Below are 57,671 nucleotides of genomic sequence, written 5' to 3'. Positions count from 1 at the left end.
AACATAAAGGGAAAACAATTAATGAGCTAATACAAGAATTTGGTGCAGATTTGGTTGGAGTAGATTGTTATTACCGATTTAGAAATAAATTCCCTTTATTGATTAAGTTCATAGATACAGCTGCTCCTCTGTCAATACAAGTACACCCGGATGATGTCTTGGCAAAAGAACGACATGGAAGTTTTGGGAAAAATGAGATGTGGTATATTTTAGATGCTGATAAAGATTCAGAATTAGTACTGGGTTTTAAAAGTGAATTAAATAAAAAAACTTTTTTGAAAAGCATTATTGCTTCGGAAATCCTATCTCAAATGAATTTCGAAAAAGTAACTACAGGAGATGTTTTTAATATTCCTGCAGGAAGAATACATGCGATCGGAAAAGGAATTCTATTAGTAGAAATTCAGCAAACTTCAGATATAACTTACAGGGTGTATGATTATGATCGGATTGATCAAAAAACAAATAAAAAAAGAGAATTGCATATTGACCAATCAATAGATGCTATAGACTTTAAACCGATAGATACATATAAAACTGAATATGATAAAAATGAGAATAAAATTAATTCATTAGTATCAACTCCTTTTTTTGTTACAAGATATATAGAACTCACAAAAACAATGAAGTTGAAGCAGGAGAAAAATATTTTTAGAATTTTTATTTGTCTAGAAGGTAAAGGAACAATATCCTCTATTGATGAACAAATGACTATCAAAAGAGGACAAACTATTTTTGTTCCAGCGAACCTTATAGATATTACGATTGATCCTTTAGAGAAAGCTAAATTTCTAGAAGTATCCGTGTAACTAAAAAAAAGCTCAAATTGCTATTGCGATTTGGGCTTTTAAATAGAGAATATTTAACTAATTAATCTCTAAGAATACTTCTGGAAATTACAATTTTCTGTATTTCACTAGTACCTTCATATATTTGAGTAATTTTTGCATCTCTCATTAATCGTTCTACATGGTATTCTTTTACAAATCCATTACCCCCGTGAACCTGAACTGCTTCAATAGTTACATCCATTGCTGCTTGAGATGCAGCTAATTTAGCCATAGCTCCTGATAGGTCATAATTCTCGTGGTTATCTTTGTCCATTGCAGCTTTATATACTAACATTCTTGCAGCTTCAATTTGTACGTGCATATCCGCAAGCTTAAATGCAATAGCCTGGTGATTCATGATTTCTGTACCAAATGCTTTACGAACTTTAGAATACTCCTTCGCTAGTTCGTAGGCTCCTTCAGCAATACCTAATGCTTGTGCAGCAATACCGATACGACCACCAGCTAATGTTTTCATAGCAAATTTGAATCCGAATCCATCGTCTCCAATTCGATTTTCTTTAGGAACTTTTACGTCATTAAAAATAAGAGAGTGTGTGTCACTACCTCTAATTCCTAATTTATCTTCTTTTGGGCCAATCTCGAAACCTTCCCATCCTTTTTCTACTATAAAAGCATTGATTCCCTTATGTTTCTTTTCTCTATCCGTTTGCGCAATAACTAAATGATAGTCAGCAGTCCCTCCATTAGTTATCCAATTTTTAGTTCCATTAAGGATATAATGATCACCTTTGTCAATTGCAGTAGTTCTTTGTGAAGTAGCATCGCTACCAGCTTCAGGTTCAGATAGGCAAAATGCTCCAATAGATTCTCCTGTAGTCAGTTTGTTTAGGTATTTTTCTTTTTGTTCTGGAGTTCCATAGGTGTCAAGGCCCCAACATACCAAAGAATTATTTACAGATACAATTACTGAACAAGAGGCATCTATTTTAGATAATTCTTCCATTACTAGGACGTATGATAAAGTGTCCATGCCGCCACCTCCGTACTCAGGAGAAGCCATCATTCCTAAAAATCCAAGTTCTCCCATTTTTTTCACCTGTTCAGTAGGGAATTCTTGTTTATTATCTCGTTCGATTACTCCTGGTAATAATTCAGCTTTTGCAAAATCACGAGCAGCATCGCGTATCATTAATTGTTCTTCGGATAGTTTAAAGTCCATATTTGATCCTAATTTACTGTGCGTGCATAACACGCGAATTCAACTTTTTTATGAAAATAAGTCGAGATAAACTCGATATTTTTATTAATCCTACAAATATAAGTTATAATAAGATAGTTTTGATGTTTTTTTCGTTTTTTGATATATTCTTTTGTCAGACTAATTTTCTTAGATTTTGAAATTTTGGATGAACTAATTTTTGATATATTTTCTTTGGTTAAGAAAGAAAATATTTTTTGAATTATTATTATTTTAATTTGAGCTTTGCCCTATTTAGTTTTTTATATTTGTGAAGTTTCTTATTGGAGATTATTTTCAATTTATTAAAGAACATTTTTTATGAGACAACACTAACTCCGTAATGGAGGAATATTTAATTAGAAATTTAGATAAGGCAGTGTCTTGAGACAAAAATGTATATAAATTGAAGTTTTATAAAATGAAAGAATTATTAAAAAAATACGAAAATAAAGCCCCAGAAATAGTTTTTAACTGGAAAGATTCTGAAACTGAAGCAGAAGGTTGGACAGTTATTAATTCATTAAGAGGAGGAGCTGCAGGTGGTGGTACGCGAATGCGTTTAGGTTTGGATATGAATGAAGTCCTCTCTTTAGCAAAAACAATGGAAGTGAAGTTCACGGTTTCCGGGCCAAATATTGGTGGGGCGAAATCAGGAATTAATTTCGATCCTAACGACCCAAGAAAAAAAGGGGTGTTAGAAAGATGGTATAAAGCAGTTTCGCCATTACTAAAAAGCTATTACGGAACAGGTGGAGATTTAAATGTTGATGAAATTCATGAAGTAATTCCGATAACAGAGAACTGTGGAGTTTGGCATCCTCAAGAAGGTGTTTTTAATGGTCATTTTCAACCTACAGAAGCAGATAAAATTAATAGAATAGGACAGTTGCGTCAGGGAGTGATAAAAGTTCTAGAAAACACTACGTTTTCGCCAGACGCATCAAGAAAATATACCGTAGCCGATATGATTACTGGGTATGGGGTTGCTGAGGCGGTGAGACACTATTATGACATCTATGGTGGAACTGTCAAGGATAAAAAAGCTATAGTTCAAGGGTTTGGTAATGTAGGATCTGCTGCTGCTTATTATCTCTCTGAAATGGGAGCAAAAGTTGTAGGAATTATTGATCACGCCGGTGGATTGATAAATGAAGAGGGTTTTTCCTTTGAAGAAATTAAAGAACTATATCTGAACAAAAAAGGGAACAAGTTATATAGTGAAATGCTGATTCCTTTTGAGGAACTAAATGATAAGATTTGGTCACTTCAGACAGAGATATTTGCGCCTTGTGCAGCGTCTAGATTAATAACTAAAAATCAGATTACCCAGATGATAAACTCAGGATTAGAAGTTATTTCTTGCGGGGCTAATGTTCCTTTTGCAGATAAAGAAATATTTTTCGGTTCTATTATGGAGTATACAGACGAGCAAGTAAGTTTAATTCCTGATTTTATTTCTAACTGCGGAATGGCCAGAGTATTTGCATATTTTATGGAGAGGAGAGTATTAATGACTGATGAAGCAATTTTTAATGACACTTCTCAAACTATTAAGAGTGCAATACAAAAGATTTTTGATAAGGATAATTCTAAAACAAATATAAGCAGAACAGCGTTTGAAATAGCATTCAAGCAATTGATTTAATTATAACACAAATAATAATATATACTATGTTGAAATATTTTTTAGGCAATAGCCCAAAATGGTTTAAAATGACAATGATTGTATTTCTCATTTTTAATGTATTTTCAGTTTATGCATTAGGGCCAATGATAACCGCTTGGTTATTTATTGCAGAGTTTATTTTTACATTAGCAATGGCGCTAAAATGTTATCCATTACAGTCTGGTGGATTGTTAGCGATTGAGGCTTTGGCACTAGGGTTAACACATCCAATGTATAAAACAGATCATGGGAAAGTACTGTATGATGAGTTTGGGAAAGGTATTCCTGGAGGAGTATTTCATGAAATAGATCAGAATTTAGAAGTAGTATTGCTTTTAGTGTTTATGGTAGCCGGGATTTATTTTATGAAACCTCTACTAATGTATATTTTTAGTAAGGCATTTACCAAAATAAAATCCAAATTAGTACTTTCTTTATTATTTACTTTCTTGGCTGCAGTGTTATCTGCATTTTTAGATGCGTTAACAGTTACTGCTGTATTAATTAGTGTTACCGTTGGTTTTTATGGAGTATATCACAAGATCCATTCAATGCCTGCCTCTGATTTTGATCAGGATGGGACATTAGATAGAAAAGAGTTGAGTGGAGATACACTGGAGCAGTTTAGAAGTTTTTTAAGAAGTCTAGTAATGCACGGTGTAGTAGGTACTGCTCTTGGTGGAGTATGTACCCTAGTAGGAGAGCCACAAAATTTGCTTATCGGAGAAAGAATGGGATGGGATTTTATAGAATTCTTTTTACAAATGGCACCTATTTCTATACCAGTTTTAATAGCAGGATTGATAACCACGGCAGTTTTAGAAATGACCGGAACGTTTGGTTTTGGGGCAAAACTACCAGAAGTAGCAAGAAGAATTATAGAGAATTATACGGATGAGGAAGATGCTAATCGATCTGATAAATCTAAGTATGGACTTATAGTTCAAGCAGTAGCAGCATTACTTTTAATAACAGGTTTGGCATTACATATTGCTCCAGTAGGAATAATAGGGTTGGGAATTATTATTTTTCAAACTGCTTTTATGGGAATTACAGAGGAGCATCAATTAGGAAAGTCTTTTGAAGAAGCATTACCTTTTACTGGTTTGTTGGTGGTTTTCTTTGTTATAGTAGCGATGATTCATGATCAGCACCTATTTACACCGATAATTAATTGGGCTTTAGAATTTGATCCAGCACAGCAACCTTCTATATTTTATGTTGCTAATGGAGTGCTATCTATGATAAGTGATAATGTATTTGTGGCTACAGTGTATATTGGAGAAGTAAAACAAGCATTTGATAATGGAGCAATAACTAGGGAGCAGTTTGAGAAACTAGCGATAGCTATAAATACGGGTACAAATTTGCCTAGTGTTGCAACACCTAATGGTCAAGCAGCGTTCTTATTCTTACTAACTTCTTCTTTAGCACCGTTAATTGGATTGTCTTATGGAAGAATGGTAAAAATGGCATTGCCTTATACTATTGTGCTTGGTGGAGTAGGTTTGTTAGGAATAATTTATATATTATAAGCACAATTAAGAATATACTTAACCTATAGAATTAACGTTACTATACTAACACTAAATTAACAAGAAGACATATGACCCATTTATTAATGCTTGGTATGTTAGCCCAAAATACCAAAGAAATTGATCCAGAAGCAGAAGAGAAAACATTATCAATTATTGATTTATTGCTTAGCGGAGGAGCCGCTGGGGTAACTATTATTGCAATCCTTTTTGTATTGTTGTTTGTTGCAGTCTATATTTATTTTGAAAGAGTTTTTGCTATAAAGGCAGCATCTAAATATGATGAAAGTTTTATGCATCAGATCAAAGATAATGTGGCTAGTGGTAAAATTGAGGCGGCTAAAATCTTATGTGCACAAACTAATAATCCTGTTTCTAGGTTAACAGAAAAAGGAATTTCTAGAATTGGCAATCCTTTGGAAGATATAAATACAGCTATACAAAATGCAGGTCGATTAGAAGTTTATAAATTAGAAAAGAATGTGAGTATTCTTGCTACTGTTGCTGGTGCAGCCCCTATGATTGGTTTTCTAGGAACAGTAATAGGTATGATTTTAGCATTCCATAATTTAGCATCCAGTTCAGGAAGTGCTGATATGGGTTCGCTTGCTGAAGGTATTTATACAGCGATGACAACCACAGTTGCAGGACTTGTCGTAGGTATTATAGCATATATTGGATATAATCATCTAGTAGTTAGAACTGATAAAGTAGTGCACCAGATGGAAGCTACAGCTGTAGATTTTCTAGACCTGTTAAACGAACCTGCTTAATATGAATTTAAGAGGAAGAAATAAAGTAAGTCCAGAATTTAGTATGTCTTCTATGACAGACATTGTGTTTTTGTTGCTGGTGTTTTTTTTATTAACATCGCCAACAATAACTCCGGAAGCATTAGATTTGATATTGCCTAAAGCAAAGGGAAAAAGCTCTAACGTGCAGAATATCTCTGTAAGTATTACGAACAAATTGCAGTATTATGTAGATAATGAGCGAATAAGTCAAAGTAAATTAGAGTCTACGCTACTGTCTAAATTATCAGGTCAAAATGAACCTACGATTATTCTTAGAGCAGAAGAGGGAGTTCCAATAGAGAAAGCCGTAGGTGTAATGGATATAGCTAATAGAAATAGGTTTAAAGTAATCCTGGCAGTAAAACCAGAATAATTAATGTTGAAGTTAGATACAAAACATAAAAAGAAATCTTTTATAATCACGACAATATTACACGTGGCTATTATTTTTCTATTATTTTATTTGGGATTGAGTGCTTTGGATCCTACTCCAGAAGGTGGGATTGCGGTTAATTTTGGAACCACACTTACAGGATCAGGCGATGTGCAGCCTAAAGAAGCTATTCAATCATCACCTAAACAAACTACTCCAGAACCAACTCCGGTTACACCGGAACCAGAGCCAGAAACTCCTGAAATTACAGAAGAAGTAGTTACGCAAGATACAGAGGATGCTCCAGTAGTAGAGGAGAAGCCAAAAAAGGAACCTAAAAAGAAGGTTGAGAAACCAAAAGAAAAACCAAAAGATCAGCCGGTAGAGCAAAAACCAGTAGAGAAGCCTAAAGAAAAACCAGTTGAGAAAGTTGAAGAAAAGAAACCAGACCCCAAACCTGATAAGTCAACACTAGATATACTAGATAGTTTCTCTAATGGTCCTAAAAGTGATGGAAAAGCAAAAGGCGGAGAAGGAGATGACGGTAAACCTGGGGATAAAGGAAATCCAAACGGAGACCCTTATGCGACTAGTTATTATGGACAACCAGGTCCTGGAGGGACTGGTGGAGTTGGTTATGGACTTAATGGACGAGGTCGCCCTACCAATTCTGCAGTTGAGCAAGAATGTAATGAAGCAGGTCGAGTAGTAGTTAAAATTGTGGTAAACAGGGGAGGTAGAGTTATTCAGGCGACTCCGGGTGTTAAAGGAACGACTAATAGTGCGAGATGTCTTTTAGACCCCGCTAAAAAAACGGCGCTTACATTTAGGTGGAAAGCAGATCAGAAAGCTCCCGCAAAACAAATCGGCTTTGTGGAAGTAACTTTTGGGTTAGGAGAATAGTCACAAATATTCAATACTATAATTACACTTCTAAGGATTTTTCCTAAGTAAGATTTAGTACCTTTAATTGATTTTAAACAATAGAAAAAGTAACTTCATGTATTTTTAAGATTCAGTTGCGTTTTTTTAAGTTAAATAAATAGACAATTATCGACTATCAAGAAACTTTAGATTGGATGTTTGCACAGTTACCAATGTATCAGCGTCAAGGTGCAAGCGCTTATAAAATTGATTTAACAAACACGCTTAAGCTCGCCTCGTATCTTGATAATCCTCAGTCTAGGTTTAAAAGTATTCATGTTGCAGGAACTAATGGTAAAGGATCTACTAGTCATATGCTTGCGTCAATTCTACAAGAATCAGGATATAAAGTAGGTTTATATACTTCTCCTCATCTTAAAGATTTTAGAGAACGAATCCGTATTAATGGAGAGGTCATTAGTGAAGAGTATATTGTGAATTTCATTACTTCTCACAAACAATATTTTGAAGTGAATCAACTTTCTTTTTTTGAGATGACTGTAGGATTAGCATTTCAATATTTCGCGGACTCAGAAGTGGATATAGTATTAGTCGAAGTAGGCTTGGGAGGAAGATTAGATTCTACCAACATTATAATACCCGAAATATCTATTATCACCAATATTGGATTGGATCATACTCAGTTTTTAGGAAATACCTTATCAAAAATAGCATCAGAAAAAGCTGGAATTATCAAAAAGAATGTTCCAGTTGTGATTGGTCGAACTACAGCTGAAACAAAGAAAGTTTTTATTAATAAAGCGTTATCGCTTCAAAGCAATATTTTTTTTGCATCTGATTATCTGGGAGATCTTTTTGAAACCGATCTAATGGGGGATTACCAAAAGGAGAATGTGAAAACGGTATTACAGACCGTCTCTATTTTACAAGAAAATGGTTGGGGTATTAGCAAACAAGACGTTCATATGGGGCTTAGTAACGTAATGAGTAATACAGGTTTGCTCGGTAGATGGCAAATTTTACAAGAAAACCCTAAGGTAATATGCGATACAGCACATAACGAAGATGGTTTACAATACGTTATGGAGCAATTGTCAAATGAAAAATATGATAAGCTCCATATTGTTATAGGTGTTGTGAATGATAAAGATTTACAAAACATATTGCCTTTATTTCCAGCTAATGCAGTATACTACTTTGTAAAACCCGAAATAGCAAGAGGATTAAACGAGGAAATATTAAAAAAAGAAGCGTTAAAATTTAATTTAATAGGAGAGAGTTATCCTTCAGTGAAATCAGCTTACGAGGCTGCTTTACAGATGGCTAGCAAAGATAGTTTAGTGTATGTAGGTGGTAGTACATTTGTAGTGGCAGAAATAATTTAATTTTTCTTTAAAAATCTTTTGGTAGACTGCAAAACTGTCTTATATTTGCATCCGCAATCAGGAATAATGATTGCGAAAACATAAAGGGCAATTAGCTCAGTTGGTTCAGAGCACCTCGTTTACACCGAGGGGGTCGGGGGTTCGAATCCCTCATTGCCCACTTAGATTAAAAAACCATTCATTTATTTGAATGGTTTTTTTTTGTTAAGTATATTTCTTGTTTAATTGTTGTTTCTGTTGTGTTTGAGATCAAGACCAATTGTGGATCAAGGATTAAGGGATCAAGACCAATTGTTGTGTTTATGCAAATATTCTGGTTAATCTAAAAAGGAAAAATTCTATATTTTTGACACCTCTGAACTGAGCTCTAAAAGCTTTTATCTTTGCATTAAAAGATTCATTATTCTGGTTGATAATCAGGGTGGCCAGTCTGCCATAAAGCAAAAGAAAGAATATTAGCAAATCTATTGAATTGTTTTAGTTTAGTATCATCAATTCCATGCCCTGTTTCTTTATCAATTAGTAATAAATTCGGGTTAGAAGATATATTTGCTTTTTGCATCCTTGCAGCAAATTTTACAGAGAACCATGCGGGTACTCTAGCATCATTTAGACCAGCAGTTAAAAGAGTAGAAGGATACTTAGTACCATCTTTTATGTGATGATACGCGTCTATTTCTAATAGGTCTTTAAACTCTTTGGGGTCACTTATTGTACCGAATTCTTTTATATTTAATGCTCCGTTTGCTCTCATTTCAGATCTTAACATATTTAAAGAACCAAATTCTACTATTGCCGCAGAAAATAAATCAGGTCTATCTGTAATTGCTCGTCCTATTAGTATTCCACCAGCACTTCCGCTCCATATGGCTAATTTATTTTTTGTAGTATAGTTTTTGTCTATAAGATACTCAGCACAGGCTATAAAGTCTTTCCATGTATTTGGTTTTTTTGATTTGTATCCTCCTTTATGCCATGAATCCCCTTTTTCTCCTCCTCCTCGAACATGGGCGATCGCATAAATACCACCTTCTAAGATCCATAATAATCTTCGCAGAGAAAATGCAGGTTTCATAGAAATTCCATATGCACCATACCCATCCATTAGCGTTGGCCTCGGCTTGATGTTTCCTTTTTTGATACCTTTTTTGTATAAAATAGAAAGAGGGATCATTTCGCCATCAGGAGCTTCTACTTCTATTTCTTCGATGATAATATTCTCCAATATTTTATCATTAATAGTGTTATTGAGGTTCTTATTCGAAAGCTTTTTGTTGTTGTACTCGTATCTTATGTTTTTAGCAGTCCAACCACTTGCATTGATCCATAATTCAGAATAATTTGGGCCTTTTGAGCTAATACTTATATTACCATAAGTTTGGGGAAGTTTTATTTCTTTTTGAGTTTTTCCATCAAGTTTATATAAGCTAGATTTCACACCATTCTTACTTGTAACAAAATATAGCCCATCTTTGGTGATATCAAAGTCGGTTATGATTGTTTCTGGATTTTCTTTTACTAGAACCTTAGGAGTGTCAAAGTTTGGTTCAAGGACTGAAGTTATACATATCTTATAATTGGGCGCATTTTTTGATGTCCTATATATAATAGAATCACCTTGTATACTAAAGCTTTTTATTTCATTTACTTTTTTGAAAAGTGGTTTCCAATCGTTGGTTTTTATTTCATTAATAGGAAGATAATAGGAATTGTAATAATTACCAGCCCCTGGGGTTTTTCCGATTAGATATTTACTATCTTGTCTTTCAATCACTGTGATTGGAATATCATCTTCATTTAAATTTGGATCGCTGTTTTTTGAAAATATTTCTTTTGCATCATTAGGATTGTCATTAACGATATGTAGAACAGATTTTGTGTTTTTTTGAAAATCTTTTGATTTTGTATCTGTTTTTCGATATTGAAGATAAATAAATCCTGTATTATCAGGTAACCATTCTACACCTCCTTTATTTGACGGCCAAACATTCTTGATAATTTCTGAATGTAATTTTTTTGAATTTACATCCAAAACTACCATCTCTGATACTTCCTGTCCGTTTTTTGTAATGCTGATTACAATTTTAGAACCGTCCCAGTTAGGTTGAATATAATTAATAACATGATCAATATGTGATTTTGATTTAAAGCTTTTAGGGTCATATAAAAGTTCTTCTGGGCTTGAAAACGTTTTTCTATAGTATAGTTTTGGAACATTTTCATTTGATTCTCTTTTTAGATAAAAATGGTTGTCATTTTCGATTATTTTAAGTTTTGATATAGAGAACTCATTTTTCTGGTCAAATTCTATTTGTTTGTCAATTAAATATTGTTTTTTTTGAATTTTATTTAGTAAACTAATAGAAATCTTATTTTGCTCTCCAATCCAGCTTTTAACTACGTCTGTATTGAGATCTTCAGCATATCTATATGGATCTTTAATTTTTTGATTGTGATATTCATCAATAACAATTTTTTCTGGTAGTAGTTTCATTTGATCTTGCGCTATAGTACATAGACATTGTATGGATAATATGCTTAGGAAAACAAATTTCATAGTCTTTGAATTTAGAGTTGTTTTTGACAATTGTAGATTAGACTTATTCTAAAAGGCTAATTACCGTTGTGTATAAAAACGACAAGGTAATTAGCTTAATTTTAGTTTCAGAGAAGTTTATATTTATCTCCCTTATAAAAATATTATTAACACACCATTGCATTTTCAGAAGGCCAACCATCTGTAGGGGAGTCGTCGTCGTCGTCTAGTTGCATACGTCCTCCTTTTATAGAACTATAGTTATTTAATTTAGCGATTTGTATTTTGTCTAATGATAATGTGATCTTTTTTTTGTTTAATTTTTTCATCGTTTTATATTTTATGATTTAATGATATTGCTAAAGTATAGGATAATCAAAAAAAAAAATGGTTTCGATGAGGTGGTTTTTGCTGTTTTCCTGAATGAGGATGTCTGTATTCAGGAAAACAGACTGTTATGTGTTTGAAAATCAATTTATTGAAGTTGTTGTTCTAATTTTTGATGTTTTACTTGTTTGTCAAGTTGTTTTAAGAAAAATGATGGGTAGATGCCTGTAATTTTGTAAAAAGATTTAGAAAAAGCTTCTGTAGTGTTAAATCCAATTTCGTTTGCAATGGCTTTAATGGTATATTTTCTGAATTTAGTATTTGTTTTTAATTCTTTTACCACATAATTTATTCTCAATTCATTTATGTAATTGCTAAAACTTTTATTTTTATAAAAATTGATTACCTTGGAAAGGTATTTTGAATTGGTTTTAAACTTTTTGGATACGATACTTACCGTAAGATCGTGGGTTAGGAAGTCTTTGTTTTTTTCAAATAGATCGAGATTCTTAAGTATATCGTTTACAATGATATCCGAAATTCCAATAGTATCTAATGATTCGGCAGGAGTATTATTAATGTTTTTTTGATTTTCTACAGGTGTTTTTTTGGTGTCCTTAGTACTGACATTGAGTAATTCTTGAAATCTTTTTTCGTAGATTTTTTTCTTTTTGATATTTCGTATCAAAACCAAAAATAATATCAATAAAAATAAGGAGAGAATAATTACCACAATAATTTTAAAAGTGTTTCTTTTTTGTAACGAATTAATGATAGTTTGTTTTTCTAATATTAAATTAGGTGTTGAATACTGACGGTTTATTTGTTTGGATATATATTTATAATTATTATCCATAATACTATCCACAGTGAGTAGGCGATCAATATAATATATTTGTTCCTTAGTGTTTTTTTGTTCTTTAAAATATCTAATAAGCAATTCATAAGTATCAGTCACAGATGGAAAAAAATATTTTTTAGAAAAAGCTATAGAATCAACACTTTTGAGATATGGAATCGCTTTGCTAAATTTGTTTTGAGCAAAGTATATTTTTCCTAAATAGAGATCGGATCTAATTAAGGTACCTTTTGATTGTGAGTGATTCTTACTTATTTTTTTAAGTTTGTATAGGCTATCTAAACTTGATTGATATTCTTTTTTTTGATAATGGATAACAGCAGAGCTTAGAAGAAGTGAGCCATATTGAATGCTATCTTTAGATTGTAAGCTTAGTTGTATTCCTTTTTTTGTATAATAGTAAGCGGAATCATATTTTTTATTTAAATTAAAGGTGTTACCATATGAAAATAGTGAGCGTATATATCGATTTTGAAAAGAAGGGTATTCTTTAGATTTTCCCTTGTAATATTTTGTGGTTGCTTTTAAAAGTTTTAGACTTTCCTCATATTCTCCCATTTCATTTTTGAGAATTGCAATGTAATATTTAGTCGAAAACTTCTGATCAATATTTTTATTTTCATTAGCATATTCATTTGCTTTAGTAAGTTGATCAATTGCTTTTTTATACTCACTTTTTATTCCAAATTTTTGTGCTTTTAATAAATGTGCTTTTGCAGGATATACAAAGTCATTTATATTTTTATTTATTTCAATAATAGTATCTAAGTACAATAGAGCTTTATCATGATGAGATGTTTTTGCAAGCATATAGTAGCCTTCTGATATATCACTAGTTTTTTTCTCTTTTTTTGCTTTTAGCAGAAAAGCCTTTGCATAAAAATGTGATATTACAGTATCCTTAATATTGTCTTGGTACATTTGAGAGAGTTCATCATACTCTTTTTTGATCATTGTATTTATGTCTACTAGGATACTCTCATTTTGAGAATACATATTATGAAGACCAAAAAGAGAAAGAATTATGACAAATATGATTTTGATTTTTTTCATCTTACGTGATACTAGTTTTTCATTATGTGTGAGTCGTGTTTTTTGTAAAGAAAATAAAAAACAATTGATTAATAAAAATATTGTTTAGCCCTAAATGGTTGGATTTTATAATGTTTCCTGTTGTTTTGTAGTTTTTTATCAAAATTTCATACACTTCATTAAAATATGAATAGTTGAAAAATAGGACTGTTTTTTTTGTTTACTTCCATATTTTTTAATTGATTAGCATTATTGTGATTGTTTTTTACAATACTCTCATTAGTAAAAAGAAACTCTTCTAATATAAATTTGGTGCTATTTTTTACAATTTTCAGCCATATCATAATAGATTCTTTATTCTCGAGATGTGTTACAAGAATTTTATCTTCATCTTTTAATGAAACGCATTTACATATTAGTAGATGTTCTCTACATTTTGTTACCTTTAAAAGGTGATTTTTTAAAAAAAAATCACGCCAATGTAATACAATTCTTCCCATTAAGTTTAGTCCTTGTATATCGAATAATAATTTATAGATAAGTAAAGATTTTAATCTATCATAATTATGCACATTTTTTAATTTAAGAGGTATAGTTTTATTAGATTTTAATGCGAAAAAGTTCATGTTAAACCAGTTTTGTCTACTAAGAACTTTTAATTTAAAGGCAGAAGGTTTTTCGAATTTTAGAATCTGATACTCAACAAAAACACCAAATCTGCTGGGGCTGGTAGATATTTTATAAAAGTATTTAAGGAATAAACATCGTATTAGATCTATTTTTTTTGAATTAGTTATTTCTTCTAAAAACCATTCGCCAATTGTTAGGGAAAGCTTTGGGGAGTGAATAAATATGGTTTTGTGTATACTAGTATTTGTCAAAATACCTTTTAAGTAATCATTAGATGTTTTTGCGTGATCAAAGTAAAAATATATAGGTAAAATAGGAGTCTTTGTACAAAACTTATTGAAAAAGGTATTTGTTTTTTTAGGTTTCAAGATAAGTATTGTTAAAAAAGTTATGTGCAATGATTGCAAATATACTTATTTATTACAATCGCCTTTATAGTTTATGGTTTTTCAGTAGCATAAAGAAATGAATTTAACATGATATTAGGAATGATGGAATAATATGATTATCGAAGACCATTTTAGTTTGTTGGAATGTGTACTATTCTTTATTTGGAAAGGATGTTTTTTTAAAAAATGACATAGATTAATAATGATTATCAGGAATCTGTTATGCTTTTCGATATAACGGAGGATTAAGTAGTTTACTTTTTTTGTTTTGACTTTATAATAATGATAATCAGTCTTTTAAAATTATTTTTGGTGTCCTTAATTCGCGGAATTGACAGCCTTAATTCCTGAAAACGGACTCTAATAGCTTGTTTTGAGGTTCTGTTTTGTTTTATGTTTGTATCAAATACTAGTGATAGCTTTTTGTGATATTCTTAAAGATATTTAGAAAAGTAGAAACTAGACCTTCAATACATAAATTTTACAGAATATACTGGATGTGAGTCAAGGAAGCGAAGCTATGGGCTTTTTTTAAACCTTCTCTTTTATTCTTTTAATATAGATAACACACAAAAATTTTTCATCCTCATTAAAACATTAATCATGGGTAAGCTTCTTAAAACAGGTTGGTATGTACTTTATGTAAGATCACGTTACGAAAGAAAAGTTGATGAATTACTAAAGGAAAATGGAGTAGAGTCCTTTCTCCCAATAGTAACAACTATACGAAAATGGAGTGATCGCCAAAAGAAATTGGAAATCCCTTTATTTTCTTCATATGTCTTTGTTAACATAAAAACTTCTATGGATTTTCATAAAACATTATCTGTTGAAGGTGCTTGTTCTTTTATTCGTTTCGGATCTGAGTATGGAATAGTAAAAGACGAGGAAATAAACAAAATAAAGTTTTTAGTAAGTTCTGAGGGTATCCAAGATGTAAAGGTTGATAATCAAGCATATGATGTTGGTGAAGTTATGATGATCCAATATGGCTCACTGACAGGTTTAGAATGTGAAGTGATTAACGTTAATAACGAAAATAAGATTATAGTCCGATTGGACTCTATAGGTCAGGGAATTACGGCTACAGTGCCTTCAAGTTACTTATCAAAAATATCAAAAGCAGTCTAATGAAAAATACAATTTCTAACATACAAAAGTACGTTTGGTTAGACCAAATAATGACTCCGGAATCTCCAAAATATAATATTGGAGGATATGTTATCATGAATGGAGATATTAATTTCGACTTATTCAATAAAGCCTTTAAAATATTAGTTAAAGAGAATGATATATTTTCTTTTGTTTTTAAGGAAAATAAAGGAGTTCCTATTTATGATGTGCCATTACATGATCATTCAGAGTATTTGGAATGTTTTGAGGAATCAAATAAGGAGAATGCAATAAAGAAGATAGAAGAGGATTTTTCTGAAGCATTTCGATTTGAAGAAGAAAAACCACTATATAAAATGTGGTTGATTAATGTGTCACCGGACTGTAGTATTTGGTACTCAAAATTACATCATATCATTGCAGACGGATTTTCTTTTCAATTATTATTTAATGAGGTTAATAGAATTTATGAAAAACTATTAATAGAAGATGGATATACATATGCCGATATAGAAAACAATACAACGCTTTATGAAAACTTTATTCTATCTGAAAAAGCATATAGAGCCTCGGATAGCTTTATAGAAGATAAGAAGTTTTGGATGAATAAGTATCAAGAGCTCCCTTCTTTAATTTATAAAGAAAGTAATAGAGTAGAGGACCATTATCATCTAGAAACTGAATTATCGGATATTGAAAATCAAAAACTTTGGGAATTAACCAGGAAAGAAAGATTGAGTATTTTTCATGTGCTTTTAGGAGTTTGTTCTCTAGTACTAGCAAAGTATTATCGAAAGAGTGAGATCAGCTTAGGAATGCCTATTTTAAATAGAAAGAATGCCGTACAAAAGAAAACTTTTGGCCCTTTTATAAGTGTTTTACCATTACAGTTATCCTTAAATAAGGAAGATAATTTTTTAAGTTTTATCAAGGGTATCAAAAAGGAATTATTCTCTTGTTATAGACACCAAGGGTTTCAACAGGCAGACATTATCAAAGAATCACCTAATGAAATTAATCATTTGTATGATGTAAGATTGTCATATGAAAGGCTTCAATATAATAGCGATTTTGCAGGAAATACATCCACGATTCATCCTATATCTAATGATAGTGAAGATGATCCAATTTCGATACATATTTTTGAACATGAAGGAGGTATTCTAAAATTTAGATTCGATATTAACGAAAAATATGTTCCTAGATTAGAAGCAAATGAATTGATACGATCATTTAAGAATGTATTGGTGAATTTAGGACAGCATATAAATGAACACATTTCTGAAATTCAAATAGCCGATCAGAAACAAATTTCTGAGGTTAAGGAGATTTCTAGAGGAACCATTGTTGAGCGTATTGATGAGACATTTTTAGATCTTTGGGACAATAGTTTTAAGCAAAAAGGAGAAGAAATTGCAGTGACTTATGGAACAAAAAACATAAGTTATGAGAGCTTAAACACACAAACGAATATAATTGCAGGATATCTCCAAAATAAAGATTTGAAGAAAGGAGATAGAATAGGAGTTATGCTATCTCGATCAGAGAAAAGTATTGCTTGTATTATAGCGATACTAAAAATAGGAGCTGTATATGTTCCGATAGATAATAATTATCCAGATGAAAGGAAGCAATATATTATTGATGATAGTGAATTAACATTAATTTTGGTTGATTCATTCTCTAATGGAACTTTTGATAAAAAAGAATGTAATGTAGATGAAGTTTTAGAGGTAGAAAAATATCTAGAACATGATACTGAAACTATAGAAGTATTAAAAGAAGATCTTGCTTATATTATATATACTTCAGGATCAACTGGTACTCCAAAAGGAGTAATGATAAGCCATGGATCTTTATACGATTATATAGTAACATTTGTAAAATATTTTGAGCTTGGTAGCGAAGATAAGGTATTGCAGCAAGCTTCACTTTCTTTTGACACTTCTATAGAGGAAATATTTCCTATACTCTCGGTCGGAGGTAATTTAATAATTGCAAATGACACAAAGGATTTTAATAAACTGATTAAAGAATGTGAGGAATTCAACATAACCTTATTAAGTACGAATCCTTTTGTATTACAGTTTTTAAATGAAAATCATGAGGATTATGCACTAAGTATAAAAACATTGATAAGCGGAGGAGATGTTCTAAAACAACATCATGTTCACAATTTGATAAAAAAATATAATGTATATAATACGTATGGCCCTACAGAAAGTACCGTTTGTGCTACGTATCATAAAATTGAGAATAGTAATTCTTTAATGTCTATTGGAAAACCAATTACCAATCGCAATGTGTACATTTTAGATAATAAAAACCTATTACCTAAAGGAGCTGTGGGCGAAATAGGACTTTCAGGCCTTGGGTTAGCAATAGCCTATCTAAATCAAGAAGATTTAACTAAAAAAGCTTTTGTTAACATTCAGGGAGAACGAGTTTATAAAACGGGGGATCTAGGAAAATGGGATGATAATGATAACTTAATTTTTTATGGAAGAAAAGATAATCAATTAAGTTATAGAGGATATCGCATAGAAACTGAAGAAATCGAACATGCTATTCAGCAGGTTAATGTTTACGTCTTGGATAGTTATGTTTGTATAAATGAGATAAAAGGAATGCCAATTATGATAGCATACCTTGTAGCAAACGAATCTTTTGTGAACATTTCATCACTAGCAATTGGGTTAAAAGAATTTTTGCCGGAATATATGATTCCAACCCACTTTGTGGTTATTGATGCTATTCCGTTATTAACTAATGGTAAAATAGATGTCAAGAAATTGCCTAGCCCTAAGATCTCTGATATTACAGAAACAGTTCAGTTACCTACTACAGATGAAGAGAAGGAAATTGCTGCGATCTGGAAAGAATTATTGAAGCTGGATGAGGTAGATGTGAATGTTAGCTTTTTTGAGCTAGGAGGTCATTCGTTATTAGCCAATCAATTTATTAGTAACTTAAGAGATAAAAAGGGTATTGAATTATCATTAAAGGACTTTTATAAATCTCCTACTATTAAGGAAATAGGAAATCTAGTACCTTCTTTAGACAAAAAAGAAATCGAAAAAATAATAACTCCGTATCAAGAGCTATACCCTTTGTCATATGCTCAAGATAGACTATGGTTTCTAAATCAATTAGATAACGAAGATAATTCATATCACGTATCCCGAGCAATAAAGCTAAATGGAGTAATAGATATTCCGATATTGGAAAAAACATTCACGAAGCTTATTGAAAAACATGAAATACTAAGAACAGTTTTTATTGATGTAGACGGAGAACCATATCAGAAAATTTTATCTCCTTATATATATAGTATTCCAGTAAAGAATTTTAGTAAAGTTGGAGAAAAAAGAAAAGAAGAAACAATTAACGATAGTCTAAAAAGAATTGAGAGTACCTCTTTTGAAATAGAAAGAGGACCACTTTTTAGGGTAGAATTATTAAAGTTTTCAGAAGAAGAAAGTGTTCTTATATTTTGTGAACATCATTTGATACTAGATGGATGGACTCAAGGAATTTTATTTAGAGATTTTGTGGATATCTACAATGAATTAAAAAAGAACCCTGATTTTGATGTTAAGCAACCTGATATTACTTTTAAAGATTACGCATATTGGGAAAAAGAAAACCTTAATGAGCAGGTTATCAATGAGCAACTAGGTTTTTGGGAAAATAAATTTAAAGACTTTTCTAATGATCTATCTCTTCCACTAGATTATGATAGACCATTGACTGCAACAACTAAAGGAGGTACTATCGAGCATATGTTTTCATTAGAGTTTTCTGAAAAGTTGAGACAATTTTCTGAGGAACAAAAGGTGTCTTTATTTATAACCATGATTACTGCTTTTAAAATAGTATTGAGTAAGTTTAGTAATCATAAAGATGTTTGTGTTGGAACAGCAGTAGCTAATAGACATCATAAAGAGTTTGAGGAAGTTTTAGGTATGATCGTTAATACGATTCCTTTAAGAACTGTTTTGGATGCTAATCAATCTTTAGTAGCGGTACTTAATGAAGTAAAGAAAACTTGCCTAGATTCATATGCTTACGAGAGTACTCCTTTTTCGAAAATAGTAGAAAGGTTAAACCCAAAAAGGAATTTGAACCATCATCCTTTATTTCAGCACATGTTTAGTTTTGTTAATGTTCCTATTAAAAACATGTCGTTATTAGATGCTGAAATCGAAGTAGTAAGAGGACATAATGAGTTTTCTAAATTTGATATTAGTGTTGTTGTAAATACAGTCTTTGAACAAGCAGGCTTTTTTACGAGTAATTTAGATAGAAGAATTTCTATAGAATGGGAATATAATTCTGATATTTTTGACACTGCTACTATGGAAAGGATGTTGTCCATGTATCTGAATGTTCTTGAGAAACTGGTGACAAGCCCTAATAAGTCATTAGGTTCCTTAGATTACATTCCTATCCCAGAAAAAGAGCTACTTATAAATAGTTTTAATCAAACAAAAACTGAAGTTGAAGAGGAGGGAAATATAGTAAGTTTATTTATAGCCCAGGTAGAGAAAACACCAGATGCAGTAGCAGTTGTTTTTAATGATAATAAGCTTACGTATGAAGAATTAGATAAGAAGTCTAACCAGCTCGCTCATTATTTGTTAAGCCATTATGATTTGGAGGTGGAAGATTTGGTAGCAATAAAACTAAAAAGAAGCGAATTGCTAGTAATATCTATATTAGCAGTTCTTAAAGCTGGAGCGGCTTATGTGCCTATTGATCCTGAATATCCGCAACAACGAATAACATATATAGAACAAGATTCTAATTGTAAAATAACAATAGATGAACAGTTAATGCAGACTTTTGAAGAAAAAGTATCGTTTTCTAAATTGTTACCGAAAGTAGTTATTAAACCAAATAATCTAGCATATGTAATTTATACATCTGGCTCTACGGGTAAACCAAAAGGAGTGATGGTAGAACATGGTAGTTTGGGGAACTATATTCTTAATCAAACAAAGAAGTTTGATTTTGATAGTACAGAACGTGTTCTTCAGTTTTCTAATCCATCTTTTGATGCTTCAGTAGAGCAGTTATTTTTAACACTATTAAATGGAGCAGCACTAGTAATCGTTTCTAAAGATGATATCAGAGATCCTTTTTTATTAACTAAAGTATTGAAAAAGCAGGCAATCACGCATTTACATGCTACACCAAGTTATTTGTATCAAATGCAAGATCTTAATTCCTGTACAGAATTAAGAAGAATTGTTTCAGGAGGAGAATTTTGTTCTAAAGATTTAGCAGAAAAGATGAGCAACATCTCAGATTTTTACAATAAATATGGGCCTACAGAAGCAACAATTAGCACTACACTATGTAAAGTCAACCAAAAGCATCTTGAGAATGGAGTTATACCAATTGGTTCTCCTATAGATAATGCACAAGTATATATTTTATCGGATAGTCTGGAGTTGCAACCAATAGGAGTTATAGGAGAGATATGTATTTCTGGAAAAGGATTATCCAGAGGATATTTAAATCGTGCAGAATTGACCGCGGAGAAGTTTGTAAATCATCCTTTTATATCCAAAACGAAGTTATATAAAACAGGAGATTTAGGACGATGGTTAAAGGATGGAACCCTAGAATTTATAGGCAGAAAAGATAACCAAGTTAAAATAAGAGGGTATCGAATAGAGCTAGGTGAGATAGAAAATACCATTTTATCACGATTAGATGCAGAGCATGTAGTTGTTTTAGCAAAAGAGGTAGCAGAGAGCATTGTTTTAGTGGCCTATATAGTGGCAGATGAGGATAAAATAGATAGAAAATGGTTAAGGACAAGCCTTCATCAAGTGCTTCCTGATTATATGATTCCTAGCTATTATGTTGTATTAGACGAATTTCCATTGACTTCTAATGGAAAGATCAATACAAAAGCGTTACCTGAGGTAGCGGGCGAAGACATCATTAAAAATGAATACAAAGCACCTAGTAATGAGCTAGAGAGACAATTAGTTTCGATCTGGCAAAAAATATTAGATGTTAAAGAAGTAGGCGTAACCGATAATTTCTTTGAGCTAGGGGGGCATAGTCTAAAAGCCACTATTCTTATAAACAAGATTAAAAAAACCTTAGGATTATCTCTATCAGTGAGAGATTTGTTCTTGAACCCTACAATTGAGGGAATGACATCACAAATAAAAGAAAGTACATATGCTAATATCCCAAAGGTACAAGAGCAAGAAAACTATTTATTGACTCCTTCCCAACGCAGGTTATGGGTGTTGAGTCAATATAAAGAAGGTAGTATTGCATATAATATTCCTAGTGTTTTAAAACTAGAAGGAGTCTTAGATTTAGCACAACTAAAAAAAGCTTTTCAGGCGGTTATTGAACGTCATGAAAGTTTACGTACAGTTTTTAAAGGAAATGATCTAGAAGAAGTACGTCAATATATTTTGCCAAAAGCAACTATCAGTATAGATATTGATTTATATGATGTTAGTGAGATTTCGGATCCATCTTCTGAGCTATCTACTATTATAGATAAGAGCTTTGAAAATCATTTTAATTTAGAGACAGGTCCTTTATTAAAACTAGGATTGATCGTAGTGTCGACAACAGAACATCTATTATTATTTAATATGCATCATATTATAAGTGATGGTTGGTCCATGGAGGTTTTAAGTAAAGAGTTGATGTTAATCTATGATGGCTTGATACATGATAGAGACATTAACTTACCGGAATTGCCAATTCAATATAAAGATTACTCAGATTGGTTGTGCAGTGAAGAACAGGAAAAAGAATTAGTAACTTCTAGAGATTATTGGTTAGAAAATTTTAAAGGAGAAATACCAGTATTAGAGCTTCCCACTTATAAACCGCGTCCTAAGATAAAAACGTATAACGGAGATAGTTTTGATTATAGTTTTTCGGAAGTGGCAAGTCAAGATTTACGAAATTTTTCTGATAGTCAAGGCGTAAGTTTATTTATGACATTAATGTCTGGAATCAATGGTTTGTTTTCTAGATATACTGGGAGTAGTGACTTTATAATTGGTACGCCAATAGCAGGTAGAGAACATTCGGAATTAGAGCATCAAATAGGATTGTATTTGAATACGTTGGCTATTAGAACAAGTTTTGACTCTACAATTAGCTTTAAGGATTTAATTGCTGTACAAAAACACACCTTGTTAAATGCTTATTCTCACCAAAGGTATTCCTTAGATCTACTTATAGATGAGTTGGATTTACATCGAGATACGAGTCGATCTTCACTATTTGATGTGGTGGTGGTATTACAAAATCAACAAGATATATTATCATCAAAATCTGTTGGTATAGAAGGGTTAGATGTTACTCCATATAAGGATCAATACAGAAAATCGAGTCAGTTTGATCTAAGTTTTATTTTTTCTGAGCAAGCGGGTCAAATATCATTGCACTTAGAATATAACACGGACATTTATGAGTTAGATTTTATAAAAAACTTATGTATTCATTTAGAATCGCTTTTAGTCCAAAGTATGCAGCATCCTGATCAAAATATATCAGAATTATCATTTCTTAGAGCATCAGAAAAACAACAGTTGTTAGAAGGGTTTAATGCTACAAAAACTGTTTATTCAAAAGAAGCAAGTATAGTTGATTTGTTTGTGAAACAGGTGATTAAAACACCAACTGCTATAGCATTAGTTCATAAGAATAAAAAATATACATATCAGGAATTAGATGAATTATCGAATCAATTAGCTCACTTTATTTTAGACAACTATAATGTATCTGTAGAGGATTTAGTGGCTGTAAAGCTAGAAAGAACAGATTGGTTAGTAATTTCTTTACTAGCCGTATTGAAAACAGGATGCGCGTATGTTCCAATTGATACTACGTATCCGGAACAACGTATTGATTATATAGAAAAAGATAGTAATTGCGTAGTTACTATAGACGAAAATCTACTAGTAGAATTTAATCGACAAGAAGATATAGTAAAAACGCTTCCTAAAACACATATAAAATCTTCGAATTTAGCATATGTAATTTATACCTCTGGATCAACAGGTAAACCAAAAGGAGTGATGATCGAGCATAAAAGTTTAGTAAACCTATGTTCTTGGCATATTTCTGAATATAATCTAGAAGCATCCAGTAGAGGTAGTTTATATGCAGGTATAGGATTTGATGCTTCAGTATGGGAAATTTATCCATATTTGGTTTCGGGAGGTAGTTTATATCCGATTTCTGATCATGAGATTCGTTATGATGTTGATGCGTTAACAGCATTTTTAGGAGATCATAAAATAACACACACCTACTTACCAACCAAGATTTGTGAGGAGTTGGTTAATCGTAATATTGAATTGGGTAACACTAAAATACTAACAGGAGGAGAGGCGCTGAAGCTACCAGAAAATAGTAATAGTCTTAGGATTTACAATAACTATGGCCCTTCTGAAAACACGGTGGTTACTACTAGTTTTGACCTTAAGGATCGAATAGGAGAAAGCATACCTATTGGGCGTCCAATATCTAATACTGAGGTGTATATTCTATCAGAATATCTAGAGTTACAACCTATTTCGGTTGTTGGAGAAATTTGTATCTCAGGGGATGGGTTATCTCGAGGGTATTTAAACCGTCCAGAACTAACAGAAGAGATGTTTGTAACACATCCTTTTAATAAAGAAAGGCGCTTATATAGAACAGGGGATTTGGGTAGATGGTTGCCAGACGGTACGGTTGAGTTTTTAGGAAGAAAAGATGATCAGATAAAAATAAGAGGATATCGTATTGAATTAGGTGAAATAGAAAACGTTATTTTATCTCAAGCTAAAATGAAACAAGCGGTTGTCTTAGCCCAAGAAATTGCAGGAGATACCATATTGGCCGCTTATTATGTTAATGAAGAGGAAGTTGGCAAACAAGAGTTAAGAACTGCAATCGGCAAAGAGTTACCAGAATATATGGTACCCAGTTATTTTGTCTCATTGGAAGAGCTTCCATTGACGTCTAATGGAAAAATAGATAAAGCGTCATTACCGGAAGTAACCGAAGAGGATATTGTTAGAAATGAATTTGTAGCAGCTAAAACAGAAGATGAAAAACAATTAGTTTCTATATGGCAAGAAGTCTTAGACATAGAAAATATTGGAGTTACTGATAATTTCTTTGAATTAGGAGGGCATAGTCTAAAAGCGACTATTCTTATAAACAAGATAAAAAAAGGCTTAGGGTTAGAGGTGTCAATCAAGGATCTATTTCTTAATCCAACCATTATAGGGATGTTATCCAATGCAATTGAAAACAAGTATGATGCTATTCCATTAGTTGAAAATCAAGACAATTATGCATTAACTTCTTCTCAAAGGCGTTTATGGGTTTTGAGTCAATTTAAGGAAGGAAACATTGCCTATAACATTTCTGGGGTTACAGACATAAAGGGTATATTAGATGTAGATCAACTTTCCAATGCTTTTCTAAATCTTATTTCCAGACATGAAAGTTTACGTACTGTTTTTAAGAGAAATGATAACGAAGAGGTTCGTCAACATATTATGGATGTTAATACGATTGATTTTAGTATTAATACGTTTGATCTTTGTACCTGTAAAAACCAGGATTTGTCAATAAAAACTATTATTGATAAAAATCACCAACATCAGTTTGATTTAGAAAAAGGACTTTTGGTAAAACTAGAAGTACTTAAGATTTCTTCAGATAGACATTTATTGGTATTCAATATGCATCATATTATAAGTGATGGTTGGTCTATGGAAATCTTACAACAAGAATTGATGCTGACGTATAATAGTTTAGTTCATAATACGGATATTCAATTATCCAAATTATCCATTCAATATAAGGATTATGCAGCCTGGTTATTATCAAAAGAACGACAAAATAAATTAAATACCTCTAAAGAATATTGGTTAGAGCAGTTTAAAGGAGAATTACCAGTAATGGAATTACCTACCAATAAAAAGAGACCAAAAATAAAAACCTATAACGGCGATAGTATCATACACAATCTTTCTAAAGATGTAAGTGAACAACTACAGTTATTTTCAGAACAAAATGAAGTTAGTATATTCATGGTGTTGATGGCAGGTATTAATGGATTGTTATCTCGATATACAAATAGTAATGATATCATTTTAGGAACACCAGTTGCCGGAAGAGATCATTTAGAGCTAGAAAATCAAATAGGGTTATATCTTAATACCCTAGCAATCCGAACACAATTTGATAACACAATTTGTTTTAATGATTTGGTAAACCTTCAGAAAGGGATTTTATTAGATGCATATTCTCATCAGGAGTATCCGTTAGATGTTTTAGTAGATGATTTAGATGTACAACGGGATACAAGTCGTTCTGCATTATTCGATATCTTAGTAATATTGCAGAATCAGCAAGATTTATTTTCTTCGGAATCCTTAAAAATTGATGGACTAGAAATAAGACCTTATTTAGAGCATCGTAGAAATGTGAGTCAGTTTGATATGAGTTTTATTTTTTCAGAAAAAGAAGGGCAATTGTCGTTACAACTGGAATATAACACAGATGTTTATGACGCTAATTTTGTAGAAAATTTGATTTTTCATTTAGATAATTTTATAACGAACTGTATTTATAATTCCAATAAACCAATTTCCAAAATCAATTATGTAAGTGATGCAGAACAGCAAAAGTTATTATATGATTTTAATGCAACTACAGTAGAGACCGTAAACGATAGGACTATTGTTGATTTATTTACGGAACAGGCACTAAAGACTCCGTACGATATTGCTATAGTTTGTGAAGACCAAGAGTTCACGTATGAGGAGGTGGATGAATTGTCAAATCAACTAGCTAATTTCTTAATGTCCAAATATGATATTAAACAAGAGGATTTGATAGGTGTAAAATTGCATAGAGACGAGTGGTTAGTAGTATCATTACTTGCTGTATTAAAAACAGGTGGAGCTTATGTACCTATAGATCCGGAGTATCCGCAACAGCGAATAGACTATATCGAAAATGATAGTAATTGTAAGGTTACTATAGATAGAGAGTTACTTACTTTATCAATGGAAGAAGATATTATTTACAAAAAACTTCCCAAGATAAGTATAAAACCATCAAATTTAGCGTATGTAATCTATACGTCTGGTTCTACTGGTGCTCCAAAAGGAGTCATGCTCACTCATAACAATGCAGTGAATATGTTAAATTGGTCAAGAAGAGAGTTTAAAACTACCGGGTTTGATATGATGTATGCAGTTACTTCGCATTGTTTTGATTTATCCGTTTATGAAATATTTTACCCTTTAAGTGTTGGTAAAAAGATTCGAATTTTATCTAGTGGGTTAGAAATTGAGAAGCATTTAGATCGAGATCAAAATGTGTTAATTAATACCGTGCCTTCAGTTTTGCAAACTTTATTTGATACCGAAGTTTCTTTCTCTAATGTTGTAGGCGTTAATTTGGCAGGAGAACCATTCCCTGTATCATTTACTAATAAGTTTTTATCCACAGATATAGAAGTTCGCAATTTATACGGGCCATCAGAAGATACTACCTATAGTAGTTGTCAAAAAATTGAAAGGTACTATGAACGATCTACGCCGATTGGAGCTCCCATAGATAACACGCAGTTTTATATTTTATCTGATGATCTTGCGTTGCAACCTATTGGTGTAATAGGCGAAATTTGTATTTCTGGAGATGGATTGTCCAAAGGATACTTGAATAAACCTGAATTAACGAAAGAAAAATTTATTGATCATCCTTTCATAAACGGAAAAAAATTATACAAAACAGGAGATTTAGGCAGATGGTTGTCGGATGGCACTATAGAATTTATAGGTCGTAAAGATGATCAAGTGAAAATTAGAGGATATCGAATTGAATTAGGAGAAATTGAGAATGTACTGGTAGAACAAGAAAATATCCAGCAAGCACTGGTTCTTGTAAAAGAAATTCAAGGTGATAATGTTCTAGTATCTTATTTGATTGGTTCAGCAGATATTAATAAACAAGAACTAAAATCTAATTTAAGGACATATTTACCAGATTATATGATTCCTGATTATTTTCAAGTATTAGACTCATTTCCATTAACTCCCAATGGTAAAATTGATAAGAAAGCGCTTCCAGAAGTAATAGGGAAAGATATATTTAGAAATGAATATGTTGCTCCTAGTACTGCAATAGAAAAGCAATTAGTAGGAATCTGGGAAGAGGTTTTAAAAGTGAATGGAGTTGGTGTTACTGATAACTTCTTTGAATTAGGAGGAAATAGTTTAAAAGCAACAGTGCTTATCAATAAGATAAACAAAACTTTCAATACATTATTCTCTATTCAGGACCTGTATGAAACTCAGGATATAGCTGGAATCTCAACTAAATTAAAATTCATTGTTTTTCAGAATCAATTAGAATTAACTAATGCCGATAACCTTGAAGAGGTAACTATATAAATTTCTTTTTTTCTAAAAAAAAACAGTTAGAACCCTGGATTGAAATGTAAATCTTTTGATTTACCCTTATTCTATATTCATTCATATAAATGCATAAAATCTATAGGTAACTGATCATCAAACCATGATTATGCCTTGTTTGAATCTGTAATTACATTCCAGATTAACTTGAAAACCAAATATTGTGATAGATAATTTAATACATACATTAGAGTCATTAAATGTTGGCCTTAAAGTAGATAATGGAAATATTAAAATTAATGCTCCAAAAGGCACATTATCTGCGGAAATTATTGAGGATATTAAAGCTCATAAGGATCAGTTAATCAAACTGCTTTCTTCATCTGAAACTATTCTTGTAGCAGAAAAGAAAGAGTTTTATGAGTTAACTTCTTCTCAAAGACGTCTATGGGCTTTGAGTCAATTGGAAGAAGGTAATATCGCCTATAATATTTTTGATGCTTTTAAATTTTCGGGAATAGTAGATATTGATACATTATCTCTAGCATTTTTAAAGTTAGTAGGACGACATGAAAGCTTACGAACGATTTTCAAGGAAAATGAAAATGGAGAATTAGGACAATATATAGTTTCTATAGAACAGTATTTTGGAGAATTAAAATTTTTAGATGTAAGTGATAATAGTTCTGACGAGCTTCTGAAAAATCATTCAAAAACTGTTCAAGAACATGTTTTTAACCTAGAGAAAGGGCCATTATTTATAGGAGAAGTGGTTAAGATATCTGATCAAGAACATGTCTTACTTCTGAATATGCATCATATTATCGGGGATGGATGGTCAATGGGAGTGTTGAGTAGAGAATTTGTACTAATTTATAACAGTTTAATTCTAGGAAAAGAAATAACATTACCAGAGCTATCCATTCAATATAAAGATTATGCAGCATGGCAAAACAGCGCTACCAAACGATTAGAATCGGAAAAATCTAAGTCTTTTTGGTTAGATAAATTTAAAGGGGATTTACCCATTTTAGAACTCCCAACAAGTAAAATAAGACCGAAGATAAAAACGTATAATGGGTCAAATATTACATATTCATTTTCAAAACAAAGTACTTCTCGATTAAAAGCATACGCTCAGCAAAAAGAGGCTACTTTATTTATGTTGCTAATGGCTGGGATTAATGGATTGTTTTCCAGATATACCAACACTAGAGATATCATTTTAGGCACACCAGTCGCAGGAAGAGAACATGCTGATTTAGAAAATCAGGTAGGTTTGTATTTAAATACCTTAGCGGTTCGCACAGAATTGGAATTAGCATCTAGTTTTAAGGATTTAGTATCCATACAGAAAACTACATTATTAGATGCGTATTCACATCAGGAGTATCCTTTTGATAGTTTAATTGACGATTTAGCAATCACAAGAGATATTAGTCGTTCAGCTCTATTTGATGTTATGGTGGTACTACAAAACCAACAAGAATTATTTGCATCGGATAGTTTGCGTTTAAACGGTATTGAAATATCACCTTATCGAAATAAGCAGGCCTCATTTAGCAAATTTGATATCAGTTTTATTTTTTCAGAAAAAGAAGATCAATTATCTGTAAACATAGAATATAATACAGATGTTTATGAGTTAGATTTTATAGAAAGATTATGTGTTCATTTAGATAATTTTATAATACGGGGAATAAACAACCCAAACCAAAAAGTAGCCACACTCAATTACTTAGAAGCCTCTGAAGAGAACCAGTTGTTTTATGACTTTAATGATACCTCTTTTAATATTCCCGATAGTTCTATTATAGATTTATTTGTAGCGCAAGCAGCAAAAAATCCAGAGCATGTTGCTGTAATACATGAGAGTAAAGAATTTACATATGGTGAGTTGGATGAGGTTTCTAATGAGTTGGCTCATTATTTATTACATCAGTATAATCTGAAAACAGAAGAACTGGTGGGAGTAAAATTAGATCGTAGCGAATGGTTATTGATTTCTATATTGGCAGTATTAAAGACAGGTGCGGCTTATGTACCTATTGACCCTAATTATCCAGCGCAACGGATATCTTATATAGAAAATGATAGTAATTGCAAAGTTACTATTGATCAAGATGTATTAACAGCATTTAGAAATGCAGATGGTATAAGTAATACCCTTCCGGAAATAAGTATTACATCAGATACGCTTGCTTATGTGATTTACACATCGGGCTCAACAGGCGCGCCAAAAGGGGTGATGATAACCCATAAAAATGCATCATCGATGTTGCATTGGTCGATGAGAGAATTTAGAGATACAGATTTTGATATATTGTATGCAGTAACTTCTTATTGTTTTGATTTATCCGTATACGAGTTTTTCTATCCCTTAAGTATAGGTAAACCAATACGTTTACTAGATAATGGTTTATGTATAGGAGATTATCTAAATAAAGATACCAAGATATTTATAAATACAGTCCCCTCTGTTATTCAATCATTATTAGAGAAAAACATTTCATTTGATAATGTAGTAGGAATTAATCTTGCTGGAGAGCCTTTTCCAATACGATTGGCTGAGCATTTTCAGAATTTAGAGATAGAAGTTAGAAATTTATATGGTCCATCTGAAGATACAACATATAGTAGTTGTCAGTTAATAGATCAAGAATATAGTGGTTCTGTTCCAATCGGTAAGCCTATAGATAATACTCAATTTTATATCTTGTCAGAAGCGTTATCGGCGCAACCTATTGGTGTAATAGGCGAAATTTGTATTTCTGGAGATGGATTATCGAGGGGGTATCTACATAAACAAGAACTCACAGATGAAAAATTTATAAATCATCCTTTTCTAGAAGGAAAGAAGTTATACAAAACAGGAGACTTAGGAAAGTGGCAATCCGATGGTACTATTTTGTTTTTAGGGCGAAAAGATAGTCAGGTAAAAGTTAGAGGTCATCGTATTGAGTTAGGTGAAATAGAACATGTTTTAGAACATCAGGAGGATGTTGATCAAGCTGTAGTTATAGTTAAAGAATTGGGTGGGGATCAAGTATTAGTCGCTTATTTGGTTAGTGAGTTAGTTGATAAATCTGTATTACGTGCAACATTAAGTGCTGAATTACCTGAATATATGATTCCAAACTATTTTGTGGTATTAGATAAGTTTCCTTTAACTCCTAATGGTAAGATCGATAAGAAAGTACTACCCGCTGTTGAGAATGAAGATAGTATCCAGAGAGCATACGTTGCACCTGTTACAAAATTAGAAAAACAATTAGTAACGATATGGGAAGAAGTTCTGGGGGTTGAGAATATAGGGACCACTGATAATTTCTTTGAATTAGGAGGGCATAGTCTTAAAGTAGTTTTGATACTTAATAAAATAAAAAAAGAGTTAGGCTTAGAATTGAGCACAAAAGATATGTTCCTAAACCCTACCGTAAACGGTATAATTACTCTTGCAAAGAAAAACAGATATATTACTATTCCCAAAGCCAAGGAACAAGATAATTATGTATTAACATCATCGCAGCGACGTTTATGGACGTTAAGTCAGTTTCCAGAGGGAAGCGTGGCATATAATATTCCAGGTATTTATCGATTAAATGGAAATGTAAATATTGATGTGTTAAGAGAAGCTTTTAAGTTATTAATCGACAGACATGAGAGTTTACGAACATGTTTTAGAAGTAATAATGACGGAGAAACCAGACAACATATTTTGCCATTGTCTGCTATTAAAACTAATATTCCTGTAGATGATCTTAGCGCTATTACTACAGAGAATCAAGATCAAAAAATAGCATCTATTCTTGATAAGAATAATAAGCACGTTTTTGATTTGAATCAAGCACCTTTAATTACATTACGCTTAATTGAATTAGCTTCGGATGATCAGTTGTTAGCATTCAATATGCACCATATCATAAGTGATGGTTGGTCAATTGAGGTAATGAGTGCAGAGTTTATGCTAATTTATAAAGCTTTGGTACAAGGAGTTGATTATACATTACCAGAATTATCTATTCAGTATAAAGACTATTCAGAATGGATGGCAGGAGAAGAACAACAATCTAAATTGGAAACTGCAAAGGAGTATTGGTTGGATAAGTATAAAGGAGATTTGCCAGTTTTAGAACTCCCAACCAGCAAAACAAGACCAAAAACCAAAACATATAATGGAGATTCGTTAACATATCGTTTTTCAAAAAATTGGACTTCCGAATTAGAATTGTTTTCGAAAAAAAATAAAACCAGTTTATTTGTGTTGTTAATGGCTGGTATTAACGGGTTGCTTTCCCGATATACCAATACCCAAGACATTGTTTTGGGAACACCAGTAGCAGGAAGAGATCATACGGATCTAGAAAATCAAATAGGATTATACCTCAATACGCTAGCAATTCGTACCAATTTTGAATCATCTACATCTTTTAATGATTTGTTAGATATTCAAAATACTACATTGTTAGATGCGTATTCACATCAGGATTATCCATTTGATAGCTTAGTAGATCAATTAGGGGTACAGCGAGATACAGCTAGATCTCCATTATTTGATGTTATGGTAGTATTGCAAAACCAACAGGATTTGTTTTCGTCAAAGTCAGTAGCAAAGGACGAACTAGATATAAAACCGTATACTGATAACTATAGAAAATCAAGTCAGTTTGATTTAAGTTTTATTTTTTCTCAAGAAGAAGGCCAATTATCGCTGCATTTAGAATATAATACAGATATCTATGAGATAACTTTCATTCAAAAGTTAATTATACATTTAGAAAACTTTATAGAAAACTGTATACTCGATTCTAGTGAGAGTATTTCTAAACTAGGGTATTTAAACGAATCAGAAAAAAAGGAATTATTAAATGATTTTAGTACTAATCAAAAAGAGTGTGTTAATGATAAAAATATAGTAGAACTATTTGTTGCTAAGGTTAATGAAACTCCAGATGCCACAGCATTAGTTTTTGAGAGAAAAGAACTTACCTATAGAGAATTAGATGAATTGTCTAATCAATTAGCGCACTATTTGTTGGAAAATCATGAATTATCAATAGAAGATTTAGTAGCTGTAAAACTAGAAAGAACTGAATGGTTAGTAATTTCTTTACTGGCTGTATTGAAAACTGGATGTGCATACGTTCCAATTGATACTACATATCCTCAGCAACGTATTAATTATATAGAGGAAGACAGCAATTGTAAAATTACTATTGATAAAAATTTCTTGGAAGTTTTTCAGAGAGAAGAAAATTTATCGAAATCTCTTCCTCAAGTAGATATTTCACCTTCTAATTTGGCATACATAATTTATACTTCAGGATCAACTGGTAAGCCAAAAGGAGTAATGATTGAACATAAAAGTTTATCGAATTTATGTTCATGGCATGTTTCTGAATATAATCTAGATGCATCCAGTAGAGGTAGTTTATATGCGGGTATTGGGTTTGATGCTTCAGTATGGGAGATTTACCCATATTTACTGTCTGGTGGATCATTATATCCAATTTCTAATCAAGAGGTGCGATATGATACTGGTCTATTGACAGGTTTTTTAAGAGATCACGAAATAACACATGCGTATTTGCCAACTAAGATTTGTGAAGATCTTGTAATTCAGGATGTTGTATTAGGGAATACTAAAATTTTAACAGGAGGAGAAGCTCTTAAATTACCAGAAAATAGTAATAACCTCAAGATTTATAATAATTATGGACCTTCAGAAAATACTGTAGTTACTACCAGTTTTGATCTCAAGGATCGTACAGGAGAAAGTATTCCTATTGGTCGTCCGATAGTAAATACTCAGGTTTATGTTCTATCAGAAAATTTAGAGTTACAGCCTATTGGTGTTACAGGAGAAATTTGTATTTCAGGAGAAGGGTTATCTAGAGGGTATTTAAATAGACCAGAATTAACCAAAGAAAAATTTATTGATAACCCTTTTGTTAAAGGGACTCGATTATATAAAACGGGTGATTTAGGCAAATGGTTACAAGATGGTTCAATAGAATTTGTTGGCCGAAAAGATAACCAAGTAAAAATAAGGGGATATAGAGTTGAGCTTGGGGAAATAGAACAAGTTCTTTTAGGAATAGCATCAGTATGTCAAGCGGTAATCGTTGATCATGAAGTAGAAAAAGAAAAGGTTTTGGTAGCTTATGTGGTAGGAAATGAAGATTTAGATAAGCAGGCATTGCGTATAGGGTTAAGTAATGAATTGCCAGAATATATGGTGCCAAACTATTATGTTGAAATAGACGAACTTCCATTAACTTCTAATGGAAAAGTTGATAAAAAAGCACTACCAAAAATAACGGATCAAGATTTAGTTAAAGAAGAGTACGTGGCAGCTGTTACCAAAGAAGAAAAGCAATTAGTACTTATTTGGGAAGAGATACTAGGAATAAAAAATATAGGAGTTACCGATAACTTCTTTGAACTAGGAGGTCATAGCCTTAAAATTATGGTGTTGATTAATAAGATCAATCAAAAATTCAATATAGAAATTACCGCAGGAGAAGTATATAGAAATATGACAATACTTCGATTAAGTAAGTTACTTAAATCGAAAAATTCTATTGTTTTTAATGAAATACCTTCGATTCAATCTCAAGAGGATGGATATATGATGTCCAACGAACAATTAAGAATGTGGTTAGCATCACAAACAAGTACTGGATCTAAGGCTCATAATATTGAAACTGGTTACAAAATTGAAGGAAAGTTCGATGTAGAGACATTCAAAAAATCAGTTCAATATCTATTGGATAGACATGAAGCACTTAGAACTTCTTTTTCTATAAACAAAAAAGGAGATGTAGTGCAGTATATAAGTCATCGGGTGGATGTCAACTCTGTTGTAACTTATGTTTCTCAAGATCAATTAATAACAGGGAGTTATGTTGATGAATTATTAGAATCCTTTAATCATTTCGTATTTGATTTAGATACGTCACCACTTTTTAGAGTATTACTAATTCAGAAAAACGAAGAAGAATATATATTGGCATATATGATGCATCATATAATTGGTGATTTTAGCTCGGATGAAATTTTAAACAAAGAGTTAGCATATGTATACGATCGGATTTATAATGGGAAAAATATTGAACTTCCTAAACTTAAAGTTCAATACAAGGATTATGTTAAATGGATTAAGAATCGTATAAATGAGAATGAATTTCAAGCTCAGAGTGAGTTTTGGAAATCGCATCTTAAGGATGTTCAGCAAGAAAAGAAATGGCATAAACAAGTAACTGTTGATGATTTTCGAGGAGCTCACTTTACAGAGATCTTCGATAAAAAATTAACAGATAGTATTGAAGAATACTGTAAAAGTAATGATAGAGGTTTAATGAGTTTGATAGCTTCTGCATTGGGAGTTTTAATTCATAAGGCTAGTGGACAGAAGGACATATTAATTAGTGTTCCGATAAGCTTAAGAAATCACCCTGATTTAATGGATCAAGTCGGATTATACCTTAATTTGATGCCTTATAATGTACATATTAATCCTTTTGATAAAATTGAGGAATTATTACAAAAATCATCGGATAATCAAATAAATATGATTGATTCATCATTCTATCCTTTTGACGCTATTTTAGATGATTTTCAATCACTTAATGGATTCAGTTTGGTAAATAGGATAGATGTTTGCTTGAATGTTATTAATCGAGATCAAGAATCAATTAACAGAGGAGATTTCGGAGAATTTACATTTAAATCCCAACCTCAAGAATTGAAAAAAAGTAAATTTCCTATCTGTTTTTATATCCATCAAGAAGAAAATAAGATATCATACACTATAGAATATCAAACTACAATATTTAACAAAAAAGAAGTGTCAATATTAGCTAAACGTTTTTGTAAATGCGTAGAGTTATTATTGAAAGATTCAGAAAAAGAGATCAATACCATACATCTAATTGATAAGAAAACAATTCCTGTTTTCGGAATTTAGAATAAACTCTTTACCCGCACAACATCCATATTTAGAAAAATAGTGCCCGTTTTAATACGTAAGGTCCGGGTAGATAGCTTTTTAGTTTTTGATGTAAAAAATTAAAAACTAAGATACGGATGTTGTTATATAAATTTTAACACATATCAAGTTCAGAAAAATAGCATTAAATCTTAAAAACAATGAAAAACCTAAGTTCATATCACCAACAACGTTTGTGGTTTATTGATCATTTTGAGAAAAATGACCTTTATGTAGGAGGACCAATTTATCATAATATCCCTTTGTTTTTCAAGGTGAATAAAAAAATTAAAAAGGAGTCAATAGAGGCGGCAATTCTTCAATTGGCTAAAAACCATAGTATTCTAAGAACAGGTTTTTTAAAAGAGGAAGATCATATTTTTCAAAAAGTTTCTGAAATTGAAGATTTCCCTATTGAAGCAATTTGTTTAGAAGCGCAAGAACTAAAAAATAGAGAGGAAGAACTACGTCAAAAACCGTTTGATTTTGATTCAGAATACTTATTTAAAATCTATTTTGATAGTAAAAACGATAGTACAGATTTTTTGTTCATATTTCATCATGCAATTATAGATCGTAAAAGTTTAAAACTTGTAAAGAAAGAATTTTTAACCGCTATTGATAATACAGATACAGGTCTTAATGAAAGTTTTCAATATTTAGATTTTTCTAATTGGCAAAATGGGTTAACGGATGACGATTTAGAATCTCTTTCTTTTTACTGGAAATCAAAATTGAAAGATTTACAAGTATTATACTTCCCTACAGATAAAGAACGAGAACAAGTTCATGTATATAAAGCTAACAAGAAAAAATTTGCATTACGACAAAATCAAATAGATTCATTTTGTGAAAAATCAAATATTAACCCACGTAGTTTATTTCTGGCAGCTTATAAAATGGCTCTTGTTAAATTAACAGGGTTATCAGATATTGTTATTGGAACATTGATGGATTTGCGGACTGAAAATACTAAAAACATAATAGGTCCTATAGAGAATTTGGTAGTATTGCGAACTTTTTTACAAACTGATAAAGAGCTCAAGAAACTATGTAAGATCGTCGATCAGACCTTAACAGAATCAGAAGAATATAAGACTATGCCGTTTGATAGGTTAGTTCGTGAGATCAACCCTAAAAAGGATATGAGTCGTACGGCATTATTTGATATTTTATATGTCTATGATGATAATGATCTAAATAATAACACGAACTCCTATGATGTAAATGATACGAATCAAGGATGGGGTAAATATGATTTTAATTTATTAGTAAGTAAAAATCAAAAAGATTATGATTTTGTTTTGACATACAATGAGTTGTATTTTAATTCAGGTACCGTCGAGTCACTTTTGAATTTAATACAAAGGCTATTGTTTTCTTTAGTCAAAGAAGATGAAGTGAAACTAAAAGATATTCCATTACTATCTAAAGATGAAGAATTAAATCTTATACATAAAACCATATCAGGTTTTGAAAAAGAAGATAGTACAATTGTAAGTGGTTTTTTGCAAAATGTTGAAAGGTGTAAAGATAAAACAGCATTGACTTGGTCAGGAGGAAGCATGAGTTATTTGGATTTACATGTTCGTTCTAATCAAATGGCTAATATGCTTATAGATCACTTTGATGTGAAGGTACAAGATGCTATAGCCGTTGTTTTACCAAAATCAGAAGAACTTATAGTTGTATTACTGGCCGTTCTTAAATGTGGAGCTACATATGTTCCTATAAACCCAGATTATCCAGAAGAAAGAAAATCATTTATTCTTTCAGATACTTCTAGTAAATTAATAATAGATGAAGACTTTTTATATACATTTTCTTCGACTATAAAGGATACAGATACGAGTGCTCCTAAAGTAGAAGTTGTCCCAAATGATTTAGCATACATTATATATACTTCAGGGACGACAGGACAACCTAAAGGAGTTATGATAGAACATCGTAATGCAATGAGTTTATTTAAATCTTGTAATGAGAAATTTAATTTTTCTGCCAATGATTCTTGGACATTCTTCCATTCCTATTGTTTCGATTTTTCTGTTTGGGAGATTTTTGGATGTCTTCTAAGTGGAGGTAATCTTGTTGTAATTAATGATCAAGAAGCAAGAGACCCAGAATCTCTTGTTAGATTAATGAATGATAATAAGGTTACAATATTTAGTCAGACACCATCCGCATTTTATAATTTTATGGAGCATAAACTAGAGATTCCTTCTTTACGATATGTCATATTTGGAGGAGAATCATTGAATCCTTTAAAATTAAAAGAATGGAGTGAAAAGCATCCCGAAGTTAACTTAATAAACATGTATGGAATTACTGAAACCACAGTGCATGTTACCTTTAAGAAATTAACGCAAAAATCGCTGATATTACCAGTTAGTACAATTGGTAAGCCTTTATCGTTTGCGCAATGTTATATTTTAGATAAAGAACAGCATTTACTTCCATATGGTAGACCAGGAGAGCTATACGTTGCAGGAGAAGGAGTAGCACGTGGATATTTGAATAGAGAAGAGTTAGATGCAGAAAAATTTATAAGAGATCCATTTGCAAAAAATGAAAAAATGTATCGTACTGGTGATTTGGTTCGTTTTCTTGATAATGGTGAAATGGAGTATTTAGGAAGGATAGATGATCAGGTGAAAATTAGAGGATATCGTATAGAATTAGATGAAATAAAAAAACAGCTCGATACACTAACAGAGATTACACAAAGTGTTATAAAGTTAATTGAAATGCCTGACGGAGATAAGAGTATTGTAGCATATGTTTCGGTTTCGGATAATTTGTTGGTAAGTGATATAAAATCTCATATCTCCAGTAAAGTACCTGAATATATGGTGCCAGCTTTTATAGTAATTATGGAACAAATTCCTATGAATTCTAATGGCAAAATTGATAAATCAAGTTTACCATCTCCTTTAGAAAACTTGTTAGGAAATGTCATAGAAAATATTACGCCTTCTAATCAAATAGAAAGTAAATTATTTAATATTTGGACAGAATTACTGAATACTGATAATTTTGGAATCCACCACAACTTTTTTGAACTTGGCGGACACAGTTTAAAAGCTACACGGCTTATAGGAAACATTCATAAAACCTTTCAGGTAAAACTGGAACTTAAACAGTTATTTTCAAATCCAACTCTTAGAGAGCAAGCTAGACTTATAGAATCGTGTGATAAAAAAACTTTTTCTAGTATTCAAAAAGCTGCAATAGCTGATAGTTATCCTGTGTCCGATGCACAAAGAAGATTGTTGATTTTAAGTCAAGTGGAAGAGAACTCGGTAGCTTATAATATGCCATCTTACATGATTTTGAATGATAATTATGATATTGAAAACCTTAAAAAAGCAATAAAAGCAGTAATAAGTAGGCATGAAATTTTAAGAACTGTTTTCAAAGAGGATGATTTAGGTGATTTTAGACAATATGTTTTGTCTCAAGAAGAGTTAGATTTCCAAATAGATATCATTGATTTTACCCAAGAACTAAATAAAGATGAATGTGTAAAAATATATACAAGAGAAGATTCATATAAACCATTTGATTTAGTTAATGGTCCTCTTATCCGAGTAAGTGTACTAAAACTCTCTGATGATCAATATGTTTTTTATTATAACATGCATCATATTATTAGTGATGGTTGGTCAATAGAAGTCTTAGCAAAGGATGTACTTGCATATTATGAATATTATAGAAATGGCAAAAAGTTGGAGTTGCCAAAACTAAATATTCAATATAAAGATTATGCTATTTGGAAACAAAATCAAGTTAAAGGGAATATTTTTCAAACTCATAAACAATATTGGTTAAACCAATTTAGTGGAGAGATTCCGAAATTGAATTTGAATATTGCTAAGAAACGTCCTCTTGTCAAAACAAATAATGGAGGAGTAATAAGCAATCAGTTATCCATGGAAACTTCTGTTAGTTTATTAGAATTAGCTCAAAACACAGGTACTACTTTGTATATGAATGTTTTGAGTGTAGTATATATGCTGTTATATCGATATTCATATCAAAAGGATATCATTGTTGGTAGCCCATTAGCCGGAAGAGAAAACCCTGAATTGAAGGATCAAATAGGGTTATATTTAAATACAATTGCATTAAGACAATATCTAAATCATAAAGATACTTATACTGATTTACTCGAAAATGTAAAAAATATAGTGTTAGAAGGATTTGAACATCAAGAGTATCCATTTGATACATTAATAGAAGATATAGGACAAGCTCGGGATTTATCTAGAAGTCCTTTGTTTGATGCGTTGCTGGTACTTAATGAAGAAGTAAGAGCACAAAAACAATTTACAACGGCAAGGAAAGAGCTAAAATCAAGCAAAGAATTAAACATCCGAAGCAAGTTTGATATTACTTTTTATTTTACAGTTTCCGGTTCAGAGATACGTTATGACTTGATCTATAATAAAGACCTCTTTGATGATTCAGCAATTAATGAACTATCAACTGATTTTGTTTCTCTTTTTGAACAGATAGTTCAGAACTCTTCAGGTCGCATAGAAGATTATTGTAAAGGCATTTTAGACGACGTTGAAAATGACGAGCAAGAAAGCTTTACTGAAGAATTAATTATGTCTATCGACGAAAATTTTTAGGTCATGAGTCATAAAAAACTAGGGATTATATCCGGTATGGGTACGAAAGCAGGATTGCTTTTTATTAATAAGCTTATCCAAAATATACAAGCGATAAAAGATCAAGATTTTCCAGAATTTATAGTTCATAACAATAGCCAAGTACCGGATAGAACCTTAGCAATTGTTTATGGTGAAGAGTCACCTAATAGTCAACTTTTAAGGTCTTTAGATATAATGAGAAAGTGTAATGTTGATTATATCGTCTCAACCTGTATCACTTCATATTTTTTTTTAAATCAATTAGAAAATGGATTGAAGCAGAATATTTTAAATCCAATTGATTTGGTAGCCGAAACTATAATGAATGATTACATAGGTGTTCAACGAGTTGGTTTATTAGCAACTACGGGAACTATAAGATCAAAACTATTTCATAATAAGTTTAAGAATTTGCCTTTTGAGCTGATCACTTTGGACGATATTGATCAGGAAGAAAAATTTATGAAATCAGTTTATATGCAAGGAGGATTGAAATCTGCACAAATATCTCAAGAAGCATATGCTCTTTTTCAAGAAGCTGTTAATAGGTTAAAAAATAAAAATATCGATTTAATAATAGGTGGTTGTACAGAGGTTCAGATTGGTTACAGTAAAACTGAGGAAACGATTCCTTACTTGGATGCAGTAGATGTTTTAGTGGATACGGTAATAAATAAATTGAATTTAAAAAGTAGAGTACTAAGTAAAAAAATGGTTTACCATGGATAAAAAAGTAATACATAGTGTTTTTGAGAAAATTGTTTCAGAAAAAGGTAATGCTACTGCAATAGAGTACGATAATAAAACAATTAGTTACGACAGCTTAAATTCCTATGCAAATAGGGTTGCAAATCTATTGAATTTACGTTTGGTTCAAAAAGAGGATGTCGTAGCAACTCTTTTTAATAATGATCTTATACAAATTTTTTCCTTGTTGGGTATTTTTAAATCTGGAGGTATTTATATTCCATTAGATAAAAATTACAAAATAAACCATTGGTCAGTATTATATAATAAAATTAAACCCAAAACAGCAATAGTTTCTCCTTCAGAGTTATCTGTTATAGAGTACTATAATAAGTTATATGACTATACAATTCCAGAAGTTATAGTACTGGATATAGATTCTAATGGCGAATTGATTTATGTTATTTATCGATATTGTAATGATGCATATATAGAAGAATTTTTTGAAGCAGATCTTTTAGGAATGAATGTGAATGTAACCATATCAGGAGATGACTCAAGTTATATATATTTTACTTCAGGTTCAAGTGGGAAGCCTAAGGCTGTTTTGGGAAACCATAAAAGTTTAAGTCATTTTATTCATTGGGAATCTAAGGAGTTAGGTGTTACTGATAAAGAAAAAGTTAGTCAATTAATATCATTAGCTTTTGATGCCTCTTTAAGAGATATTTTTCTGCCATTAATAAATGGAGCTATACTTTGTTTAGTCCCTACAGATATAAAACAAGAACCCATAAAGTTATCCAATTGGATAAGATCACAAGGAATTACTTTACTGCATACGGTACCTACAATGTTTAGGTTATTGTCTTCGTCAGGTTATACAGAAGGAGGCTTAGGATATAATGAATACCCTAAACTTAGAAATTTATTATTAGCCGGGGAAAAGCTATATAATAGAGATATAATAAATTGGAGGGAAGTGTATGGAAACAATACAACGATTATTAACTTGTATGGGACTACAGAAGCAACATTGATTAAATCATTTTATAAAGTAGAGAAAGACCTTCAAGGTGCTCCTTCAGATGTAGTATGTGTAGGGAAACCAATATCAAATACTGTTTTACTGATTTTAAATTCTGATGAGGAGTTATGCCGAATTAATGAAGTTGGAGAAATTTATATAAAAACACCTTTTTTATCAAAAGGTTATTTAAGAGACAAAGAGCAAACAAAGGAAAAATTTATTCAAAATCCATTAAATAATGAAACAGACATTATTTATAAAACAGGTGATTATGGAAAATATGATTCAGATCGTAATATAATTGTACAAGGAAGAAAAGATGGTATTGTAAAACTAAATGGTGTGCGCAGTGATCTTAATTCGATAGAAAGTACGATTCTGAATTTGTCGCAAATTGATATGGTGAAATGCATGCTTGATAAAGAAACTGATTCTGATTCGCGTCTTGTTTGTTTTTATGTGGCTAAATCAGATATTGATTGCAAGGAAGAAATTAGGGCACATTGTTTAGAGTATTTATCTCATTACGAAGTGCCATCAATGTTTATTCGCTTACAATCTTTCCCTATTAATGCTAATGGGAAAATTGATTCAATAGCATTAAAAGAAAACTTAAAAAATATAACAATAAATGAAAATTATGAGAGCGCAACTAACGAAACAGAAAAAGAGCTAATTAAAATTTGGGAGGATGTTCTTGCTATAGAAAAGATTGGGAAGAATGATAATTTTTTGTTTTTAGGTGGGAATAGTATAAAATTAATCCGATTAAAATCAAGGGCTAATAAAGCTTTTGGTGTGTCCTTAAGTATGCAGGACCTCTTTACACATTGTGTGTTAGAATCTCAGGCAAAATTGATAACCTCATCAACTAAAGCTACATACAAAGAAATAAAAAAAGTAGCTGAATCAGAAAGTTACCCGATATCAGATTCTCAAAGGAGATTATGGATATTAAGCCAATTTGAAGATGCTTCTAAAGCTTATAACATGCCATATTCCTTACCCTTAAAAGGGAGTTATGACGTAGATGACTTTAAGAAAGCTATTAATGCTACTATAGAAAGGCATGAGATACTTAGAACAATATTTAAAGAAGATACTTCAGGAGAAGTAAAACAATGGGTATTAGATTCGAAAGAATTAGATTTTCAAATAGATTATAAAGATCTAAGGGAAGAAGAAGATACCTCTTTAGCTGCCAAAAAATATATTATTAAAGATTCTTATCGTGTATTTGATTTGTCTGAAGGGCCGTTACTAAGAGCAAGTTTACTTAGAGTTTCTAACGAGCGTTATATATTTTATTTTAATATGCATCATATCATCAGTGATGGTTGGTCTTTAGGACAATTGATTAAAGATGTAATGAATTATTATAACGCTTACAATAAAGACATTCAACCAAATCTAGATGAATTAAAAATTCAGTATAAAGATTACGCAAGTTGGCAACAATCACAATTAGAGGCAGATCAATTAAAAAAACACAAAGAATATTGGGTAAATAATTTATCAGGAGATTTACAGCCACTAAACTTGCCTGGACAAAAATTAAGACCTAAGATAAAAACACATAATGGTCGAAGATTATCAACTTTTTTATCTACTGATATTACCACTGAGTTAAAAGAATATTGTCGTCAGCAGGAAGGTAGCTTATTTATGGGGCTATTGGCTGTATGGAATGTACTCTGCTACAAGTATACTTCACAAAAAGAAACTCTAGTTGGCGTACCTATTGCAGGAAGAGATCATAAAGATTTAGAGAATCAGATAGGTTTCTATGTTAACTCCTTGGCGTTGCGTAATAAGATGGATGCTCAAGAAAGTTTTACTACATTTTTTAAAAAAGTAAAAGAAAATACACTCGCCGCATATGATCATCAACTATATCCTTTTGATAGACTTATTGAAGATCTGAATATAAAGAGGGATACCAGTCGTAGCCCAGTTTTTGATACCATGTTGGTATTACATAATGTAGAAGATAATTATGAAATATTCTTAGAGAAAGAAAACTCTAGTAATGATATCATTGATCAGGGAGCTGTAGCATCAAAATTGGACATTAATATTCATTTTCAAGAAATAGATGACGCTTTAAGCTTTACCGTAAATTATAATACTGATTTGTATGATAAGAAATCCATAGAAAATTTAATAAATCATTATAAAGAGTTGTTAAATAGTATTCTAAGTAATCCTACACTAAGAATAGAAGAATTAGGCTACCTTAAAAAAGAAGAGATTGGTAAAATTTTAAACGATTTTAATTCGACTAAAGTAGTATATCCAAATGAAAAGACTATTATAGATGTTTTTGAAGAACAGGTAAAAATAGCTCCGAATAAAACTGCTTGTGTTTATAGGCAAAAAAAACTTTCTTATAGAGAACTCAATGAGTTATCCAATAAAATTGCTTCTTATTTGTCTCATGAGAAAAAAATTGAGCCAGAAGATGTTGTTGCAATAGAATTGGATAGAGGAGATTTCACTTTGGCTACAATGTTAGGGGTGTTAAAATGCGGTGGAACTTATTTATTACTGGACCCTGAACTACCTCAGGATAGAATTCAATTTATTATTGAGGATAGTTCTTGTAAGATTTTCTTACAAGTGGATGACGTAATAAAATCAATTAATCAATCCAATGTATATAATCATAATGCTCCCCAAATAAATTCTTCATCGTCTAATTTGGCGTATTTGATTTATACCTCTGGCACTACAGGTAAGCCAAAAGGTGTTAAGATCCAACATAAGTCTATTGTTAATTATGTCAATTGGTTCAAGAATACTAATCAAATAACTTCTAACGATAGTAGTATTGTTACATCAAGTATGGCTTTTGATTTAATCTATACAAGTGTTTTTGGATGTATTTTAAATGGTGGTGCTATTCATTTTTTGGATAAATTAGTTATTAAAGATCCCGTTGAAGTTTCTAGATATATTGAAGAAAATAAGATTACATTCTTAAAAATCACACCTACTTATTTAAATGTTTTGTTAAATCAGGTTGATACTCCAAATCTTATTAATAGTAAAAATTTGAAGCTGATTTTGACAGGAGGAGAGAGTCAAAATCTAACCGATGTTCAAAAAATTATATCCCAGACTAATATAAAATTGATAAACCACTATGGGCCATCAGAAGGAACAATTGGCGTATGTACTTTTGAGATAACAAAAGATAATCTTCAGGGCTTTATGAAGAATCCGGTAATTGGGCGCCCTATTTTTAATAATAAAATATTCATATTAGGAAAGAATCTTCAATTACAACCTGTAGGAGTTATAGGAGAGATTTGTATTGGTGGTGAAGGGTTGGCTAAAGGATACTTGAATAGATCTGAGTTAACCAAAGAAAAGTTTGTTCAAAACCCGTTTCAGAAAGAAGAATACATATATAAAACAGGAGATTTAGGTCGGTGGTTACCTAACGGAACTATTGAGTTTTTAGGAAGAAAAGATGACCAAGTAAAGATTAGAGGATATAGAGTAGAACTTAATGAAATCGAATCTCAATTACAGTCTAAGGAAGATATAGTTGAGGCAGTTACTAAAATTACGACAGACGTATTCGGACAAAAGGAAATAACTGCATATGTGGTCTCACAAAAGAAACTAAACACTAAATATTTACGAAATTATCTGTTAGATAAACTACCAGAATATATGATGCCTGGTCATTTTGTACAAGTAGATAGTATACCTCAGACTAAAAATGGAAAAGTAGATAAAGAATCTTTGCCAGACCCTAAACATATAGAAATTTCACATCAAGAAGAATATATAAAACCAACCAATAAAATAGAAGAAAGAGTATATCTGTTTTGGAAAGAAGTATTAGCTAAGGAGAGAATAAGTATAAAAGACAACTTTTTTAACCTAGGGGGAAATAGCATTAAGGCCATTAAAATATTATATAAGGTTAATAAAGAGTTTGGCGTAAAAATAAACATCATTAGCTTATTCAATTACCCCACTATAGAATATTTAGCTTCTCAAATAAAAATCGCTAAAAAGCAAAAAAAAATTCAAAACACTAACAAGCAGTTAAAAGAGATAGAATTATGATCAAGTTTTTGGAAAAAATTTCGGAAGAAAATATTTTACTAGATATAGTTGATGGACGATTAAAACTCTTTTCAAATAATGAAGAAATAGACCAAAATCTGCTAGCTGAAATTAAAGAGAGAAAAGAAGAAATACTATCTTATTTACAAGATTTTGGTAGCTTTCAATCGCAAAATGTAAGTCATGAGAATATTCCTAAAATAGAACAATTCGATAATTATGAATTATCAGATGCTCAAAAAAGGCTATGGACTCTAAGTCAAATTAAAGATAGTTCCATAGCATATAATATGCCCTCGCATATAAAACTTGATAATAATTACGATATAGCGTATTTTAAAAAAGCCATTTATGCAGTTATAGAAAGACATGAAATTCTAAGAACAATTTTTAAAGAAAATGAAAAAGGAGAAATAAGACAATGGGTTTTGTCGCCAGAAAAGCTAAATTTTAAACTGGATTATCTTGATTACAGAAACGAATCAAATAAAGAAGATTTAGTTTGCAAGTATATTAATAATGATTCATACAAACCTTTTGACTTAGAAAAAGGGCCTCTTCTCAGGGCTTCTATTATGCAGGTTTCTGACAAGTCATATGTGTTTTATTATAATATGCATCATATTATAAGTGATGGTTGGTCTAGAGATATTTTGATTAAAGATGTAATGGAATATTATCAATCTCTTGTTAATGATGTAAAACCTGAGTTGGTAGAATTAAATATTCAGTATAAAGATTATGCAGCTTGGCAATTAACTTCATCTAATAATGAGAAATATTTAGAGAATGAATCATATTGGTTGAATAAATTATCAGGAGAGATGCCTGTATTAGATTTGCCAAGCCAGAAAATAAGAACCAAACGTAAAACATATAAAGGACATAGAATAGAAACCTTAATATCTTCTGAGTTAACAGGCTCTTTAAAAACTTTTTCTCAAGAAAATGGTGGTAGTTTATTCATAAGTTTACTTGCCACTTGGAATCTACTTTTATATAGATATACTTCTTTAAAAGATATTATAATAGGAACTCCGGTTGCAGGAAGAGAGCATGCGGATCTTGATAATCAAATAGGGTTTTATGTAAACACTTTAGCATTGAGAAACAATATTGATGCGAACGATAACTTTATAGAGTTCTATGAAAAAATAAAAGAATCTACCCTACAATCTTTTAGGCATCAGACGTATCCCTTTGACAAATTAGTTGATAAACTAGATCTCACTATTGATCCAAGCAGAAATCCCTTATTTGATGTGATGTTAATATTACAGAATACCGGTAAGGTAATGGATATAATTGATAATGAAAATCAGATTATAGATTCATATAAAGATCTTGGACCTGGAATATCAAAATTTGATATCGAGATTAACTTTAAGGAAGTTGGAGACTATCTGTTGTTTTATGTTAATTACAATACTGATATATATGAGTATTCAATGATAAAAAACTTAATACAACATTACAAAAATCTGATAGGTAGTATTTTAGAAGGTCCAGAACAGAAAATAGGTGATATTGATTACCTTTTAGAGCAAGACAGATATAAACTCTTAGACGAATTTAATGACACAAAAAAATCGTATCCGGACTATAGTACTATAATTGATTTATATAAAGTTGAAGTAGAAAAACAACCTAATAAAATTGCCCTCATTTTTGAAGAAAAAGAGTTCACATATAAACAATTAGATGAGTTATCGAATCAATTTGCAAATTATCTATTAAAAAATCATTCTATAGAAATTGAAGATTTAATAGGCGTTAAATTAGATCGAAGTGAGTGGTTGATAATTTCACTATTAGCAATTTTAAAGACAGGAGGAGCGTATGTTCCAATAGATCCAAAATATCCCCAACAAAGAATAGATCATATAGAAAAGGATAGCAACTGTAAGTTTACAATAGATGAAAATACAGTGAAATCCTTTAAGAAAGAAGCACGTTACTCTGATACAAGTTGCCCAAAAGTAAAAGTTACATCAAAAAATTTAGCGTATGTAATGTATACATCGGGATCAACAGGAAAACCAAAAGGAGTAATGATAGAACAAAAAAATGTAATTAGATTGGTGAAATCATCTAATTATTATCGTTTCTCTAGTAAAGATACATTGTTAGCAACAGGTTCATTTTCATTCGATGCTACTACTTTCGAATATTGGGGTACACTGTTAAATGGATCTCGATTAATATTATGTTCGAACGATACCCTACTAGATAATGAACTTTTGGCATATGAGATAGAGAAAAGAGATGTAAACGTAATGTGGTTCACAGCAGGTTGGTTAAATCAACTAGTAGAGTCTAACCTTGACATATTTAGAAATTTAAAAACTATAATATCTGGTGGTGATAAATTATCTTCTATACATATACATAAGTTACGAGAAACTTATAAAAATCTTGAAATAATCAATGGTTATGGTCCTACAGAAAATACAACTTTTTCTATAACATATAATATAGGGAAAGTGTCAGAAAATATTCCTATCGGACAACCAATTAGTAATAGTAAAGTTTATATACTGGATACTAATAATTCTTTAATTCCTGTTGGAGTTACAGGAGAGATTTGTTTAGGAGGTGATGGTTTGGCGAGAGGATACTTGAATTCACCACAATTAACAGAAGAAAAATTTATATCAAATCCATTTATTAAAGGAGATATAATATACAAAACAGGAGATCTAGGACGATGGTTACCTGATGGAACTGTAGAGTTTATTGGAAGAAAAGATGATCAGGTCAAGATTAGAGGTTATAGAATAGAAGTAGGAGAGATAGCATATCAATTATTAACCAAAGAAGATGTCAAAGAATCAATCGTTTTGGCAAAAGAAACAAATTCAGGAAGTAAAGAGTTGGTGGCTTATTTAGTTTCAGAAGAAGTATTAGATATTTCTAGCTTAAGGGAGTATTTGTCAAAAAGGCTTCCTATCTATATGATTCCTGCTCATTTTATTCAATTAGAAAAACTTCCGTTGACTACGAATGGTAAAGTAGCTAAAAAATTACTTCCCAGTCCAGATGAAGTAGAATTTTTAAGTGGAGTTGAATATGTACCTCCATCAAATGAAAGAGAAAAAGAGTTAATCAAGATATGGAAAGATGTATTGAATAATGAGAATATCGGAATGAATGATGACTTCTTTGAGTTAGGGGGACATAGTTTAAAGGCAACTAGATTAATTAATGAATATCATAAATCCTTTGGTATAAAACTCGGTTTAAAAGATTTGTATAATAGTTCTACAGTTCATTCTCATACTATATTATTAGAAACATCTAATGAGAATGATGGTTATAAAGAAATAAGAATAGCAGAAACTTTAAAATCCTACCCTTTATCTGATGCTCAAAAACGCTTATGGATATTAAGTCAATTTTCAGAAGGTTCATCAGCGTATAATATTTCTTTTCAAACAGAATTACAAGGGGATTACAATGTAGAAAGTTTAGAAAAGGCGTTAAATGATGCTATAGATAGACACGAAATATTGAGAACAATATTTCAAGAAGATGAATCTGGAGAAATAAGACAATGGATTTTAACAAAAGAAACACTTGATTTTAAAATTAAGTATATGGATGTTAGAAGTCGAGAAGATAAACAACAAAGTGTTGATAATTATATTTTAGAAGAATCTTACAGACCATATGATTTAGAAAAAGGACCTCTTTTAAGGGCTAGTTTAATTAGAATGGCTGATGAGAGTTTTATTTTTCATTTTAATATGCATCATATTATTAGTGATGGATGGTCGATGAATGTATTAGCTAATGATGTACTTAAATATTATGAAGCTAATGAAAATGGAGTTGAGGTGGATTTAGCAAAACTGAGAATCCAATATAAGGATTATGCTCTTTGGCAAATAGACCAAACGAATAATGAAAAATTTAAGAACGATAAAAATTATTGGTTAGAGATATTATCCGGTCAATTACCTATACTAGATTTACCAGGCCAAAACCCTCGTCCTAAATCCAAAAAATATCTTGGATATAAACTTGCAACTTATATTTCTTCAGAAAGCACCACACAGTTAAAAGACTTTTGTAATGAAAATTCTGGAAGTTTATTTATGGGGGTCCTAACAGTTTGGAATATTTTGTTTCATAAATACACACAAGGACAGGGTTTTATAATTGGAACACCTGTTGCAGGTAGAGATCATCTCGATTTAAAAAATCAAATTGGATGTTATATAAATACTTTAGTGGTAAGAAATCAAATAGATCCAAACGAAAGTTTTATAGATACTTTTAAGAGAGTCAAAAAGTTAATGCTCAAAAATTACGATCATCAATCATATCCTTTTGATAGATTAATAAATGACTTGAAATTGGTGAGAGATCCGCTTAGAAACCCATTATTTGATGTGATGTTATCTTTTCATAACATTATTGAAGACAACAAAGATGTAACAATAGAATACAACGAGGGTGAGATTATAGATCAAGGAGAAGCGAAATCAAAATTAGATATGATCATGAATTTTATGGAGAGAGGGGAGCATATTTACTTTAATATAAATTATGATAGTGATTTATATGAAAAACCATTAATTAAAAAAATCATGCGAGACTATAAAATTCTTCTAAAACAATTGATAAACAAGCCAAGTAAAAAAATTAAGGATATTGATTATCAAATGGAATCAATTCGAAATTCTAGGAAAAAAAATCTTCAAAAATTAAAGAGTTATTAAAATATCACTAAAACATCACTAAAATGAAAAACACATTAGAAAAATTCAGAAATATAAAAGTAAAGAAAATAAGCGATGGCGAAGAGGTTAGAAATTCATTTTTGAACAATATAGACCAATTTCCTCTTGTTGTAGAACCAGTTAATTCGGGTTTTAACTTAGAAAATTGGATAATTGACAATAAAAACTTATTTACTTCTAATTTAAAAAAATATGGAGCAATTTTATTAAGAGGGTTTAACGTTAATAGTGTAGAGAAATTTCAAAATTTGATGAGTAAATTTCCAAATGAACTTTTAGAATATAAAATGAGATCATCTCCTCGTTTTGAGATCGATAATAATGTTTATGTATCTACAACCTACCCAAATGATCAAATAATAAACATGCATAGTGAAAGCTCATACGCTCCTAATCACCCTAAAAGAATTGTGTTTTGTTGTGTGCAACCAGCGATAAAAAAAGGAGAAACACCAATAGCCGATAATAGAAAGATAGTAACTTTTCTAAGCGAGAGTTTAAAAAATAAATTTTTAGAAAAAGGAGTGCTTTATAGAAGAAATCTTAACGGATTATTGGGTTTATCTTGGCAAGAAGTTTTTCAAACTAAGGATAGAAAAGTAGTTGAGGACGAATGTAAGAAATCAGGAATGCTATTTGATTGGCAAGATGAGGACACGCTAATTCTTAAATGGACTAAAAAAGCAATATGGGAACACCCAGAAACAAAAGAAATGGTGTGGTTTAATCATAGTTTGTTTTTTAATAAACACATGCTGAACGATGATATCCTTAAATCTGTTGAATCTGATAATGATTTACCAAATAATACATTTTTCGGAGACGGTACTGAAATATCAAAAGAAGAAATTTCTGAAATAAAACATGCTTATGAAAAATCCACAATACAATTTCCTTGGCAGAAAGGAGATGTTTTATTTTTGGATAACATGCTCATGTCACACGGAAGAAACTCTTACGAAGGAGATCGAAAAATTATTGTATCAATATCATAAACAAGTCTTTATATTTTCTTTTTTAATAGTATTTTATACAGTTTTTGTAAAGAAATACAAATAAAACAGTTTGATCAAAGAAAATCGTTTCATAGCAAGTAACAGGATCAATTATTTTAATGATCAAGTATTACAGGTAAAACTCATTAGTTTGAAAATACAATTTGCTAGAGTTTCTTATGGTTCCAATTTCGGTAGCATTCCAAAAAAATAATTTGCATCACCAATTTCATAAACTTACTTAAAATATCTTCTGGTAAGTATTACGTCTATCGAAATTCTATAGTCAATTTATTGCTTTTTTTCAATATACATACAACTAACTGTATGTATGAATACTCACGCTTTAAATAATAATTCAAGTTTCAAAAATACGTTATGAATTCAAATACTTTAACAAATATTGATGGTTATGAATTTTCCATTAATCAGAAAAATTTATGGAAAATTCAAGAGGGTAACTCTAATGTTTTATACAATCAGATAGAATTGCGAATGTATAAAGATGTTCCATTAGATCAATTGTTGCTCGCGATTGAATCAGTAGTGCAAAGACATCAAGTACTTTCATCAAAAATTTACTCGAATAAGAATTACAATTACCCTGTTCAATTTTCTTCTGAAGAATCAGAAATTGATTACAAAAAAATTGATAGTTGTTCAGAAAATCTTGAAGATGATATTAATAGTCAACTTAGTAAACCTTATAGTCCATACTTAAACTCACCAATTAGATTCTGTTTTGTTACAGAGAATGAGAATATAAAGTCTGTTTATATTAGATTATATGCATTGTGGGGAGATGTATATAGTATTTCGTTTTTCTGTCAAGAGCTTTCTTTGGCACTTTTGGATAGTGAAAAATATAAAGAAGAAATAGATAAAATTGATTATGTGAATTATGCTGCTTGGCAAAATGAATTAATTAATAATCCAGAGCCTGACGCAACAATTTTTTGGGACACTTATGATCCTCAAATAGAAAATCGACTGGAACCTTTTTCAGATGAACAAAAATCTCTATTTAATCCTATAAAGAAGAATATTCATGTTATTGAAAAAGAAAAGTATGTAGAACTTTTTCAGTTAAGTAAAGGTGAAAATTGTGATGTTAGTGATATTCTATTTTCTCAATTAGTTGAATACCTATCCTTATTTGAAGAAAATGAGTTAACTATTGGTTACATTCCTTTTAAGAGAAACTATGAAGAGTTAAATCATACACTTGGGCTTGTAAATAAAGCAATACCCGTTAAAATAGATACTTCACAAAAGATAAATGATTTTACAAGAATAGAACAGGTTCGGTCACAGGTTGAAAACGTACAAAACTGGTCAGATTATTTTTCTTTAGATAGAGAAAATAGTTCTAATCGATCCAGAGAAAAGAACTTTAACTACTGTTTTCAATTTATAGAGGATTTCAGTTCCCAGGAGACTGAAGGTGTATTTAAGGTGAGTGATATATATTCTGTGAATGATCTGTTTAAACTTAAAGTATGTTGTGTTGATTATGGAGATAAAATTGCTGTAGAATTATACTTTGATCAAGAACAGTTTGGAGAGAAAGAAATGAATCTTATCGAGAAACAGTTACTATCATTTTTTAAATTAGAACTGAATAATAAAAGTATAGAGTTATGCCAATTTGAGAAAGAAATTATTGTAGAGTCAAATAACACTAAAAAAGAGTTTGAAACAAACAAATCAATTATTGAGCTTTTTGAAGATCAGGTAAAAGAGAACCCTGATAGCATTGCTTTAATCGATGAAGGTAATGAGATTTCTTATTTAGAACTTAGTAGAAGAGCTAATCAACTCTCAAATTATTTAATTGATCAATGTAATATTAAAAAAGGAGATTCTGTTGCTGTTTTACAAGGGCGTTCAAGTTGGTTTGTAGTTAGTGTACTTGGGGCTCTAAAAGCTGGAGCATATTATGTGCCTATTGATCAAGAATATCCAGAAGAAAGAATACAATTTATTTTAAGAGATAGTAAAGCAAAAACTTTAATTAGTGATTCCGACTTGCTTAACATCTATGATTTTTCTAACGTAGCGATAGTATTACCATCAGATAAGAAGATTTATGAATCATCGACAGATGATTGTAAGGTAAGAATTGCACCAGACGATATCGCCTACTGTATTTATACTTCAGGATCAACAGGTAACCCAAAAGGATGTTTGATTAGTCAAAATAACCTTATGAATTACATTCAATGGGCAAATGATTACTACTTCCATAATCTAAATATTGGAAATTGGGGATTAATAACCTCGGTCTCTTTTGACCTTACAGTAACTTCATTATTCACAAGCTTGACAAGAGGAAAAAAGATATGGATTGGAAGTGAAAAATTAGATATATCCGAATTATTAAAAGAGAGTTTTAGTAATCCAGATATTGATACTCTGAAGTTAACTCCTGCTCATATTTCTTTAGTGGGGCAATTAAATATAGAAGAGACAAATATTAAAATAGTAATCTGTGGTGGAGAACAGCTATCTAAGGAACAAATAGCCACCTTAATATCCTTGAATAAGGATATGAAAGTATATAACGAATATGGACCTACCGAAGCTACAGTAGGATGTATAACTAAAGAAATCCATAATGAAGAGGAAAAAATTCTAATAGGAAAACCTATCTCGAATGTAAAAATCAATTTAATTGATTATGAAAATAGACCATGTAAAATAGGTGTTATAGGAGAAATTGTAATAGAAGGAGATAGTGTTGCTGTAGGTTATCTTAATCGACCAGAATTAACAAAAGAGAAGTTTGTTAAAAACCTTCTCGGAAAGACAGGGAACTTATATAAAACTGGTGATTTGGCTAGATGGTTACCTGATGGGAACATAGAGTATATTGGCAGGAAAGATGATCAGGTAAAAATCAGAGGACATAGAATAGAATTAGGAGAAATAGAAAAACAATTACTCATTAAAAATGACATTAATCAAGCACTGGTTTTAGTCACTTTAAATGAAAAATCTGAAAAAGAGCTTGTGGCGTTTGTTCTGGGAGATAATGATTTTAAGGCAGTAGAATTAAGAAGCTATCTGGTTGGAAAATTACCAGAATATATGTTGCCTACTTATTTTATTCAGATGGATACATTGCCGTTAACAGTTAATGGAAAGGTAGATAAGGAATATTTGATCGGTCTTAAAAATAAAGAAATTGCTACCGGTATCGAATATGTTGAACCAAGAAATGAAGTAGAGCAAAATTTAGCTTTAATTTGGGAAGAAGTTTTACAAAAGAACAAAATTGGAGCAAAAGATGATTTTTTTCTTTTAGGTGGGCATAGTCTAAAAGCAACACAGTTGATTAACGAATATCATAAGACATTTGATGTTAAATTGACGCTTAAGGAATTGTTCGATAATTTAACTTTAGAATCTCATGCAAATTTAATTTCCAATTCAAATAAATCTAACTTTATAAGTATTGAGAAAGTAGAAGTTTCGGAAAGCTATCCAGTATCTGATGCACAAAGAAGACTATGGGTGCTAAGTCAATCAGGAGAAGGTTCAATAGCTTACAATATGCCATCTTATATAGAACTTAAGGGAAGATACGATATAGAAAATTTCAGAAAAGCTATTAATGCTACTATAGATAGACATGAGATTCTCAGAACAATTTTTAGAGAAGAGATATCTGGTGAAGTTAGACAATGGGTAGTTGCTAAGGAAGATATCTGTTTTACAATGGGATATCAGGATCTAAGAGACTCCACAAACAAGGAAGAAACTGCGCAGGCTTATATTGATAATGACTCTTTTGTCCCATTTTCATTAGATAGTGGTCCGTTACTACGAGCAACTTTGATTCATCTTTCTGATGATCATTATGTGTTTTACTTTAATATGCATCATATTATTAGTGATGCTTGGTCAAATAAGGTGTTGTTTAATGATGTTCTTCATTATTATGAGTGCTATCAAGAAATGAGTGTTCCTAGCTTGCCAGAACTTAATATTCAATATAAAGACTATTCATTTTGGCAGTTAAATCAAAAAGAAAGTGTTGGATATCAGTCTCATAAAGAGTATTGGTTGGATAATTTGTCAGGAGAACTACCAGTTTTAAATCTTCCAACAGAGAAAAAACGTCCGAAAGTTAAAACATACAAGGGAGATAAACTTCAGACAACCATCTCAGAAAGGGAAACACAGCGATTGAAAAACTTTTGTCAAGAACAAGGAGGTAGTCTTTTTATAGGTTTATTGTCATGCTGGAATGCTATGTTTTACCATTATACTTCTGATAAGGATATAATTTTGGGAACTCCAATAGCTGGTAGAAATCATAAAAGCCTTGAAGACCAAATTGGTTTTTATATTAATACACTTGCATTACGAAACAAAATTAATCCAGATAATAGTTTTCGAGAACTATTTAATGATGTTAAAGAAAATACATTATCGGCGTATAGACATCAATCTTATCCTTTTGATCGTTTGGTAGATGATTTAGAATTGAAGAGAGATGTAAGTAGAAGCCCCTTATTTGATGCGATGCTAATTCTTCAAAATGCAGGAGAAAAAAAGGAGCGAATCCAAACTGACAAAAATTATATCGAAGATATTATTTATACCAAATCAACACTATCAAAATTTGATCTGGAAATTAATTTTCAAGAAGTTGGAGCTTTTCTTTCTTTTGGAATAAAGTATAATACGGATGTCTATGATAAGCTTTCGATAGAAAGGCTGATCGATCATTTTAGAAAATTAGTGTCCGTAATATTGGATAATGTTGATCAAAAGGTAGGACTAATTGATTATTTATCAGAAAAAGATAAATATCAATTGCTCAATGATTTTAATAATTCTTTAGAAGAATATCCAAAGGATAAGACAATAGTAGAACTTTTTACCAAGCAAGTTGAAGAAAGCGCTAATAAAATAGCTCTTGTATTTGAAAAAAAGGAGTACACGTATAGAGAATTAGATGATCTATCAAATCAATTAGCAAACCACCTTATAAAAAAATATTCTATTCAATATGGAGATTTTGTTGGGATTAAATTAGAAAGAAGTGAATGGTGGATTATTGTAGAGTTAGCAGTGCTAAAATCAGGAGGATGTTATGTTCCTTTGGATCCTAGCTATCCAGAGGAAAGGATAAGTTATATGGAAGAAGATTGCGTGTGCAAACTTACAATCGATAATCCCTTATTAGAATCATTTAAAAGTGAGATAATAAACTATACTAAAGATTCTCCAAAAAATAAGACGCTATCTACAGATTTAGCATATGTAATGTATACTTCAGGTTCTACGGGTAAGCCAAAAGGAGTTATGATAGAGCAGCGTAGCATAATTCGTTTAGTTAAGTCTACTAATTACTATAATATTACTAAAAAAGATACTTTGTTAGCAACAGGAGCTTGCTCCTTTGACGCAACTACTTTTGAATTCTGGGGAGCCTTATTAAATGGTGCTAAATTAATTTTATGCTCTAATGAAATATTACTAGATACGAATAAACTAT

The 57,671-nt window shown here is 31.1% G+C and carries 21 protein-coding genes and 1 tRNA gene (2 of these 22 running past the window's edge); 17 read left to right on the top strand and 5 right to left on the bottom strand.

Going from position 1 to position 57,671, the window contains the following annotated elements:
* Positions 1–809, top strand: partial view of a type I phosphomannose isomerase catalytic subunit gene (locus Q0921_RS15030; RefSeq protein ID WP_299258212.1) — the 3' portion only. It extends 166 nt beyond the left edge of the window; only the last 809 of its 975 coding nucleotides appear in the window; the start codon falls outside the window, past its left edge; the stop codon is at positions 807–809.
* Between the two features lie 61 nt (positions 810–870).
* On the opposite strand, the gene Q0921_RS15025 is transcribed toward Q0921_RS15030, so the two are convergent.
* Complete coding sequence (locus Q0921_RS15025) at positions 871–2,013, bottom strand: acyl-CoA dehydrogenase (RefSeq protein ID WP_299258211.1); 1,143 nt, start codon at positions 2,011–2,013, stop codon at positions 871–873.
* Between the two features lie 439 nt (positions 2,014–2,452).
* Here Q0921_RS15025 and Q0921_RS15020 point away from each other — a divergent pair, with 439 nt between their 5' ends.
* The 7 genes from Q0921_RS15020 (at position 2,453) to Q0921_RS14990 (ending at position 8,832) form a co-directional block, all read left to right on the top strand.
* The gene (locus Q0921_RS15020; protein ID WP_299258210.1) at positions 2,453–3,679 is read left to right on the top strand and encodes a Glu/Leu/Phe/Val dehydrogenase dimerization domain-containing protein; all 1,227 of its coding nucleotides are present in this window, start codon (positions 2,453–2,455) and stop codon (positions 3,677–3,679) included.
* Positions 3,680–3,705: 26 nt separating this feature from the next.
* Positions 3,706–5,235: a sodium/proton antiporter NhaB gene (nhaB, locus tag Q0921_RS15015; RefSeq protein WP_299258209.1), complete on the top strand. Its 1,530-nt coding sequence runs from the start codon at positions 3,706–3,708 to the stop codon at positions 5,233–5,235.
* An 86-nt stretch (positions 5,236–5,321) separates the two neighbouring features.
* Positions 5,322–6,008, top strand: coding sequence for a MotA/TolQ/ExbB proton channel family protein (locus Q0921_RS15010; protein ID WP_299258238.1), 687 nt, complete (start codon positions 5,322–5,324; stop codon positions 6,006–6,008).
* Between the two features lies 1 nt (position 6,009).
* Positions 6,010–6,402 carry a biopolymer transporter ExbD gene (locus tag Q0921_RS15005; protein WP_299258208.1) on the top strand — a complete coding sequence of 131 codons (393 nt, stop codon included), beginning with the start codon at positions 6,010–6,012 and terminating at the stop codon, positions 6,400–6,402.
* 3 nt (positions 6,403–6,405) lie between these two features.
* Positions 6,406–7,305: an energy transducer TonB gene (locus Q0921_RS15000; RefSeq protein WP_299258207.1), complete on the top strand. Its 900-nt coding sequence runs from the start codon at positions 6,406–6,408 to the stop codon at positions 7,303–7,305.
* Between the two features lie 149 nt (positions 7,306–7,454).
* On the top strand, positions 7,455–8,672 hold the full coding sequence (locus tag Q0921_RS14995; protein WP_299258236.1) for a folylpolyglutamate synthase/dihydrofolate synthase family protein: 1,218 nt from the start codon (positions 7,455–7,457) through the stop codon (positions 8,670–8,672).
* A gap of 85 nt (positions 8,673–8,757) precedes the next feature.
* Positions 8,758–8,832 (top strand) — tRNA-Val (locus Q0921_RS14990).
* A gap of 240 nt (positions 8,833–9,072) precedes the next feature.
* Here the strand turns inward: Q0921_RS14990 and Q0921_RS14985 are convergent.
* The 4 genes from Q0921_RS14985 to Q0921_RS14970 all read right to left on the bottom strand — a co-directional run bounded on the left by Q0921_RS14985 (position 9,073) and on the right by Q0921_RS14970 (position 14,052).
* Positions 9,073–11,229: a prolyl oligopeptidase family serine peptidase gene (locus Q0921_RS14985; protein ID WP_299258205.1), complete on the bottom strand. Its 2,157-nt coding sequence runs from the start codon at positions 11,227–11,229 to the stop codon at positions 9,073–9,075.
* Positions 11,230–11,375: 146 nt separating this feature from the next.
* Positions 11,376–11,537 (bottom strand): hypothetical protein, encoded by a 162-nt coding sequence (locus Q0921_RS14980; protein ID WP_299258203.1) that lies wholly within the window; start codon positions 11,535–11,537, stop codon positions 11,376–11,378.
* Positions 11,538–11,683: 146 nt separating this feature from the next.
* Complete coding sequence (locus Q0921_RS14975) at positions 11,684–13,447, bottom strand: helix-turn-helix domain-containing protein (protein WP_299258201.1); 1,764 nt, start codon at positions 13,445–13,447, stop codon at positions 11,684–11,686.
* A gap of 158 nt (positions 13,448–13,605) precedes the next feature.
* Complete coding sequence (locus tag Q0921_RS14970) at positions 13,606–14,052, bottom strand: hypothetical protein (RefSeq protein ID WP_299258199.1); 447 nt, start codon at positions 14,050–14,052, stop codon at positions 13,606–13,608.
* Positions 14,053–15,048: 996 nt separating this feature from the next.
* Here Q0921_RS14970 and Q0921_RS14965 point away from each other — a divergent pair.
* From Q0921_RS14965 to Q0921_RS14925, 9 genes are all read left to right on the top strand, one after another.
* Positions 15,049–15,576: a UpxY family transcription antiterminator gene (locus Q0921_RS14965; protein WP_299258197.1), complete on the top strand. Its 528-nt coding sequence runs from the start codon at positions 15,049–15,051 to the stop codon at positions 15,574–15,576.
* On the top strand, positions 15,576–28,016 hold the full coding sequence (locus tag Q0921_RS14960; protein WP_299258195.1) for a non-ribosomal peptide synthetase: 12,441 nt from the start codon (positions 15,576–15,578) through the stop codon (positions 28,014–28,016). The genes Q0921_RS14965 and Q0921_RS14960 overlap by 1 nt, the downstream gene beginning before the upstream one ends.
* A gap of 184 nt (positions 28,017–28,200) precedes the next feature.
* Positions 28,201–35,946 carry a non-ribosomal peptide synthetase gene (locus Q0921_RS14955; protein WP_299258193.1) on the top strand — a complete coding sequence of 2,582 codons (7,746 nt, stop codon included), beginning with the start codon at positions 28,201–28,203 and terminating at the stop codon, positions 35,944–35,946.
* Positions 35,947–36,128: 182 nt separating this feature from the next.
* Positions 36,129–40,601, top strand: coding sequence for an amino acid adenylation domain-containing protein (locus tag Q0921_RS14950; protein WP_299258191.1), 4,473 nt, complete (start codon positions 36,129–36,131; stop codon positions 40,599–40,601).
* Between the two features lie 3 nt (positions 40,602–40,604).
* Positions 40,605–41,351 (top strand): amino acid racemase, encoded by a 747-nt coding sequence (locus tag Q0921_RS14945; RefSeq protein WP_299258188.1) that lies wholly within the window; start codon positions 40,605–40,607, stop codon positions 41,349–41,351.
* Positions 41,344–46,422: a non-ribosomal peptide synthetase gene (locus tag Q0921_RS14940; RefSeq protein WP_299258185.1), complete on the top strand. Its 5,079-nt coding sequence runs from the start codon at positions 41,344–41,346 to the stop codon at positions 46,420–46,422. Before Q0921_RS14945 ends, Q0921_RS14940 begins: the two co-directional genes overlap by 8 nt.
* Positions 46,419–51,146, top strand: coding sequence for a non-ribosomal peptide synthetase (locus tag Q0921_RS14935; protein ID WP_299258183.1), 4,728 nt, complete (start codon positions 46,419–46,421; stop codon positions 51,144–51,146). Before Q0921_RS14940 ends, Q0921_RS14935 begins: the two co-directional genes overlap by 4 nt.
* Before the next feature lie 23 nt (positions 51,147–51,169).
* Complete coding sequence (locus Q0921_RS14930; protein WP_027392678.1) at positions 51,170–52,162, top strand: TauD/TfdA family dioxygenase; 993 nt, start codon at positions 51,170–51,172, stop codon at positions 52,160–52,162.
* A gap of 378 nt (positions 52,163–52,540) precedes the next feature.
* Positions 52,541–57,671, top strand: the 5' portion of a protein-coding gene (locus Q0921_RS14925) for a non-ribosomal peptide synthetase (RefSeq protein ID WP_299258181.1). The gene runs 1,112 nt beyond the window's last position; only the first 5,131 of its 6,243 coding nucleotides appear in the window; its start codon is at positions 52,541–52,543; its stop codon lies beyond the right edge, outside the window.

It is taken from the genome of uncultured Aquimarina sp., assembly GCF_947496855.1.
Taxonomy (GTDB): Bacteria; Bacteroidota; Bacteroidia; order Flavobacteriales; family Flavobacteriaceae; genus Aquimarina.
This window is presented reverse-complemented; position numbering and strand designations above follow the sequence as displayed.

Coding starts and splice junctions, on each gene's coding strand:
- Q0921_RS15025 (WP_299258211.1), bottom strand. CDS start 2,013: ATGGACTTTAAACTATCCGAAGAACAATTAATGATACGCGATGCTGCT.
- Q0921_RS15020 (WP_299258210.1), top strand. CDS start 2,453: ATGAAAGAATTATTAAAAAAATACGAAAATAAAGCCCCAGAAATAGTT.
- nhaB (WP_299258209.1), top strand. CDS start 3,706: ATGTTGAAATATTTTTTAGGCAATAGCCCAAAATGGTTTAAAATGACA.
- Q0921_RS15010 (WP_299258238.1), top strand. CDS start 5,322: ATGCTTGGTATGTTAGCCCAAAATACCAAAGAAATTGATCCAGAAGCA.
- Q0921_RS15005 (WP_299258208.1), top strand. CDS start 6,010: ATGAATTTAAGAGGAAGAAATAAAGTAAGTCCAGAATTTAGTATGTCT.
- Q0921_RS15000 (WP_299258207.1), top strand. CDS start 6,406: ATGTTGAAGTTAGATACAAAACATAAAAAGAAATCTTTTATAATCACG.
- Q0921_RS14985 (WP_299258205.1), bottom strand. CDS start 11,229: ATGAAATTTGTTTTCCTAAGCATATTATCCATACAATGTCTATGTACT.
- Q0921_RS14980 (WP_299258203.1), bottom strand. CDS start 11,537: ATGAAAAAATTAAACAAAAAAAAGATCACATTATCATTAGACAAAATA.
- Q0921_RS14975 (WP_299258201.1), bottom strand. CDS start 13,447: ATGAAAAAAATCAAAATCATATTTGTCATAATTCTTTCTCTTTTTGGT.
- Q0921_RS14970 (WP_299258199.1), bottom strand. CDS start 14,052: ATGAACTTTTTCGCATTAAAATCTAATAAAACTATACCTCTTAAATTA.
- Q0921_RS14965 (WP_299258197.1), top strand. CDS start 15,049: ATGGGTAAGCTTCTTAAAACAGGTTGGTATGTACTTTATGTAAGATCA.
- Q0921_RS14960 (WP_299258195.1), top strand. CDS start 15,576: ATGAAAAATACAATTTCTAACATACAAAAGTACGTTTGGTTAGACCAA.
- Q0921_RS14950 (WP_299258191.1), top strand. CDS start 36,129: ATGAAAAACCTAAGTTCATATCACCAACAACGTTTGTGGTTTATTGAT.
- Q0921_RS14945 (WP_299258188.1), top strand. CDS start 40,605: ATGAGTCATAAAAAACTAGGGATTATATCCGGTATGGGTACGAAAGCA.
- Q0921_RS14940 (WP_299258185.1), top strand. CDS start 41,344: ATGGATAAAAAAGTAATACATAGTGTTTTTGAGAAAATTGTTTCAGAA.
- Q0921_RS14935 (WP_299258183.1), top strand. CDS start 46,419: ATGATCAAGTTTTTGGAAAAAATTTCGGAAGAAAATATTTTACTAGAT.
- Q0921_RS14930 (WP_027392678.1), top strand. CDS start 51,170: ATGAAAAACACATTAGAAAAATTCAGAAATATAAAAGTAAAGAAAATA.